The following is a 43520-nucleotide window of genomic DNA, read 5'->3' as shown; positions in this document are numbered from 1 at the left end:
TGTTGTTGCTAAGATCGTTGAATAATATTTGACGACAAGGCACGAAAAAGGGCATCATTTGATGCCCTTTTTCTACGCTCCGCTTCAGACTAGCGTATTTTTTGGTCAGAGTGCCGAGTAAAAAGTGCGTTAGAGCGTTTTGAGCGTTAATCAGGGATAAAATCCTTAGAAGCCTCGCCACCTGCGAGGTTATTTTCGTCTATATTGAGACAAGTTACAGGTTGGTTGTATGAAAGCGAATGCCGAAAACCAAAGCAGCTCTAGTAGTATGGATGGCCTGAAGTGGGTAGCAGTGTTTGCCCTACTGGCAACTGCAGTGGTTGGTTTTTACCTGTCCAGTACATTGATACCTTATGTTGCAGCTAGAGCAGCAGGCGTTGTGGTTCTTGTAGCCGCTGCTGGTGGTATTGCGGCACTGACAGCAAAAGGGAAAGCAGCGATCACTTTTGCTCGTGAATCGCGCATGGAAGTCCGAAAGGTCGTGTGGCCAACTCGTCAGGAAGCGACGCAGACAACCTTTATCGTTTTAGCTGTCACTGTCATTATGGCGTTAGCCCTGTGGGGTATCGACGGCATCATGGTCCGTTTGGTCCGCCTGGTTACCGGTGTATAGAGGTAAGATTTCATGAGCGAAGCTCCTAAAAAACGATGGTATGTTGTGCAGGCCTTTTCTGGTTTTGAAGGTCGTGTCGCACAGTCACTACGTGAACATATCAAGATGCATGGCATGGAAGACTACTTTGATGAGGTCCTGGTACCGACAGAGGAAGTTGTTGAAATGCGTGCTGGCCAGCGCCGAAAAAGCGAGCGTAAGTTCTTCCCGGGCTATGTGCTTGTCCAAATGGTGATGAACGATGAAACCTGGCATCTGGTACGTAGTATTCCTCGTGTGATGGGGTTCATTGGCGGAACATCTGATCGACCTGCACCAATTTCTGATAAAGAAGCTGCTGCTATTCTGAACCGTTTGCAGCAGGCGAGTGAATCACCAGTCCACAAGACTGTGTTTGAGCCTGGTGAAGTCGTTCGTGTGACGGACGGTCCGTTTGCCGACTTTAACGGTGTGGTAGAAGAAGTCGATTACGACAAGAGCCGCCTGAAAGTGTCGGTATCTATCTTTGGTCGTGCGACACCAGTTGAACTGGAGTTTGGTCAGGTTGAAAAAAACTGACCAATAAATAATCAAGCATTATTGTCAGGGGCGCGGAATTGGACTATAATTTCGCGCCCTTTCGTTAGACGGGGAGTCTGTTTGCACAAAGCAGACGTTTGAACCCAAATTAAGGTAATTTAGTAATGGCTAAAAAAGTAGAAGCTTACATCAAGCTGCAAGTTGCAGCTGGTATGGCAAACCCTTCTCCACCAGTTGGTCCTGCTCTGGGTCAGCACGGTGTGAACATCATGGAATTCTGTAAAGCGTTCAACGCAAAAACTGATTCTCTGGAAAAAGGTCTGCCGACTCCAGTTGTGATCACTGTTTACAGTGACCGTTCTTTCACTTTCATCACCAAGACTCCACCTGCTGCTGTTCTGCTGAAGAAAGCTGCTGGCATCAAGTCTGGTTCTGGCCGTCCAAACACTGAAAAAGTGGGTAAAGTGACTGAAGCTCAGATCCAGGAAATTGCAGAAACTAAAGCTGCAGACATGACTGGTGCCGATATCGAAGCAATGAAGCGCTCTATCGCGGGTACTGCCCGTTCTATGGGTCTGGTAGTAGAGGGTTAAGAGAATGGCAAAACTAACTAAGCGTATGCGCGTAATCCGTGAGAAAGTTGACGCTACTCGCGAGTACGACATCAACGAAGCTGTTGCTCTGCTGAAAGAACTGGCTACTGCTAAATTCGTAGAAAGCGTTGACGTTGCAGTAAACCTGGGTATCGATGCTCGTAAATCTGACCAAAACGTTCGTGGCGCTACTGTACTGCCACACGGTACTGGCCGTGATATCCGCGTAGCGGTTTTCACTCAAGGTGCGAACGCTGAAGCAGCGAAAGAAGCGGGTGCTGATCTGGTTGGTATGGAAGATCTGGCAGACCAAGTGAAGAAAGGCGAAATGAACTTTGACGTTGTTATCGCTTCTCCAGACGCAATGCGCGTTGTTGGTCAGCTGGGTACGATTCTGGGTCCACGTGGCCTGATGCCAAACCCGAAAGTTGGTACTGTAACACCAAACGTTGCTGAAGCGGTTAAGAACGCGAAAGCAGGTCAGGTTCGTTACCGTAACGATAAGAACGGTATCATCCACACCACGATTGGTAAGGTTGATTTTGACGCTGACAAACTGAAAGAAAACCTGGAATCTCTGCTGGTTGCGCTGAAAAAAGCGAAGCCTGCTTCTGCGAAAGGTAGTTTCATTAAGAAAGTTAGCATCTCAACCACAATGGGTGCGGGTGTTGCGCTAGACCAGAATACGCTGGACACTAACGCTTAATATTTGCAGAATCGCTGGGATTATGTATAATCCTGCGTTTCGAATTTATGGCTAAGACCCGGGGGAGCTTTGCAACCGGGGTCTTCGTCCAAGACCGTAGGTGTTCACTGAACTTAATATTCAGCCTACGTAGACGGTGCCAGGAACATGATTGATGTATTGTCTTTCTTGGATCTGCGCCGTACAAACTCTCCTGCAATTTTGCAGTGAGTGGGTAAACACAATCCAGGAGCAAGTCCAATGGCTTTAAACCTTCAAGACAAAAAAGCAATTGTTGCTGAAGTCAACGAAGCTGCCAGCGGTGCCCTGTCTGCAGTTGTTGCTGATTCTCGCGGCGTGTCCGTGGGTGCTATGACGACTCTGCGTAAACAAGCGCGTGAAGCGGGCGTTTATGTACGTGTTGTTCGTAACACTCTGGCTCGTCGTGCAGTAGTAGGTACTAGCTACGAGTGTCTGACTGACGCTTTCGTAGGTCCTACTCTGCTGGCTTTCTCTAACGAGCACCCAGGTGCTGCAGCGCGTCTGTTCAAAGACTTCGCTAAAGAGAACAAAGATTTCGAGATCAAAGCTGCTGCATTCGAAGGCGCACTGACTGATGCAGACGTTCTGGCGAAACTGCCAACTTACGACGAAGCGATTGCACGTCTGATGATGTGCATGAAAGAAGCTTCTGCTGGCAAGCTGGTTCGCACTATTGCAGCTATTCGCGATCAAAAAGAAGCCGCTTAATCAGTTTGGCTTTTCATTGGTTGCTATTTAAACTAATTGTTGACTTTAAAAGAGAATTGTTATGTCTATCACTAACGAGCAAATCCTAGACGCAGTTGCAGAAATGTCTGTAATGCAAGTTGTTGAACTGATCGAAGCTATGGAAGAGAAGTTCGGCGTTACTGCTGCTGCAGCAGTTGTTGCTGGTGGCGCTGCTGAAGCTGCTGCTGAAGAGCAAACTGAATTCAACGTAATTCTGACTGCTGCTGGCGCGAACAAAGTTGCTGTAATCAAAGCAGTACGTGGCGCAACTGGTCTGGGCCTGAAAGAAGCGAAAGCTCTGGTTGACGGCGCTCCAGCTCCTCTGAAAGAAGGCGTTGAGAAAGCTGAAGCTGAAGCTCTGAAAGCTCAGCTGGAAGAAGCTGGTGCTTCTGTTGAAATCAAGTAATTATTACTTAATTTCTTAGCCTTTATGGCTATGGGCTGGTGGCTAAAAAGCCACCGGCCCTTTTGCGCTGTAGGGTAGTGGTGTTTTTCACATTGTTTTGCAACCATTTCCCATGCGTATTAACAGCCTGTCATACAGTGCTGTTCCTGCGACAAACAATGTTATTAGTCACTGCCTCTTACTAGAGGTAGTTAGGATCACTTATCAGCGATCTGAGGAACCTATGGTTTACTCTTATACCGAGAAAAAGCGTATCCGTAAGGATTTTGGTAAGCGTCCACAAGTATTGGATGTACCTTACCTGCTGTCGATCCAGCTTGAGTCTTTTGATAAGTTCATCGAGCAGGATCCGGAAGGGCATTACGGTCTAGAAGCTGCCTTTCGTTCTGTTTTCCCAATTCAGAGCTATAACGGCAATTCCGAGCTGCAATACGTTAGCTATCGTCTCGGTGAGCCGGTGTTCGATGTTAAAGAATGTCAGATTCGCGGTGTCACGTATTCTGCACCACTGCGTGTGAAACTGCGCCTTGTGATGTATGACAAGGATGCACCGGCTGGCACCGTCAAAGACATCAAAGAACAAGAAGTTTACATGGGCGAAATTCCGCTCATGACAGATAACGGTACATTCGTTATTAACGGTACCGAGAGGGTTATCGTATCCCAGCTGCACCGTAGCCCGGGTGTCTTCTTCGACAGCGATAAGGGTAAAACCCATTCCTCAGGTAAAGTGCTGTATAACGCACGCATCATTCCATACCGTGGTTCATGGTTGGATTTCGAATTTGATCCTAAGGATAACGTCTACGTTCGTATCGACCGTCGTCGTAAGTTGCCTGCGTCTATCATCCTGCGAGCGCTGGGTTATACCACAGAGCAAATCCTTGACCTGTTCTTTGAGAAGATCAATTTCGAAGTACAGGGCAAGTCTCTGGTTATGGAACTGGTACCTGATCGTCTGCGTGGTGAAACTGCGAGCTTTGATATTGAAGCGAACGGCACTGTGTATGTCGAAAAGGGCCGTCGTATTACTGCGCGCCATATTCGTCAGCTGCAGAAAGACAACGTTAATCACATCGAAGTTCCTGTTGAGTACATCGTGGGCAAAGTTTCCGCACGTGACTACATCAACGAAGAGACTGGTGAAGTGATCGCGGAAGCGAACATGGAGCTGAGTCTGGAATCGCTGGCGAAACTGTCTCAGGCTGGTCATAAAGCAATTCAGGTTCTGTTCACGAATGATCTGGATTTCGGTCCTTACATGTCTGATACCCTGCGTATCGACAGTACGACTGACCGTCTGAGTGCATTGGTTGAAATCTATCGCATGATGCGCCCTGGTGAGCCACCAACGCGCGAAGCGGCAGAACAGTTGTTCGAAAGCCTGTTCTTCTCTGAAGATCGCTACGATCTGTCTGCGGTTGGCCGGATGAAGTTCAACAGCTCTCTGGTACGCGAAGAAACCACTGGCCCGGGTACGCTGGATCACGATGACATCATTGAAGTGATGCGTAAGCTGATCGACATCCGGAACGGTAAAGGTGAAGTTGACGATATCGACCATCTGGGTAACCGTCGTATCCGTAGTGTCGGCGAAATGGCTGAGAACCAGTTCCGTGTCGGTCTGGTCCGTGTTGAACGTGCGGTGAAAGAGCGTCTGAGTCTGGGTGATCTAGACAACGTGATGCCTCAGGATCTGATCAACGCCAAGCCAATTTCAGCGGCAGTGAAAGAGTTCTTCGGCTCTTCTCAGCTGTCTCAGTTTATGGATCAGAACAACCCGCTGTCAGAAGTGACGCACAAGCGTCGTATTTCTGCTCTGGGTCCAGGCGGTCTGACTCGTGAACGTGCGGGCTTTGAGGTTCGAGACGTTCACGCAACGCACTATGGTCGTCTATGTCCGATCGAGACTCCTGAAGGTCCAAACATCGGTCTGATCAACTCGCTGTCTGTGTTTGCCCGTTGTAACCCATACGGTTTCCTGGAAACACCATACCGTAAAGTGGTAGACGGCAAAGTAACCGACCAAATCGATTATCTGTCAGCGATTGAAGAAGGTCAGTTTGTCATCGCTCAGGCGAACGCCGTTCTGGAAGAAGACGGTAGCTTCGCAGATGAGCTGATCACTGCCCGTCACAAAGGTGAATCAGGTCTTCACCCACGTGACCACGTCCAGTATATGGACGTTGCAACCAACCAGGTGGTATCTGTGGCAGCGTCCCTGATCCCATTCCTGGAGCACGATGATGCGAACCGTGCCCTGATGGGTGCGAACATGCAACGTCAGGCTGTACCTACACTGCGTGCAGACAAGCCGCTGGTCGGTACAGGTATCGAACGTGCTGTTGCAGTTGACTCCGGTGTAACTGCGGTTGCAAAACGTGGCGGTATGGTTCAGTCCGTAGATGCTTCTCGTATCGTGATTAAAGTCAACGAAGACGAGCTGGTACCAGGCGAAGCCGGTATCGACATCTACAACCTGACTAAATACACCCGTTCTAACCAGAACACCTGTATTAACCAGCGTCCGACAGTGATGCCGGGTGAACCTGTTGCACGTGGTGACGTGCTGGCAGATGGTCCTTCAACGGATCTGGGTGAACTGGCTCTGGGTCAGAACATGCGTATCGCGTTCATGCCTTGGAACGGTTACAACTTCGAGGACTCCATCCTGGTGTCTGAGCGCGTTGTTCAGGAAGATCGCCTGACGACTATCCACATTCAGGAACTGTCCTGTGTGGCGCGTGATACCAAGCTGGGTGCTGAAGAAATCACTGCAGACATCCCGAACGTGGGTGAGGCTGCCCTGTCCAAACTGGACGAGTCCGGTATCGTGTACATCGGTGCGGAAGTGAAGGGTGGCGACATTTTGGTTGGTAAAGTGACGCCGAAAGGTGAAACTCAGCTGACGCCAGAAGAGAAACTGCTGCGTGCAATCTTTGGTGAAAAAGCCTCTGACGTGAAAGATTCGTCACTGCGTGTACCGAACTCTGTGTCTGGTACCATCATTGACGTTCAGGTCTTCACACGCGATGGCGTAGAGAAGGACAAGCGTGCACTCGAAATCGAAGAGATGCAGCTGAAAGAAGCGAAGAAAGACATCACCGAAGAATTCCAGATTCTGGAAGGTGGTTTGCTGGCTCGTGTCCGTACTCTGCTGCTGTCTGCCGGTTATGATGACGCGCGCGTGTCTTCTATGGACCGTGAGAAACTGTTCTCTCAGACCTTGGATGACGAGTCACTGCAAAACCAGCTGGAGCAGTTGGCTGAGCAGTACGACGAGCTGAAAGCTGAGTTCGACAAGAAGTTCGAAACGAAGCGCCGTAAAATCACTCAAGGTGATGATCTGGCTCCTGGCGTCCTGAAGATCGTGAAGGTCTATCTGGCCGTGAAGCGCCGCATCCAGCCTGGTGATAAGATGGCCGGTCGTCACGGTAACAAGGGTGTTATCTCGAAGATTTGTCCGGTTGAAGACATGCCTTACGATGAGAAAGGCCAAACTGTCGATATCGTACTGAACCCGCTGGGTGTACCTTCGCGTATGAACATCGGTCAGATCCTGGAAACTCACCTGGGTCTGGCAGCGAAAGGTATCGGTGACAAGATCAATGCGATGCTGAAAGAACAGCAGGAACTGCATAAGTTCCGCGAATTCTTGCAGAAGGTCTATGATCTGGGCGATACCCGTCAGAAAGTGGACATTGCGTCTATGACTGATGATGAAGTTCGTACCCTGATTGAGAACCTGCGTGGTGGTCTGCCAATTGCGACTCCTGTCTTTGACGGTGCGCCAGAGCCTTCGATCAAAGAGCTGCTGAAACTGGGTGATCTCCCAGAATCTGGTCAGCTGAACTTGTTTGATGGCCGTACCGGTGAGCAGTTCGAGCGTCCTGTAACCGTGGGTTACATGTACATGCTGAAACTGAACCACCTGGTAGATGACAAGATGCACGCGCGTTCTACTGGTTCGTACAGTCTGGTTACTCAGCAGCCACTGGGTGGTAAAGCTCAGTTCGGTGGTCAGCGCTTCGGTGAGATGGAAGTGTGGGCACTGGAAGCTTATGGTGCCGCTTATACGCTGCAGGAAATGCTGACTGTCAAATCGGATGACGTGAATGGCCGTACGAAGATGTATAAGAACATCGTCGATGGCGATCACCGTATGGAACCAGGTATGCCGGAATCCTTCAACGTACTGTTGAAAGAGATCCGCTCGTTGGGTATCAACATCGAGCTGGAAGACGAGTAATCCTGACATCGTCAGGGATTCTTAAATCCGGTATCAATATGAAGGCGCCGCCGCCCCGGCGCCTTTATGGGTCAACTCCTCACAGGAGCCGAATGTGAAAGACTTACTTAAGTTTCTGAAAGCACAGCACAAGACCGAAGAATTTGACGCGATCAAAATCGGTCTTGCTTCACCTGACATGATTCGTTCATGGTCTTTCGGTGAAGTGAAAAAGCCAGAAACCATTAACTACCGTACCTTTAAGCCTGAGCGTGACGGTCTGTTCTGTGCACGTATCTTTGGCCCGGTCAAAGACTATGAATGTCTTTGTGGTAAATACAAGCGCCTGAAGCACCGTGGCGTGATCTGTGAAAAATGTGGTGTAGAAGTTACTCAGACCAAAGTACGTCGTGAGCGTATGGGTCACATTGAGCTGGCTTCACCTGTAGCCCACATCTGGTTCCTGAAATCACTGCCATCCCGTATCGGTCTGTTAATGGACATGCCGCTACGTGATATCGAGCGTGTGCTTTACTTTGAATCTTATGTGGTTATCGAACCAGGCATGACCAATCTTGAGCGTAGCCAGCTGCTGTCTGAAGAACAGTATCTGGACGCGCTGGAAGAGTGGGGCGATGAGTTCGACGCGCGCATGGGCGCGGAAGCAGTCAAAGCACTGCTGGCCAACATGGATCTGAATGCTGAAATCGAACTGATGCGTGAAGAGCTGGAAGAAACCAACTCTGAAACCAAGCGCAAGAAGCTGACCAAGCGTCTGAAGCTGGTTGAAGCATTTGTTCAATCCGGTAACAACCCAGAATGGATGATCCTGTCTGTACTGCCAGTACTGCCACCGGATCTGCGTCCACTGGTACCGCTGGACGGTGGTCGTTTCGCGACTTCTGATCTGAACGACCTTTATCGTCGTGTGATCAACCGAAACAACCGTCTGAAGCGTCTGCTGGATCTGGCTGCCCCAGACATCATCGTACGTAACGAAAAACGTATGCTGCAAGAGTCTGTGGATGCGCTGCTGGACAACGGCCGCCGTGGTCGCGCCATTACTGGTTCGAACAAGCGTCCGCTGAAATCTCTGGCTGACATGATCAAAGGTAAGCAGGGTCGTTTCCGTCAGAACCTGCTGGGTAAACGTGTTGACTACTCTGGCCGTTCGGTGATTACCGTAGGTCCATACCTGCGTTTGCACCAGTGTGGTCTGCCGAAGAAAATGGCACTGGAGCTGTTCAAACCGTTCATCTACGGCAAGCTGGAAACTCGTGGTCTGGCGACCACCATCAAAGCTGCCAAGAAGATGGTTGAGCGCGAAGAAGCGGTTGTTTGGGATATCCTGGACGAAGTGATCCGCGAACACCCGGTCATGCTGAACCGTGCACCAACACTGCACCGTCTGGGTATCCAGGCGTTCGAACCTGTTCTGATCGAAGGTAAAGCGATCCAGCTGCACCCACTGGTCTGTGCGGCTTATAACGCCGACTTCGATGGTGACCAGATGGCTGTTCACGTACCGCTGACGCTGGAAGCCCAGCTGGAAGCGCGTGCGCTGATGATGTCGACGAACAACATTCTGTCGCCAGCATCCGGTGATCCAATCATCGTACCGTCTCAGGACGTTGTACTGGGTCTGTACTACATGACCCGTGACAAGATCAACGCGAAAGGCGAAGGCATGTACCTGGCTGGTTCTGCTGAAGCCGAGAAAGCGTACCGTACCGGTAACGCCGAGCTGCATGCTCGCGTGAAAGTACGTATCACTGAGCACGTGAAAAACGAGCAAGGTGAGCTGGTCAAAAATACTCAGCTGATGGATACGACAGTTGGTCGTGCCATGTTGTGGCAAATCGTGCCAAAAGGCCTGCCATACAGCTTGGTGAACAGCGAAGCGCTGGGTAAAAAGCAAATTTCGAACCTGCTGAACACTTGTTACCGTGAACTGGGTATGAAGCAGACCGTTATCTTTGCTGACCAGATCATGTACACAGGTTTCGCATACGCGGCCCTGTCTGGTGTGTCTGTTGGTATCGACGATATGGTTGTACCAGAAGCGAAGTACACCAAGATCGCCGAAGCGGAAGCTGAAGTTGCTGAGATTCAGGATCAGTTCCAATCTGGTCTGGTCACTGCCGGCGAACGCTACAACAAAGTGATCGATATCTGGGCAACCGCGAACGAGCAGGTTGCGAAAGCGATGATGGATAACCTGTCATTCGACACCGTGATTAACCGTGACGGTGAAGAAGAGCAACAGAAATCGTTCAACAGCGTATACATGATGGCCGATTCAGGTGCGCGTGGTTCTGCGGCACAGATTCGTCAGCTGGCCGGTATGCGTGGTCTGATGGCGAAGCCAGATGGCTCGATCATCGAAACGCCAATCACCGCGAACTTCCGTGAAGGTCTGAACGTACTCCAGTACTTCATTTCAACGCACGGTGCGCGTAAAGGTCTGGCGGATACGGCACTGAAAACAGCGAACTCCGGTTACCTGACCCGTCGTCTGGTAGACGTCGCGCAGGATGTTGTGATCACGGCAGATGACTGTGGTACGCACGCAGGTATCACCATGATGCCACTGATCGAAGGTGGTGACGTGAAAGAGCCACTGCGCGATCGCGTATTGGGTCGTGTGGTTGCCGAAGACGTTCTGAAGCCGGGTACGGAAGAAGTTCTGGTTCAGCGTAACACCATGCTTGATGAGAAATGGTGTGACATCCTGGAAGAGAACTCTGTCGACCAGGTGAAAGTTCGCTCTGTGGTGAGCTGTGAGAATGACTTTGGTGCATGTCGTAACTGTTACGGTCGTGACTTGGCGCGTGGTCACCTGGTGAACCAGGGTGAAGCGGTCGGTGTTGTTGCTGCACAGTCAATCGGTGAACCGGGTACACAGCTGACGATGCGTACGTTCCACATCGGTGGTGCGGCATCGCGTGCTGCGGCAGAAAACAGTATTCAGGTGAAGAACAAAGGTTCTCTGAAGCTGCATAACGCCAAGTTCGTAACCAATAACGACGGCAAGCTGGTGATCACTTCACGTGCTGCTGAAATGACAGTTGTGGACGAGTTCGGCCGTACCAAGGAAAGCTACAAGCTGCCTTACGGTTCGTTGCTGAGCAAAGGCGATAACGACGGTGTTGATGCTGGTGAAACTGTGGCGAACTGGGACCCACACACCATGCCAATCATCACTGAAGTAGCAGGTCACCTGCAGTTCGTGGATCTGATTGACGGTGTGACTGTCTCTCGTCAGACCGATGAACTGACCGGCCTGTCTTCTATCGTGATCCTGGATGGTGCAGAGCGTACCGGTACCGGTAAAGATATGCGTCCAATGGTGAAACTGGTTGATGACAAAGGCAACGATGTCATGATCCCAGGTACCGAGATGCCGGCTCAGTACTTCCTGCCTGGTAAAGCGATTGTCCAGCTTGAAGATGGTGCTGCTGTTGGTATCGGTGACACCCTGGCACGTATTCCTCAGGAATCTGGCGGTACGAAAGATATCACCGGTGGTCTGCCACGCGTTGCTGACTTGTTCGAAGCGCGTAAGCCGAAAGAACCTGCAATCCTGGCGGAAATCACAGGTGCTGTTTCCTTCGGTAAAGAGACCAAAGGTAAGCGTCGTCTGATCATCACCCCATCAGAGGGTCAGCCATATGAGGAAATGATTCCGAAATGGCGTCAGCTGAACGTCTTCGAAGGCGAGAAAGTTGAGAAGGGTGATGTGATCGCCGATGGTCCAGAGGCGCCGCACGATATCCTGCGTCTGCGTGGTGTGAACGCGGTTGCGGAATACATCGTGAACGAAGTTCAGGAAGTTTACCGTCTGCAAGGCGTTAAGATTAACGATAAGCACATTGAAACAATCGTTCGTCAGATGCTGCGTAAGGTAACAATCACGGTTTCAGGTGACTCTGAGTTCCTGGAAGGTGAGCAGGTGGAATTCTCCCGCGTGAACATCGCGAACCGTCAGCTGATTGCCGATGGCAAACAGCCAGCACTGTTCGAACGTGATCTGCTGGGTATCACCAAAGCGTCCCTGGCAACTGAGTCCTTCATCTCTGCCGCGTCGTTCCAGGAAACGACTCGCGTACTGACTGAAGCTGCGGTTGCTGGTAAGCGTGATGAACTGCGTGGTCTGAAAGAGAACGTCATTGTGGGCCGTCTGATCCCAGCCGGTACCGGTTTCTCTTATCACCTGGAACGTCAGCGTCGTCGTGATGCTGATCTGGCGCCAGTTGAGCCTCAGGTTGATGCCGAGCAGGCATCTCAGGACTTGGCGGCACTGCTGAATGCTGGTCTGAACGACGAAGATTAAGTCCGGGACGTCTACGGACAAACCGAGATAAAAAAGGCACCCTCCGGGGTGCCTTTTGTTTATCTGCTGTTTTTTGATGTTTGGTTTTATCGGCTTGTCTGAAAGATTTTTTCGTCGTTCGAGATTTTCAGGCAGACAAAAGCATGACTAGCAGTCAGAGAAGCTGACTGCAGCAGAGATCGCTGCGCACAGCGTCAAACCGCTGTGATTATGCGCCGGGCGGAACCGACAAGCTCTCGCTGATCAGTTCAATTAACTCATCTTCCAGTTCAAAGCGCAGCTCGATTTGTTCCCCAACCGTAGAGAGGTGCTGATCGAAATCATCCCAATCTTCGCTGTCATCGGTGATCTCACAGTAGCGATCGGCAAAATTCAGTAAAGGGTCGGTCGTATTGGTGATCTGATGATAGAGCTGAGAAATTTCGGTTGTGGGGGAGTAGCCAGTGGCCTGCCATCTTGCCATCACTTTGTCGTAGATTTTGAAGTGGCCTTCAGAGATATAATCGACCAGTTGTTGGCAGAAAAGCTGAAGTTGGGCAGACGTGGGCAGTTGTCTGGCCTTGGGTTCGAATGGGGGCAGACCTGCCAGTTTGCAGTAGTCGATGAGCAACTGTTGCCTCGACAATAACCAGTGATCGATGACATCATTGTTGCCACCCCATTGTTTTTGCACTTGTTCGAATTTACTTAGCATGACCATGTCCTCATGATCGCCCAGCATATTGCATGAGCAGAAAACAATTCCTGTCAAACTCTTAGGCTGTCTAAGAGTACCATGTATGGCAGAGCCAAATTCCGTTGTTACGTTTAGATTGCCAGCAAAATAAAACCCCTGCAAGGAGAGAGGAATCGCCAATGTCAAAAAAGCAAGATCCTGCCTACTGGTGTGTGATTCGAGATCGCCGGATTTTTTTGGTCGATGGTAAGTTACCACTTACGTTAGAGCCTTCAACCGGCTTGGATCTGATGCGATCGCGGACGATCGGCGAGTATCAGGGATGCGCGGTAAACTGGCTGGAAGATCCGGAAATACTGCCGGAGAAATATTTTTATTCTTTAAGAGAATTATTGGGTGTCGATCCAGATCTGTTTATGCTGGCCGGAAAAGCGATGCAGTTGTCGCATATGCAGGAGAGTCAGCGGTACTGTTCACAATGTGGCGGTCAGACAAAACTGGCGGATCGTGTTCTGGCGATGCAGTGCCAGTCTTGCCAGCAGTTTCATTATCCGAATGTTTCCCCGTGTATTATTGTGGCTGTGCGCAAGAACGATCAGATTCTGTTAGCGCAGCATCCGCGGCATAAGAATGGTATGTACACGGTGATTGCAGGTTTTGTCGAACCCGGTGAAACGCTGGAAGGTTGTGTTGCTCGTGAAGTGGCGGAAGAAACAGGCATTGAATTAACGAACATCCGATATTTTGACAGCCAGCCCTGGGCGTTTCCGTCTAACCTGATGATGGGCTTTCTGGCAGATTATCGCAGTGGGGATGTCCGTCCGGATGATGATGAATTGCTGGATGCTCAGTGGTTCAGGCATGACCAGCTACCGACTATCGCGCCGCCGGGCACGATAGCCTATCGTCTGATTCAGGCGACCTGTGATGCCATCCGGCAAGACGGGGTTCCCTCGAAAGCAGATTGAACGCTTAAGCCGATCAGGTCATGCTTTGCGGGGGCGGACTATTCTGTGTGAGTGTCCGGAATTGCACGGAAAATCGCTTTCGAGTGCTTAATCAGTTGGGCTGCGTATTGCGGTGACACACGGTGCAGCTGGCCTTTGCTTGCTTTGAAACTGCTCTCCCAGCATCGATCTTTATACACACCAGACTCAGTAAATTCGATTACAACTTGCAGGTTCATTGATCCTCCAATGCTTTGTATCTCCGTTAGTGGCGTCTTTTGACATTAACAAAGAATTGATAAAGAACTGATTAAAATATCTGCAACATGAGATGATCAAAAATGAAATAAATTTTCCGCATTGGGTCAGGTGAACCAGGGATGTGCTCTGATCAGCATTAATTGTGTTTTGGTGGCCATGTATGGCTGCTGTTACCGGGGCAGGGTGTTACAATAGCGCCACTAATTTGCCAGGATGTTGACAATGACAGAATTGAAAAACGATCGTTATCTGCGTGCTTTGCTGAAGCAACCGGTTGACTGTACGCCTGTTTGGATGATGCGTCAGGCGGGCCGTTATCTTCCAGAATACCGGGCGACCCGGAGCCAGGCGGGTGACTTTATGTCACTGTGTAAAAATGCCGAGCTGGCCAGTGAAGTCACGTTGCAGCCATTGCGTCGTTTTCCTTTGGATGCGGCGATTCTGTTTTCTGACATCCTGACCATTCCGGATGCGATGGGTCTGGGCCTGTACTTTGAAGCGGGTGAGGGTCCGAAATTTGAGCGTCCGATCAGCTGCAAAGCAGATGTCGACAAAATCGGCATTCCGGATCCGGAAGGCGAACTTCAGTATGTGATGAATGCTGTACGCCAGATCCGTAAAGACCTGAAGGGTGAAGTGCCGCTCATTGGTTTCTCTGGCAGCCCGTGGACGCTGGCGACTTATATGGTTGAAGGCGGCAGCACCAAAGCATTCACCAAGATCAAGAAGATGATGTATGCAGAGCCTGCAGTGCTGCATGCGTTGCTGGACAAGCTGGCTGACAGCGTAATCTCGTATCTGAATGCGCAGATCAAAGCGGGTGCTCAGTCGGTCATGGTGTTTGATACCTGGGGAGGCGTGCTGACGCCACGCGACTATCAACTCTTCTCCCTGCAGTACATGCATAAAATTGTGGATGGTCTGATCCGCGAAAATGAAGGTCGTCGTGTGCCGGTCACTCTGTTCACCAAAAACGGTGGTATGTGGCTGGAAGCGATTGCAGCGACGGGCTGTGATGCTGTTGGTCTGGACTGGACGATTGATATTGCAGATGCCAAGCGCCGGGTGGGCGATAAAGTTGCCCTGCAGGGCAATATGGATCCATCCATGCTGTATGCTTCTCCGGAGCGAATTCGCGAAGAAGTGGCAGGCATTCTGTCTGGATTTGGAGAAGGCACCGGTCATGTATTCAATCTGGGTCACGGGATTCATCTGGACGTGCCGCCGGAAAACGCCGGGGTATTTGTGGAAGCGGTACACGAGCTGTCTGCGCCTTACCATAAGTAAGTGGGCTTTGACGCCAGCGGATGAAAAGCGAGCCAGATGGCTCGCTTTTTTGTGCGCGTTATAAGCCCAGATGCTGGTGGACGTAGTCCCGGATATAGGGCACAACGTCGGCTTCAAACCAGGGATTTTTTTTCAGCCACAGAGTATTACGGGGCGAAGGATGGGGCAGGGGCAAATAAGTCGGCGCCCACTGCCGCCAGGCCCGGACTGTATCGGTCAGGGTTTTGGGTTTGTCAGACAGATAATAGTTCTGTGCATACTGGCCGACCAGCAGCGTCATTCCGACATTGGGCAGCAGGGGCCAGACCTGACCGTGCCATTGCGGTGCACATTCGGGTCTGGGGGGCAGATCGCCGCTTTTGCCTTTGCCCGGATAGCACAGTCCCATGGGCATAATAGCGATGCGGCTGGGATCGTAGAAGGTCTCCCGATCGAGGTCGAGCCAGCGGCGCAGTCGGTCGCCGCTCGGATCATTCCAGGGAATCCCGGTGTCATGTACCCGAGTGCCCGGCGCCTGACCGACAATCATCAGCCGGGCTTCACTGCTGGCCTGAATGACAGGTCGCGGACCGAGTGGTAAGTGGGCCTGACACAGCGAACACTGACGGATCTGATGTAATAACGCGGGTAAGGCGTTTGGGTCTGGGTTTGTTTTCATTGGCAGGTTTAATACCCCCGCTCAAAATCAATCTGGAATTGCAGTGGCTTTCCTTCAACATAGCGCAGGTAATTGGTTTTGAATATCTCCATCACCTGCTCCGGGAAGCTTTCGGCAGCAATGTGCGGCGTGACTGTGATGCGTGGATGCTGCCAGAATGGGTGCGCCGCAGGCAGCGGCTCCTGCTTGAAGACATCCAGAAAGGCGTGCGCCACGGCGCCGCTGTCCAGTGCTTGAATCAGGCCCGGTTCGCAAACCGCATTGCCGCGGCCGACATTGAACAGTAATACATCCCGGCAGTGGTTCAGGCTCTCTGCGTTGAGTAAATCATCGGTCTGATGAGTGGCGGGCAGAATCGAAACCACAATGTCTGCCTGCGACAGTGCATCCGTCAGCCGGTCAATCGGAGTAACCTGATCAAAGTTGTCATTCGGAACCTCGCCAGAGCGGTTTACGCCGTGAATCGTCATACCCAGCGCTTTGGCCGAGTGAGCCAGATGCTGGCCGATGGTGCCGGTGCCCAGAATCACCATGGTTTTTCCAGACAAACTGTTGTAATGATGCTGTTGCCATATCTCCTGCTGTTGCTGTGCATTATATTGAGCGACATGCCTCTGGTGGCTGATGAGGAGGCCAAGGACATACTCACTGATCAGTTGGCCAAAGATGCCGCGGATGTTGGTCAGGATATAGTCTTTGCGTAAACCTGGTTGGGTGAGGGCGTCAATGCCGGCATAGGTTGATTGCACCCAGTGCAGGTTTGAAAATTCTTCCAGTCTGCTTGCCAGCCGAGGTGGATCTGCCAGCACCAGGGTCGCTTCCGCCGGATTGTCTGTCAGGACCAGTTCCGGAAGCGCAGCGTTTTCGATCAGTTGACGATACCGTTCAGACTGTCGTGAGATGATACAGAGTCGATGCATGGCTTTTTCCTTTTGCACAGGCGGCTTATCAAGTAAAATTCAACGAACGCTTTCAGACAGATTATCCCATGCTTAAAAATCCAATTCAGCTTCGCTTAGAAAAATTTGAATCCTGGCAATATCTTACTTTCATGGCTTCGCTGTGTGAGCGGATGTACCCGAACTATGCGTTCTTCTGCCGTGAAACCGGGTTTGCCGACCCTCAGCCATACCGTTTGATTCTCGACAGCGTCTGGGAAATCCTGACGGTGAAAAATGCCAAGATCAATTTCGAACGCCAGTTAGAGAAGCTGGAGGAAATGGTTCCGGCGGCAGACGACCATGATCTGTATGCCGTGAGTCCGGCCATTGATGCCTGTGTCGCCTTGTCTGATCTACTGCATGCACTGCTGGACCGTGATCAGATCCCGGAGATTGCGCTAAGCATCAGTGCACTGTCGGTGGAAACGGTCGCTAATCTGGAAGAAGCTCAGACCGGTGAAGCAATTACCGACGAGAATCAGAAGGAAAATCAGGCCGTCTGTGAAGAGTGGGATGTGCAGTGGGCGATTTTCCGCGCCCTCAAAGATGCGGAAAGCCGGGATATTGAACTGATCAAAGATCTGCGCAGAGAATTGCGTGACCCTTGTGTCAGTAATATTGGTATCGCGCTCTGATTCAGGTTCGGGGCATTGAAAAGATGCACTGAACTGACACTGAACTGAAAAAGAACGGCAGGGATGATTCCCTGCCGTTTTGCGTTACTGGCTGTCGTCATCCTCGTCGCGGTTTTCGATGACATTGTGTTTTTTCTTCCAGCGTTCCCAGCGTTGGTAAGCGAGCTGCTGCATGTCGGTGCTGGTGTCAGCTTCATCGACAATCTCTTCACCGACCAGACTTTCGAAAACGTCTTCCAGCGTGACCAGCCCCATGACCGTGCCGTACTCATCCACAACCAGTGCCAGCTGTGCTCTGGCTTTCAGCAGCTTTTCAAAGGCAACCGGAACGGTATCGAGATTCAGGACCACCGGCAGCGGGCGCATCATTTCACTGAGGGGGATATTCCCGCGTCCACTCTGACTTTCGGCAAACAGCTCCAGCCGGTGAACAAAGCCAAGGATATTGTCTTTGCTGCCGCGGTAGACCAGCGGGCGTGAAAACGGGCTGTCTTTAGCCGTGGTCAGAAATTCATTGATCGTCAGGTTGTCTTCCACCCGAAACAGCACCGGGCGCGGCGTCATGATTTTGGTGACACTGACATCGCAAAATTGCAGCAGGTTATGCATGATTTTTGACTCGCCTTCGGCCAGCTCGCCCGATTCCTTCGCCAGCATTGCCATGGCAGACAACTCATCGCGCAGTTTCGGGGGCTGGTGGCCCTGAGACAAACGGCGGGTGATTTGCTCAGAGACCCAGACAAAAGGCCGCAGCAGCCAGACCATGACACTCAGTACACGGGCTGTCATCGGTGCCAGCTGGCGCCAGTAAGTGGCTCCAATGGTTTTCGGGATAATTTCAGACAGCAGCAGGATACCCACCGTCAGTGCAGCGGAGAACACGCCCAGCCATTGACTGCCGAAAACCACGGCAGCCTGAGCTCCGGCCGTTGCTGCGCCGATGGTATGGGCGATGGTGTTCAGGGTCAGAATGGATGCCAGTGGCCGGTCGATGTTGTCTTTCAGTTCAGTCAGCTTGTCTGCCATTGGGTGTGACTGTTGCCGCAGGGTGCCGACATAACTAGGAGAGATGCTAAGTAAAACGGCCTCAAGGACGGAACAAATAAATGAAATACCAATCGCAATGGCGATGTAAAGGGTCAGAAGTATCATGCGCTTTAGTCAGCTCTCATCGGAAAAATCACCTTATTAATTGGTGTTGCAAGGAGCAAAAGCAACCAGCACTTTCTTCAGGATAGTAACAATTTGTGAACTTGCGCTCAGTTTATGGTTAAAGAGCCCGCAGCCGACCACAGGAAGACAGACAAACCTTTGCCACATGGGCTTCTTTTGAATTAGAGTGGATGCGTCTGAAGAAAAAACCTTAGAAGGGAAACCGAATGAACAAGACCCAACTGATTGAACTGATTGCTGAACAAGCGGATCTGACTAAAGCGCAAGCGAAAGACGCGCTGGAATCTACCCTGGGCGGCATCACCGAAGCACTGAAATCCGGTGACCAGGTTCAACTTATTGGCTTTGGTACATTTAAAGTAAACCACCGCGCTGCACGTACTGGTCGTAACCCACAGACGGGTAAAGAGATCCAGATCGCAGCGGCAAACGTACCAGCTTTCGTAGCCGGTAAAGCGCTGAAAGATTCTGTAAAATAATCTCAACTCCGTCGACGATTTTTCTCGGCGGAGTTTTTTCTTTTATGAAACGAACCTGTCTTATTTTTATTTCTCTCCTCCTCACTGCCTGTGGCAGCACCCTCATGACACCCCATGCACTTTCTTCATTGGAACGCCTGACAGGCGGTCAGCTCGCTGGTGATGCTTCGTCCCTGTATTGGACCGGGATCCGTCAGTCCAGACCTGAATTCTTGTCGGAACGTGTGTGGATGGGTGACTATGGTGAATACCAGACCGAATACCGCTGGCGGGAAGGGCAACTGCGTGAACTGAAGCGGACTGGCACAGCGCTGAAAGATGATGCGCTACGGCCGTTTGAACTGCATGTCCGTTATGATCAGCATGGCGAGGCAGTTTTCCAACGCTACAAGCTGGGTGAGAGTGTTTTCCCACTGTCAGATACACAGCTCAATCAGCTCAGTCAGCAGGCTGAACAGGCGGTTGCTGTCGTGAAGGCACAGTCTCGTGACGGTTTGGAATTGGTGCAAGGGGTATGGGATGGACAACGGTTGATTCGTTGTGATGATCATTCTGAGTACAAGGTGAACTGGCAGCATTTCCAGGTGAAGCCCGGTTATGTCGCGATGGTGGCGAAGTCTGATGGACGAGGCCAATTGACCGCAGAGACGGTATTGCTGAGCCGGAAAGTTTCTCAGTCGTGCCTGTCACCCCCTGTATTGTTGGACGCTTCCTGAGCATGAGAGAACATGCTGCATCCAACCTTGAATGACATAAAATCCTGAATGAAACAAAATCTTAAATAAAACAAAGGCGCCTTTTCTTGATCTGGTGAAGGCACCTTGTCTTTATCTGGAGATAGATCCGGAGGGCTGGATTATTGCTGTTCGCGGGCGATCGCGCGGTAGCCGATGTCAGTGCGGAAGAAGACACCATCCCAGTGGATTTGCTTTGCCAGCGCGTAAGCACGTTGCTGCGCTTCAGAAACCGTCTCACCCATGGCCGTAGCACACAGCACACGGCCGCCATTGGTCACCACCTGACCATCTTTGCTGGCAGTGCCGGCATGGAAAACTTTTTCAGCGTCGCCATCTTGCTGGGGCAGGCCGGAAATCACATCGCCTTTGTTGTAGTCCGCCGGGTAGCCACCGGCAGCCAGCACCACACCAATTGCGGCACGCGGATCCCACTGAGAATCAACCGTATCCAGTTTGCCGTCAACCGCAGCCAGACACAGTTCAACTAGATCGGATTGCAGGCGAAGCATGATTGGCTGAGTTTCCGGATCACCAAAGCGGCAGTTGTATTCAATCACTTTCGGGGTGCCGTCGGCCATGATCATCAAACCCGCGTACAGGAAGCCGGTATACGGGTTGCCTTCAGCCGCCATGCCTTCAACGGTCGGTTTGATCACTTCGTCCATCACGCGCTGGTGGATGTCAGGGGTGACGACCGGAGCTGGCGAGTAAGCGCCCATACCGCCGGTGTTCGGGCCGGTATCGCCGTTGCCGACACGCTTGTGGTCCTGACTGGTAGCCATCGGCAGGATGTTCTTGCCGTCAACCATCACGATGAAGCTGGCTTCTTCGCCGTCCAGAAATTCTTCGATGACGACACGGTGACCGGCTTCGCCGAAGGCATTGCCAGCCAGCATGTCACGAACTGCAGCTTCGGCTTCTTCCAGCGTCATCGCAACGATCACGCCTTTACCCGCCGCCAGACCGTCGGCTTTGACGACAATTGGTGCGCCTTTCTCTTGCAGATAAGCCAGTGCTGGTTCGATTTCGGTGAAGTTCTGATATTCCGCGGTCGGGATCTGATGACGGGCCAGGAAGTCTTTGGTGAAGGCTTTGGATCCTTCCAGTTGTGCGGCCGCTTGGGTCGGGCCGAAAATCGGTAGTCCGGCTTCACGGAAAGCATCAACCACGCCAATTACCAACGGCGCTTCTGGGCCAACGATGGTCAGCGCGATTTCATTTTCTTTGGCAAATGCCACCAGTGCCGGGATATCCTCAACACCAATCGCAACGTTTTCCAGTTTGGGCTCCAGTGCGGTGCCAGCGTTGCCAGGTGCTACGAAGACTTTCTCAACCTGGGCAGACTGTGCAGCTTTCCAGCTCAGGGCGTGCTCGCGGCCGCCGTTACCAATGACAAGAACTTTCATCCTAAATCCTTTACCTCGTTCAATGGAGGAAAGCCCCTGAAGAGATCAGGGGCTGAAAAATGCAAGGAAGGTGCAGCAGGGCACCTTCCAGAATTTTAGTGACGGAAATGGCGCATACCGGTGAAGACCATTGCCATGCCGTGTTCATCGGCAGCAGCAATCACTTCTTCGTCACGCATGGAGCCACCCGGTTGAATCACACAGGTGATGCCTGCTTCAGCGGCGGCATCAATGCCATCGCGGAACGGGAAGAAAGCATCCGAGGCCATCACGCTGCCAGCGACTTCCAGATTTTCATCCGCAGCTTTAATGCCGGCGATTTTCGCTGAGTACACGCGGCTCATCTGGCCTGCACCCACACCAATGGTCATGTTACCTTTGGCGTAAACAATCGCATTGGACTTGACGTACTTGGCGACTTTCCAGCAGAACAGCGCGTCACGCAATTCTTCTTCGGTTGGCTGACGTTTGGTGACCACTTTCAGATCGGCCAAACCCACCATCCCCTGATCGCGGTCCTGAACCAGCAGACCGCCGTTCACACGCTTGACGTCAAACCCTGTGGTTTTGCTGTGCCACTGACCACATGCCAGCAGACGGACGTTCTGCTTGGCAGCAACGACTTCAGCGGCTTCAGCGCTGACGCTCGGTGCAATGATCACTTCCACGAACTGGCGGTCAATAATGGCTTTCGCCGTTTCAGCATCCAGTTCACCGTTGAACGCAATAATACCACCGAAGGCTGAGGTCGGGTCGGTCTTATAGGCGCGGTCATAGGCTTCCAGCAGGGTTGCACCCAGCGCGACACCACAAGGATTGGCGTGTTTGACGATAACACAGGCTGGCTGATCGAATTCTTTTACGCATTCCAGCGCAGCATCGGTGTCCGCGATATTGTTGTAAGACAGCGCTTTACCTTGTAGCTGGCTTGCCGTCGCGACAGAAGCTTCTTCCGGTTGTGCTTCTGTATAGAAGGCAGCATGCTGATGGCTGTTCTCGCCATAGCGCATGTCTTGCTTTTTGATGAATTGCTGATTGAAGGTACGCGGGAATTTGGACTCAGCGTCGCCCTCTTTGTTCTCACCATAAGAAGGCACCATGGTGCCGAAGTAGTTGGCGATCATACCGTCGTAAGCGGCGGTGTGCTCAAAGGCTGCGATGGCCAGATCAAAACGGGTGGCGTGGGTCAGAGAACCGTTATGGTCAGCCATTTCAGCCATTACGCGATCGTAGTCGTGTGCATTCACCACAATGGTGACGTCTTTGTGGTTTTTTGCAGCACTGCGAACCATAGTCGGGCCGCCGATATCGATATTCTCGACAGCATCTTCCAGCGTACACTCAGGTTTCGCGACGGTTGCTGCGAACGGATACAGGTTCACCACCACCATATCAATTGGTGCAATGCCATGCTCGGCCATGATCGCATCATCCTGACCCCGACGGCCCAGAACGCCACCATGCACTTTCGGGTGCAGGGTCTTCACGCGGCCATCCATCATTTCCGGGAAACCGGTATAGTCGGAGACTTCAGTCACCTGAATGCCTTGATCAGCCAGCAGGCGGGCAGTGCCGCCGGTGGACAGAATATCGACGCCACGGTTGGCAAGAGCTTGTGCGAATTCAACAATTCCCGTTTTGTCTGATACGCTGATCAGAGCACGGCGAATAGGACGAGCGTTTTCCATTGCTACCATCTCTTTGATTGCGGTGAATTATTTGCCAAAAGCTGACCGGGTAAACGCGGTTGCCTTTGGCAAATAGCCTCATCCGGCAGAGTGGACGGAATATGGTGATGGCGCGTATTTTACATGATTCCCTGCATTGCGCAAACGTTTGCCTTGGGCGTTTTGGGTCTGGCACGGTGCGTCAGCAATGGCAGGAAAGAGGAGCTTTGAAACCCCAATGGCTAGGTATTTGATTGGACAGCTGGCAAAACTGTGTGATGTCAGCAGTGACACCCTGAGGTTCTATGAAAAAAATGGTTTGTTGGTTCCCCGGGAGCGCAGTGAAAGCGGGTATCGTCTTTACCATGAAGAAGATTTATCCCGGGTCCGTTTCATTCTGCGGGCCAAGGCGGTGGGGCTGAGTCTGGAGGAGATCCGTGAACTGCTGACCATCCGGCTGGAGGCCGACCAGCACAGCTGTGCTGAGGTGAAAGCGATTACTCAGGCCAAGCTCGATGATATCGACGTGAAGCTGGCAGAATTGCAACGGATTCGCCGCGCTCTGAAGAAGATTAACGATGCCTGCTGCGGGGAAGCAGACGATGATGCCAGCCATTGTTCGATCCTCGAAGCACTGGCCGACGAACCCCACTGAATCGGCTTTTTTCCGGCGCAAAGAAAGAGGTATGCGGCACTCACGAACTGTGATAGCGTGAGGCATCCAGCTTTTTCAGGATAAGGACTATCATGCTGAATACGAACGAATATTTTGATGGCAATGTAAAATCTATTGGCTTTGAAGCGCAGGGTACGCGCAGCAGTGTTGGCGTGATGCAGCCCGGCAAATACAGCTTCGCGACCGCAGCACCGGAACGTATGACGGTTGTGAAAGGCGCGATTACCGTGAAACTACCGGGCCATGTCGAATGGGAAACCTATCACACCGGTGACGATTTTGAAGTCCCCGGAGATGCTTCTTTCGACGTGTTGATTGAAGAAACGACTGCTTATTTGTGTGACTATCTGTAATCAGACGGTTTCTTCCTTTCTCTTTTCGTACAGGATGTGGTTTGAGCCGATCCTGTACGACCGCCTCATCTGTTTTCCCAGTCCATGATCATGTTTCGAACCCCGTCTGAAGCACTCATGATGTGTAGAGACTGACCCAATTCCCATCATCTGGTTCACAGGATACGGAACCTGACGGAGGGGATGATGATTGTTCATCGTAATTCCCTCATGGCTATGCATTATTTCAACTCAGCGATGATTTATCTCAGATAAACTTTGGCAGTGAGCGAAAACATGCATTCCATTAAAATCAAAGTCGTGCTGGCCAGCATTCTGGCTATCTTTCTTGCGGGCAGTATGCTGATTACTGCTGGTTATTACTCGTTTCAGGGGCAGGTCTGGCAAAATTTAACCCGGGAAACCCGGCATACATTTGATGGCTACGCATTCGGGATTGGTCAATGGTTTCAAGCGAAACAATCCGGGATGACGGCATTGGCAGAAACCTTAGGGGATGCGGATGCTGAAAATATTCATCAGGTTCTGACGCAAGCCAAACAAGCGTCTGGATTTCTGCTGACTTATTTTGGTACGTCAGAGGGGAACATGTACCGCCATGACCCGACGCTAATCAGCCCTGCGGGATTTGATCCCCGTCAACGGAGCTGGTATTTGGCTGCAAAAGCAGAACAGCGCCAGATCACGACGGCCCCCTTTGTGAGTGCTTCGGCAAAAAAACTGGTGGTTGCGATTGCCGAACCTGTGATGCGTGAGAACCAATGGATGGGGGCTGTGGGCGCAAATCTGGCTTTGGATGCGCTTTCCGATGATATTCATGCGATGGCCGTCCCCGGCGATGGTCAGGCGATGCTGGTGACGAATGATGGGTTGATTCTGGCGCATCAGAATACGCAGTGGAACCTCAGACAAATCAGTGAACTTGACCCGCAGTTGTCACCAGCAGTGATTCGCCATGCGACACAGCAGGACACCTTACAGGCGCTGACACTCGGGGGCCGGGCCAGTCAATTCATGGCGGTGCCAGTTGCAGGAACCAACTGGTCACTGGTGTTCATCATGGATGATGCGGCTTTAATCGCACCGATCAATCAGATTCTGGTGGAAGGCATTGTGATGGGGCTGGTGATTCTGGTGCTGGTCGCGGTTGGAGCCAGTGTTTTCTTAGGCTGGCTTTTACGAGAGTTGAAGCCGGTTTCCTTGGCACTGGAAGATATTGCTCAAGGTGAGGGGGATCTGACCGTTCGGGTTGAGAGTGTCAGCCGGGATGAAATCGGCCAGCTGGCGCAGCATTTCAATCTGTTTGTCAGCCGTCTGCACCAGATGGTGGGTGGTTTGCGTGAGATTACGCATGCGCTGAACCATCAAGCAGGTGCTGTCTCCGATGCTTCAGAAAGCCGTGCTCGTTCAATTCAGAACCAGCAGGATGATATTACCCAGGTTGCAACGGCACTGAGCCAGATGGCGATGGCAACGCAGGACATTGCGACGAATGCTGAGCAGACGGCAGAGACAGTCCGTCATCTGGTGGTGCTGAGTGAGGCATGCCAGCAGGATATGCGCGGCAACCAGCAGTCTGTCAATGAGCTGGCAGAAGACATGCAGCAGTCGGCTGTGCTGATTGGCGACCTGGAACAGCAGGGTCAGCGGATCGGGGGTATTATTTCGACCATCAGTGACATTGCTGAGCAGACGAATTTACTGGCACTGAATGCGGCGATTGAAGCAGCCCGGGCGGGTGAACAGGGGCGGGGGTTTGCTGTGGTGGCAGATGAAGTGCGGGTGTTGTCGCAACGCACGCATGCCTCAACGGCGGAAATTCAGTCGATGATTCAGACCCTGCAACAGGTGACGAAACAGTCGGTGACTGCCATGGCATCTTCACAACAGAAAGCCGGGGCATGTGCCCGTGAAACGGATATCGTGAGCAAGCGTCTGGCAGAGATGCATCAATCGGTCGGACAGATCAATCACCAGGCCATGCAGATTGCCGCGGGTGCAGAAGAGCAGTCGACGGTCACTGAAGCGATTCGTCAGAATGCCATGACGGTCAGTGAGGTGGCGGAGTCGCTGGCTGCAGATTCAGTTCAGGCGACAGAGCAGTCCAGCGCCTTGAAAAAACTGGCTGGCCGTATTGAAGGAGCCGTCGGGCAGTTCAAACTTTAAGGCACTGTGTGGGAACAAAGGGAAGACAGCTCAGAATGGGCTGTCTTTATCAAGGTCGGCCGCAATTCCGGAGATGGCGAGTGCCAGCGTGGATTTTACAATCTGCTTCTGGCGGCCATCTTGTCATTTTTTTGAATTGATGACGCGAATGCATCGTGCGCTGAATGACTGGATTGTTTTTGCCTGAATCGTGACATAAATAAGAAGGGGGCTCCTGTGTGAACAGGAACCCCCTTCTCGGAACAAAAGCAAAAGTGTTGCGCTTAGTTCATGCCGTACTTTTTCAGTTTCTTACGCAGCGTACCGCGGTTGATGCCCATCATGGTTGCAGCGCGGGTTTGGTTACCACGGGTGTATTGCATGATGGTGTCCAGCAGGGGTTGCTCAACTTCTGCCAGTACAAGCTCGTACAGATCATCGACGTCCTGACCATTCAGCTGGGCGAGATAGTTCTTTAGCGAGGCTTTGACGGAGTCACGCAGAGGCTTCTGAGTGATTTGGTCTTGAGAAGTGACAGTAGTCACTGTAAGTGCTTCGGAAGTCAGATTTTGTTCGAACATATTCTGTAAGCTCTTCTGGTATTTATGCAACGTTGTCGAAGTAGCCTTGCAGCGCATCGAGCTGCTGTTGGGCATCCTCGATAGCGTTGAAGGTCCGGCGGAAATCACCTGCAGTAGCCTGTTCTTTGAGATACCAAGACACGTGTTTGCGTGCAATGCGTAGCCCCTGGTACTCCCCGTAAAAGGCGTGGAGTGCCTGAACATGCTCCATCAGAATGCTGCTGACCTCTTCAAAGGAAGGCGCAGGCAAGTGTTTACCGGTTGTTAAGTAATGTTGGATTTCGCGAAAAATCCAGGGTCTGCCCTGTGCAGGGCGACCAATCATCAAGGCATCGGCCCCGGTATAATCCAGGACAAAGCGTGCTTTTTCCGGCGAATCGATATCACCATTCGCAATCACAGGAATCGACACCGCCTGTTTCACTGCCTTGATGTAATCGTATTCCGCTTCCCCTTTGTACATACAGGCTTTGGTTCTGCCATGCAGCGCCAGGGCCTGAATGCCACAGTGTTCAGCGAGCTGTGCGATCGCGACACAGTTTCGGTTCTCTGTATCCCAGCCGGTCCGTGTTTTGAGCGTCACAGGGACGTCCACGGCGTTCACCACGGCCTTGAGGATATCCTCGACAAGGTCTGGGTACTGCAGCAGGGCAGAGCCTGCCAGGCGCTTGTTCACTTTCTTGGCCGGACAACCCATGTTGATATCAATGATCTGAGCGCCGTGCGCCACGCTGAAGCGGGCGGCGTCGGCCATCTGCTGGGGATCAGCCCCGGCAATCTGTACCGAACGGAGACCAGACTCACCTTCATGTACCATGCGGTTGAGCGACTTGGCGGTTTTCCAAACGTCTGGGTTCGCAGACATCATTTCGCTGACGGCCATACCTGCGCCGTGACGCAGACACAGCTCCCGAAACGGACGATCGGTCACGCCCGCCATGGGGGCGACAATTAACGGGTTGTCTAATTGATAAGGACCGATCTTCAACATCTGTTCCTGACTATGCCAGTAAGGGCGCGCATTTTACGCATTTTTTGTGGTGCTGAAAAGGCCAATATTTGAGCATCCCGGATTTGACTTGTAAAAGGTCATGGAATTCATGGAATTGCTCACAAAATGCGCAACAGCAAATTTATCCGGTTTAGCCTTTTTGGCCTGAGATCCGGCACCATTCTTCACGGGCGGCAATCGGATCCAGCGTCAGTTCATCGCTGTAGTGGCTGGCTACATCTTCTGCCTGGCTTTCCAGCACACCGGAAATGGCCAGCAGGCCGCCATCTTTAACCAGACTTTTGATCACCGGCGATAGTTCGCGCAGCGGACCGGCCAGAATGTTGGCAACCACAACATCAGCTTGCAGGTTTTCCGGCTGGTCTTGTGGCAGATAAAGTTCCAGACGCTCAGCCACACCGTTGCGTTCGGCGTTGTCACGGGAGGCCTGGATCGCTTGCGGATCGATGTCGATGCCGATGACTTTGGCTGCGCCCAGTTTGAGTGCGGCAATTGCCAGAATGCCGGAGCCGCAGCCGAAATCGATCACGGTTTTTCCGGTCAGATCCTGACTGTCCAGCCACTCCAGACACAGAGAGGTGGTCGGGTGCGTCCCGGTGCCGAATGCCAGACCCGGATCCAGCAAAACATTCACTGCGTTTGGTTCAGGGGCTTCACGCCAGCTTGGACAGATCCACAGACGGGTTCCGAATTTCATAGGGTGGAAGTTATCCATCCACTCACGTTCCCAGTCTTTATCTTCCAGTTGTTCGACTTTACAGGCGAAATCGTCGGCCAGCAGCGGGCTGTGTTTCAGCAGGCTGAGCACCATGTCCATATCGCTTTCTGCGTCGTACAGACCAACGACATCCGTATCGCCCCACAGACGGGTTTCGCCCGGCAGTGGCTCAAAAACCGGAGTGTCATGGGCGTCGAGAAAAGTGACCGAGAGGGCACCGGTTTCTTCCATCAGCAGATCACCAATGGCTTCGGCATTGGCGGCGGTGGCATTCAGTTTCAGTTGAATCCAAGGCATGGGTACATTCGCTTTCAAAGGGACTGTGGTTCAAGGCCGCGGAGTGTAGCACGAAAAGTAGTCAGTCCGCATCAGCTTCCTGATGCGCATGGCAGAGGATACTGACTCGATAAGAAAAAACAGCACCAAATGGCGCTGTTTTATATTCTTATAGTGAATCAAACCTGAGGCTGTAAGTTTGGCTGCCGTGTTGGCCAGGCATAACTGCCGGCGATAAAGCTGATCAGACCGACCAGCAACGTTGGGACAATGGCATGCATCCCGCCAAGATCGGGTTTGAAGACAGACAATGCAATGTAGCAGCCCAGCCCGGTCAGCATGGAGGTAAAGGCACCAGCGGCAGAGGCTTTTTCCCAGTAAAGCCCCAGTACCAGCGGCCACAAAAAGACCGCCTGCATCCCACCGAAAGCCAACAGGTTGAGCCAGATGATCATGTCTGGCGGATTGGTTGCGGCAACAAAAACCAGTACGGAAAAAATGCCGGTCACCCAGAGCGACAATTTCGGCAGTTTTGCGGTGATCTCCGATTCTTGTCCTGCTTTCGGGTTGATGTAGTTGAGATACAGATCTTTGAGCAGTGTGGCGGATGCCTGAATCAGCTGGGAGTCGATGGTTGACATGATGGCCGCCATCGGCCCGGCCAGAAAAATACCGGCCACCACAGGTGGCAGCACCGTCATCATCAGTGTTGGCATGATCTGATCCGGTGTGGCGATGTCTGGCACAATGGCCCGGCCCAGTGCGCCGGCAAGGTGCATGCCGAGCATCAGAAAAGCGACCATGATGGTACTGATCACCATGCCGTGGTGCAGGGACTTACTGTCTTTGTAAGACATACAGCGCACGGCGGCATGAGGCAGGCCAATCACGCCGAAGCAGACCAGCACCCAGAAGCTGAACATCAAGGGTTGCGACAGAAAGTTGTCTGGTCCATATGGGGAAATCAATGCCGGATCAATCTGGTGCAGCGTTGTCACCAGCTCTCCCACACTGCCACCGGCATGAATCATTCCGGCCAATAAAGCCAGCGTTCCGATGATCATCATGATGCCCTGAAGCGTGTCTGTCATGACCACGGCCCGGAATCCGCCAATGGTGGTGTACAGCCCCACGGTGGCGGCAAAGATCATCAGTCCCTGTGAATAAGACAGGCCGGTGACGGTTTGCAACAGCCGGGCACCGCCGACAAACTGAACGACCATGGTGCCGAAAAATGCCAGCAGCAATGCCAGAGAAGCAAAAATCACCACACCACGATTCTGGTAGCGAGCGTAGAGCATGTCATTCAGAGTCAGGGCGTTGTGTCTGCGGGCTTCGATGGCAAATTTTTTCCCCAGTACGCCCAGAGTCAGCCAGGCAGCGGGCAACTGGATCATCGCCAGCAAGACCCAGCCCAGACCCATCTTGTAGGCTGCGCCGGGACCACCGATAAAGGAACTGGCACTGGCATAGGTTGCGGCCAGCGTCATCGCCAGTACAAAACCGCCCATGCTGCGGCTTCCCAGCAGGTATTCACTCAGAAAGCCGCTATCTTGTTGTGTCCGGCGTCGGGTGAAGTAAGCCAGTGCAAACACAGCCATCAAATACAGAATGAGCGGGATCAGCAGTTGACTATTCATTGGTATATGCCTCTTCATCATCAGCATCAACGGTGAGCGGCATATCCTGATAAATGTATTTCACCATCAGTGCGCACAGCACCGTAAAGAGGACCGGGCCAACGAGGCAGGCAAGCAGGAACCAGAGCGGAAAGCCCCAGTAAAGTTCTGGCAGGCCGGTTTGTGCCGGATCCGGTGCAAAGAAATAGGCGGCACCATACCACCACAGGAAGTAGGCCACAGCCAGCCCCAGCGCCCATCTGGCTTCTCTGTGCGCCTGCCGGTATCGGGTAGAAAGTGTCTTCATACTGAAGTTCCTGTCGTCCGTTTTCGAACTTAAATATCGGGAAATGGCGTCGAAAACGGCTTAGAAGTCTGTGAAAAAGGGTTTAACGATCAAGAAAGGACGTTATTGTGTCAAATGATGTCGGGTGGTGCCAGAGGCGTTGTGCATGAAGTTTAGGAAAAACAAAAGGCTGCCCGAAGGCAGCCTGATTCTGTGGAAAACTGAGGTGCTTATTGCAGGCCCAGTTTTTTCTCCAGATAGTGAATGTTCGCGCCACCATGCTGGAAGTTCTCGTCTGCCATGATGTCTTTTTGCAGCGGAACGTTGGTTTTGATGCCGTCAATGATCATCTCGTTCAGGGCATTGCGCATACGCGAAATGGCCACATCACGGTTCTCACCGTAAGCAATCAGTTTGCCGATCATGGAATCGTAGTGCGGCGGTACTGTGTAGCCAGCGTAGATGTGGGATTCCCAACGGATACCCATACCACCTGGTGGGTGGAAACGCTCGATCTTGCCCGGAGAAGGCAGGAAACGCACTGGATCTTCGGCATTGATACGGCACTCAATTGCGTGACCACGCAGGTGAATGTCGCTCTGGCTGAATGACAGCGGCTGACCGGCAGCAATACGCAGCTGCTCTTTGATCAGGTCAACGCCGGTTACCATTTCAGTCACAGGGTGCTCAACCTGAATCCGGGTGTTCATTTCAATGAAATAGAACTCGCCGTTTTCGTACAGGAATTCGAATGTACCTGCACCGCGGTAGCCGATTTCGATACATGCACGGGTACAACGCTCACCGATGTACTTACGCATTTCTTCGGTGATGCCTGGTGCCGGTGCTTCTTCAACCACTTTCTGGTGACGACGCTGCATTGAACAGTCACGTTCGCCCAGGTGGATTGCACCGCCCTGGCCATCAGCCAGAACCTGCACTTCGATATGGCGTGGGTTTTCCAGGAATTTCTCCATGTACACCATGTCGTTGCTGAACGCAGCTTTGGCTTCCGCACGGGTCATGGCAATGGACTGCACCAGATCCGCTTCTTTGCGAACCACGCGCATACCACGACCGCCGCCGCCGCCGGACGCTTTGATGATCACCGGATAACCGATACGCTTCGCGATCGATTTGTTCTTCGCTTCATCGTTGCCCAGCGGGCCGTCAGAGCCCGGAACACAAGGGACACCGGCTTTCTTCATGGCGTTGATCGCAGAAACCTTGTCACCCATCAGGCGAATGGTTTCAGCTTTCGGACCCACGAAGATGAAGCCTGAACGCTCAACTTGCTCGGCAAAGTCAGCATTCTCAGACAGGAAGCCGTAACCCGGGTGGATAGCAACAGCACCGGTGACTTCCGCCGCACTGATAATGCGAGGAATATTCAGGTAGCTGTCTGTACCCCGTGCAGGGCCGATACAGATGGATTCATCTGCCAGCAGCACGTGTTTCAGATCGCGGTCGGCAGTGGAGTGCACAGCCACCGTTTTGATCCCCAGCTCTTTACAGGCACGCAGAATTCGCAGGGCGATTTCGCCGCGGTTTGCGATGACTACTTTATCTAACATAAGCGCCCCAGTTACTCGATGATAACCAGCGGTTGATCGAACTCAATCGGATCACCATTTTCAGCCAGGATTGCAACGACAGTACCGGCTTTGTCGGCTTCGATTTGGTTCATCATCTTCATTGCTTCAACGATGCACAGCGTATCGCCGACGTTCACGCTCTGACCCACTTCAACAAATGGCTTCGCTTCCGGGCTTGGTGCACGGTAGAAAGTACCCACCATTGGTGACAGAACTTTGTGGCCCGCAGGCTCAGCAGCGGCAGGTGCTGCTGGTGCAGCGGCTTCAACGGGTGCAGCAGGTGCTGGCGCAGCAACAGGCGCCGGCGCAGCAGCGTAAACTTGTGCAGCAGGCGCGACAGTCGAGGTACGACTGATGCGTACGGACTCTTCACCTTCAGAGATTTCCAGTTCAGAGATGCCTGATTCTTCTACCAGTTCGATAAGTTTCTTGATCTTGCGAATATCCATGTATCTGTTCTCTTTATGTTTGTTCATTGAGCGTTCTGAAGGCGGCGCACAGCTGCCTCCAGGGCGAATTCATAACCATCAGGACCCAGGCCGCAGATCACTCCGATTGCCTTGTCAGACAGATAAGAGTGATGGCGGAAAGGCTCGCGGGCATGCACATTAGACAAATGTATTTCAATAAACGGGATCGCCACACCCAGCAGTGCATCACGGATGGCGACGCTGGTATGGGTGTAAGCTGCCGGATTGATGAGGATAAAATCCACCTTGCCGTGTGCCTGGTGGATGGCCTCAATCAGTTCATGTTCTGCATTGGACTGCAGGTGGTCTAGTGTCACGCCCAGATTCGCGGCTTTGGCACTCAGGTTTGCAACAATCTGATCCAGCGTCTGCTGGCCGTAGTGGCCAGGCTCTCTCAGGCCCAGCAAATTCAGATTGGGTCCGTTCAGTAGTAAAATACGGTAATTAGTCGACATATTCAGTTATCTATACTCGTTCTTGACCTGTTCTTGCCGAATCAAGTGTCAAAGCACAAAAAAACTGTGACTTTGCTTCCTTTCATGCAAACCATCACGGCTTTAAACCTGTTTGTCGCTCAATTATAGAGAATTCAGCGCAATTCGCAGCAAAATACTGGTCTAATCACCGCTTTTTTGACCTTACATCTGTACGCAGAAGGCACGTTTTTCGGCGTGTTGCCTGCATTTTCATCGCTGCTTCAGTAAGATAGCTACCTGATTGCGTCCACTTAGAACATAAGCGGCCAATCGTGTTGAATCTTAATCGGTTTTGCTGAAAATCACGGCAGGATGCTGCAGGTTCTCAAAAGTTACTCTGTAATTGTGTCAGACACCGGGAGGTTGCGGAGAGTTCCCGGACGGAATGCGGGATGAGGGCTGATTGGCATTTTCAAACCCGAAATCGGGACAAAAAAGCCGCCTGACGGCGGCTAGGAATAAGCACTTGATTTGAATTCCGCCGGTCAGACGACCTTTTCTTTTTCAGCAATCAGTTTATCAACGACGCTTGGATCGGCCAGGGTGGAGGTGTCTCCCAGCGAACCTGTATCTCCGGTCGCGATTTTGCGCAGAATTCGGCGCATGATCTTACCGGAACGGGTTTTCGGCAGGGCGTCGGTCCAGTGCAGGAAGTCTGGTGTTGCAATCGGGCCGATTTCTTTCCGCACCCAGTCTTTCACTTCTTTATGAAGCTCGGCGGTTGGCACCACGCCATCATTCAGCGTGATATAAGCGTAGATGGCCTGACCTTTGATGTCGTGCGGGACGCCGACAATCGCCGCTTCAGCGATCTTATCGAAAGCGACCAGTGCCGATTCAATTTCTGCGGTCCCCATCCGGTGACCGGAAATGTTCAGGACATCATCTACACGGCCAGTGATCCAGTAATAGCCGTCTTCATCGCGGCGAGCGCCGTCACCGGTAAAGTACATGCCTTTAAAGGTTGAGAAGTAAGTCTGCTCGAATCGGTCGTGATCGCCCCACAAGGTGCGCATCTGGCCCGGCCAGCTGTCCAGGATCACCAAATTACCTTCGGTCGCACCGTCAAGGATATTCCCCATGTTGTCGACCAGCGCAGGCTGAACGCCAAAGAACGGGCGAGTCGCCGAACCCGGTTTCAGTTCTGTCGCCCCCGGGAGTGGCGTGATCAGAATGCCGCCGGTTTCGGTTTGCCACCAGGTGTCCACAATCGGGCAGCGGCTGTCACCGATGGTCCGGTAATACCATTCCCAGGCTTCCGGGTTAATCGGCTCACCAACAGAACCCATGATGCGAAGTGAGGTGCGTTGTGTACCTTCAATGGCCTCGTTGCCTTTGGCCATGAGCGCACGGATTGCCGTTGGCGCGGTATAGAGAATATTGACCTGATGTTTGTCGACCACTTCGCTCATGCGCGCTGTCGACGGGTAATTAGGCACCCCTTCGAACAGCAGGGTCGTCGCGCCGTTTGCCAGCGGGCCGTAAACCAGATAGCTGTGACCGGTGATCCAGCCCACATCGGCGGTACACCAGTACACTTCGCCTTCCTGATAGTCGAAGACGTACTTAAAGGTCATGGTGGCATACACCAGATAACCGCCGGTAGTATGCAGAACGCCTTTCGGTTTGCCGGTTGAGCCAGAGGTATAAAGGATAAACAGCGGGTCTTCCGCGTTCATTGGCTCAGGATCGCACTGCGCCGGAACGGTTGCAGTTGCTTCATGCCACCAGACATCTCGGTTGCTGTCCCATGCAACTGAATTGCCGGTCCGTTTGAAGACCACCACTTTTTCAACGCTGTCGACTTCCGGGTTTTTCAGGGCATCATCCACATTCTTTTTCAGTGGCACAATTCGACCACCACGGACACCCTCATCGGCGGTGACCACGACTTTTGCTTTGGAATCGATGATTCGGCCAGCCAGTGCTTCCGGAGAGAATCCTCCAAAGACAATCGTATGAACGGCACCGATCCGGGTACAGGCCAGCATGGCAACTGCGGCTTCAGCGACCATCGGCATATACAGGCACACGACATCGCCCTTCTGGACGCCCTGATCTTTCAGCGCGTTGGCAAACTGGCAGACTTGCTGATGAAGTTCGTTGTAGGTCAGGGTGGCATCGTCACTTGGGTCATCGCCTTCCCAGATGATGGCTGGTTGATTGCCCCGGGTTGCCAGGTGACGGTCAAGGCAGTTGGCGGAAACGTTCAGGGTGCCATCTTCAAACCAGTTAATACTGACATGGCCGGTATCGAAAGAGGTTTGTTTCACTTTGGTGTAAGGGGTGATCCAGTCAATGATTTTGCCTTGCTCGCCCCAGAAAGCTTCCGGGTTGCTGACAGACTGCTGATACATCTCGCGGTATTGCTCTTCCGTGATATGAGCCCGCTCAGCAATCTGCTGATTGACAGGGTAAATGTGAACCTCACTCATTCTATTCTCCTTGTGTTTCCGTCATCGTCCTGAGCGGACCGGATCAATCGCTTTTTCTTAACTTGTTCCAGATTGCGTACTTCCTCAATTAGACTTTAGGATGAGTGTGCGCTGTCATGACTTTTTCTTCGGGCTTACATCGGGTTGCATCGTGCTGAGCGGACTGGTTCGAAAAAACGGCGGCGATGTCAGGCAGGGCAGATCCCCGTGTTTCAGCCGGACATAAATCAGTGCAGCGGTGATACTGTCCTGCAGGGCATCGTGCCGCTCGCTCTGTGGCAGATCCAAATGACGGCTGATGGCTTCCAGACTTAAATCATAGCTGGTATTGGGTAACTGGCGTTCCAGTTGTTCATGGTACAGGTGACTGACTTCTACAAGCCGGTTGGGCAGGGCGAAACCAAACAGTCGCCTGAAGTAGCGATCAAGGATCGCCTTGTCATAGCGGATATGGTAACCCACTAAGGGGCGGTTCCCGATAAAGGCGAGCAGTTGCGTCAGCGCTTCGCGGGCATCCAGCCCGTGTTTCAGATCCTGATGGCGCAGCCTGTGAATTGTGACGGAATCGGCATTCAGGCTGTCGGGCGGACTCAGGGTCAGATGCAGTGAGGTGCTGGTCAGGATCCGGTTGGCCCGGATGCGGGTTGCAGCAATCGTGACCAGCTCTGCGCTGGCCGGATCCAGGCTGGTGGTTTCACAGTCGAGCGACACCAGTTCTTCACCACGGTAACGCTCAAACAAGGCTTTGATTGGATGCTGGCGGAATTTGTACTGATACCACCAGCGACGCAGTATATTCATGTGCTTTTCACCGTGTCCGGCTATCAGTCCCTGAGCTGGTAATGATAGCTGAGCCATTCCTTAAATTTCTTAACCACATGCAGACTGTGGCGTAAGACATCCCGTTCTGCCCGGCTCAGCACAGCCAGATCCAGCTGGTGCTGCTGACCGGCCGATTGGCTTTCATCGTTCAGACTGAGCTGCTGCCGGAGCCGGAGTCGGATAAACAGCTTGAGGGCTTCACTCAGATTTGAAGCCGTTGTCGGTTCCAGAACCTTGCGTTGTTCAAGAGCCGTCAGGCGGTTGAAGGTATTGGTTTCGGCCACGTCATATTCCAGCGCAAGTGTCCGGATGCCATGAACAATCGGAAAGATACCGCCTCGCTTGATATCCGGCCCGTGTTTACTGCGTTTGATCTGGCCGAACAGGGTCAGGGGCACACTGAATTTCATCGCCGGGCGTGCAAAGGTCGACAGCAGTAATTCCTGACTGGCAAGGCGCTGGTGCAGGGTCTGTGTCACCGGTTCCAGCAGGTTCCGGTTGCCCGCCACAGCCTGTGCATCAGCCAGAATTGCCAGCGTCATCATGGCGTTTTCATCGCCCTGTTCACAGCATTGCCGGATGCGATGCTGCCAGCCGGAGACGCTGTGGACCCAGTCCGGGTGGCTGACCATGACCTTGCCGGGACAGGTCGGATAGCCCAGTTTGCACAGGGTGTCACTCAGGGTCGACATCACCGTGTGGCAGTCGGGCCAGTCGACCCCGTCAGCGAGGATCAGGGCATTGTCCTGATCCGTTTTCAGAATCTGTTCACCGCGTCCTTCCGAGCCCAGCACCAGCAGACAGCATTGTTCCTGCCGTTCTGCCGGAACCACCAGCTGGAAAGCTTTCTCAATGATCTGTTCGTTAATACTGGCAATCAGCGCCATGATAAAACGAGTGTGGATGCCGTTGTTAAACAGGGTTTGCACCAGAGCCGGCTGACTTTCCGAAGCCAGGGCCAGTTCTTCAATGCTGGTGGCCCGGGCAATGCGCAGCGCCAGCACATGGGAATGGGTGGAAAACAGGCTCAGAACCTGGGTCATGTCCAGCATCCCGGCGATGTCTTCATCCTGAGTGATCAGGACCCGTTTCACCCGGTGCCGGGTCATGGCAATCATGGCATTGAACAGGTAATCCCCCAGTTCAATGCGGATCACTGGCGTGGTTGCTATCTGGCTGACCGGTGTACTGCTGGCTTTGCCGTCCAGCATCACAGCATGCAGGAGATCGGTTCGGGTGATGATGCCAAACCGGTGCGGTGCGTTGTCTGGCAGAGCGATAACAGCGGCATCGCAGTTTTGCTGTTGCATCCGGGCAGTGGCCGTGTGCAGGTCGGTCTCCGCACTCAGTTTCAGGCAAGGCTGAATATTGTCCGGGCGGATGCGGGTCAGAATGAATTCGGCCAGATTCGGCTGGCGATGGGCCTGCTCCAGTAATTGCTGGCGGGTCGCCAGATTGGTATCGAAATATGCGGCGAAATCCGGGTTCTGTTGATAAAACTCGGCAAAAATGGGTTGCGGGAGCAGATAGCACAGGGTGTCTTCAACCGCACGGTACTGGTGACGACTGTGGCCGCTGAGCTGGGCCCGAACATCAAACAGATCGTCTGTGGTGTAGTGCGCGTAGTGCTCCTGCTGATCGGCGGACGTTTCTTCAACGCTCCCTTTCAGAATGATATACAGCGACTGACAGGATGCGCCGACCTGAATAATGACTTCGCCCGCACGAAAATAGGCAACATCCAGCGCGTTGACCAGCCGGGATTGCTGGCTGACATCCAGCCGGTCAAAAGGGATCAGCGACGTATTGAAAGGTTGCGGCATGGCTTTCTCGCTCCGTTGGACTGCCATGGATTGTCGACCCGTTTATGGCCGGCACTGGCCTTGTCATGTTAGCCGGACAAGGTCAGTTTCTTTGATGCAGTTCTGTGGTGCAGTGTCGCCCAGTCGCCGGGTTTGCTCCAGCCGACTTTAGTCTAGCGCCTTGTCTGCGGCACGTTCAGCAAGGGGCGACATTCCTCTGAAACAGGCTTTTCTGTGGTTTGCACAACAGGCATACTGTCTGTTCTTTTTTAATGCAGCAGGAATGTCGGGAATGTTGAGAAGTAGCCCGTTTGGCTGGACCGCACAGTATATGTTCGGTTTTTACTTTAACTATGGCGTGTACTTACCGTTTTGGGCGGTCTGGCTCGACGCGTTGGGAATCCCGGCCGGAGACATCGGCCTGCTGCTGGGGTTGGGACTGGGGGTGCGCTGTTTTGCCAATATGGTTTTGACCCCCAGGGTACACCGCGTTGAGCACCTGCTGCCTGCCCTGCGATGGCTGGCTTTGTTCAGTCTGATCTGCTGCGCGGCCTTTGTGATGGTCAGCGGCAATCTCATTGCCCTGACTGCAGTGATCGTCTTGTTTAACTTGCTGGTCGGTCCGGTCATTCCGCTGTCTGACAGTCTGGCCAATTACTATGCCAAACAGGGGCATTTAGACTATGGTCGAACCCGGTTGTGGGGGTCGATTGCCTTTATCGTCGGCTCAACCATTGCTGGTTTGGCTGCTGCAGAACTCGGGTCTCAGGTGATCCCCTGGGTGGCGATGCTGGGATTGGGGGCGGCATTACTGCTGTCGCTGCGTCAGCCGACGGTGCTGCCTGCTGAAGCGGAGACCCAGCGCATGGCGAGACCACCCTTGATGGGCTTTCTGCGCGATCGCCGGGTGCTCCGTTTTCTGTTGATTGTGGCATTGCTACAGGGCAGCCATGCGGCGTATTACAGCTTTAGTGCGATGTACTGGAAGTCGATTGGTTACAGTGAAGCGATCAGCGGTTACCTGTGGAGCTTCAGTGTGATGGCTGAAATCGCTGTATTTGCCATGAGTAAGCGACTGTTCGCGGGCTGGAGCGTGGCGGCCATGTTCCGGCTGGCCGCTGCAGGCGTGTTGTTGCGCTGGGGGCTGACGGCGACCATGACAGATCTGCCGATGCTGGTGCTGACGCAGGCGCTGCACGGAGTGACGTTTGCTGCCGCGCATCTGGCTGCCATCCGCTATATTCAGCATGCAGAGAGTCATCAGATGGTTGCCCTGCAGGCGCTGTACAATGCCTTGCCGCTGGGCGCGGTGATGGCGGCACTGACCACCCTCAGTGGCTGGGGCTATGGCTGGTGGGGCGCCGATGTCTTCTGGCTGATGGCGTTGATGGGGCTGCCGGTACTGCTGATGAAGATTGATGAAACCCCGGCGGAAGACGCAGTCCCTGCCAGAGAAGCAGTGTAAACTCAGCCACCGGAACGCTGACGTCATGGGAACGGTCAGTAAACAGCTCACCTTAGCGTGAGGTAATACCGGCCCCCGGATGCGGGCCGGTATCAAGGACGACAGACAGGGAGATCTGATGGAGCAGGGATGGATCGTGGTGCCGGTATCGCTGGCTTATCTGGGACTATTGTTTCTGATTGCCTGGTACGGCGATAAACACACAGGGTGGATGTCTCGCTGGCGGCCCTGGATCTATAGCCTGTCGATCGCGGTCTATTGCACCTCCTGGACATTCTACGGTACGGTCGGGCAAGCCAGTCGCGACCTGTGGTCTTTTCTGCCGATTTATCTGGCACCGATCCTGGTGTTTACCTTTGGCTGGCGGATTTTCGCCCGGCTGATCCTGATCGCCAAGCGCGAACACATCACTTCCATTGCCGATTTTATTGCTGCCCGCTACGGCAAGTCGCAGGGGCTGGCGGTGCTGGTGACCCTGATCGCCGTCGTCGGCATCCTGCCTTATATCGCCCTGCAACTGCGGGGAATCACTATGGGGCTGGCGCAGGTTGCCCCGGAGCTGACCCAGAGTGGTCGTCTGAATGACGGCGACATTGCCTGGCTGGTGACGCTGGCGCTGACCGCCTTTACCGTTCTGTTCGGAACCCGTCATCTGGATACCACGGAACACCACCGCGGCATGATGATGGCTGTGGCCTTTGAGTCGCTGGTCAAGCTGGCAGCTTTTCTGGTGGTGGGCCTGTTTGTGATGTTGCTGTGGTGGGAAATCCCGGCACTGGAACTGACCCGGCTGGATGCGTCGCTTCTGCCGTCGATGGATTTAAATCTGGGCAGCTTTATTATTCATACCCTGCTCACCATGACGGCCATTATCTGTCTGCCCCGGCAGTTCCATACCACGGTCGTTGAAAACACCCATGCGCCTGATCTGCATCTGGCTCGCCGGGTTTTCCCGATTTACCTGCTGCTGATGGGACTCTTTGTGATCCCGCTGGCGCTTGCCGGGAAGGTGCTGCTGCCGGGCGTATCGGCAGACACTTATGTGATTAATCTGCCGTTGTTGCAGGGGGCAGATACCATTGCGCTGCTGGCGTTTCTTGGTGGCACGTCAGCCGCCAGCGGTATGGTGATTGTCTCGACCATTGCACTGGCGATCATGGCTTCAAATGATTTGGTGCTGCCGCTGCTGCTGCGCCGGCTGCGGGTATCCGGGCGCAATCATGCGGCTTTCTCCGGTTTACTGCTCAATATCCGCAGGGGACTGATCCTGTTGCTGCTGCTGGCAGCCTGGGGCTTTCATGAAGTGCTGGATGAGATCGAATCGTTGTCGGCGATCGGGCTGTTGTCATTTGCGGCGATTGCCCAGTTTGCTCCGGCACTGTTGGGAGGAATTTACTGGCGCGAAGGGAACCGCAACGGGGTCTATGCCGGGATGCTGGGCGGCAGTGCGATCTGGGTGATCACCCTGATGAGTCAGACTGGGATGCTGGCCGGCACGGCGGAAACCAACTTCTTGCTCTGGCTGCTGACCCCGCCGTCACTGCCTGTGCTTAATGCGCTCACGATTGTTGACTGGGGCATGCTGCTGAGTATGACCACAAACGTTGTGTTGTATGTGGTGATTTCGCTCGTGACCCGCTCGTCACTGACCGAACGTTTACAGGCCGCGACTTTTGTCGGAGCGCCGATGCCGGAGGCGGACGATGCCCGGCTGTATCAGGCTCGGGTGACGGTGTCTGAGCTGGAAATGCTGGCGGCCCGCTTTGTTGGCCGTAAGCGGGTGCGTCATGCCTTTTCTCAGTTTGCGCATCAGCATCAGGATGAATTCCTGCCGCAGCAACAGGCACCGGCGGCACTGATCCGTCATACCGAACGGGTGCTGGCGGGGGTTTTCGGCGCATCTTCTGCCCGGCTGGTGCTGACCTCAGCGCTACAGGGCCGCAATATGCAGCTTGAAGAAGTGGCAACCATTGTGGATGAGGCTTCTGAGCTGTTCGATTTCAGTCGCGGGCTGTTGCAGGGCGCGATTGAGCACATCAGTCAGGGCATTGCCGTGGTAGATAAGCAGCTTCGGCTGGTGGCCTGGAATCAGCGTTATCTGGAGTTGTTTTCCTTTCCACCGGGACTGATTCAGGTCGGACGGCCGATTGCCGATGTGATTCGTCATAATGCCCGGCAGGGACTGTGTGGCCCGGGCGATCCGGAAAAGCATGTTGAAAAACGGGTCCAGCATCTGAAGCGGGGGACAGCGCATACCTCATCCCGGATTCGGCCGGATGGCAGGGTGATTGAAGTGCAGGGTAACCCCATGCCCGGCGGTGGCTTTGTGATGAGCTTCACCGACATTACTGCTTTCCGTCAGGCCGAGGAAGCGCTCAAGGAAGCCAATGAGAACCTCGAAGCCCGGGTCCGGCAGCGCACGCAGGAGCTTGAACAGCTCAACCGTCGTCTGGTGTCTGCGACCCAGCAGGCTGAGCAACAGGCGCAGTCGAAGAGTAAATTTCTGGCGGCGGTCAGCCACGATCTGATGCAGCCGCTCAATGCGGCACGTCTGTTTTCGTCGTCACTGAGTGAGGTGGCGAAAGATGAAGAAAGTACCCGGCTGGCCCATCACATTGAAAGTGCGCTGGGCGCTGCGGAAGATCTGATTGGAGACTTGCTGGATGTATCTCGGCTGGAAGCGGGCAAGTTGCAGGTGAATGTGCATGTTTTCCCGCTCAGCGATGTGCTGGATAACCTGAAAGCCGAGTTCAGCGCACTGGCGAAACAGCAAGGGATTGACTTTGCTGTGGTCGACAGCCAGGCGCTGGTGCATTCCGATCCCAAACTGCTACGGCGGGCATTGCAGAATTTTCTGACCAATGCCTTCCGTTACAATCCGGGTGGTCAGGTACTGCTGGGTGTTCGTCGGGACGGCAGTCAGCTTCGCATTGAAGTGTGGGATAACGGTCCGGGGATCCCGGCCGAGAAGCAGGCCAATATTTTTGATGAGTTCACCCGCATTGACCGGGGACGGGGCGAGCACGGTCTCGGTCTCGGCTTAGCGATTGCCCGCGGGATCAGCCGGGTGCTGGATCATCCGCTGTCGCTGCGATCCTGGCTGGGCGAGGGAACGGTGTTCTCCTTGTCGGTCCGTCGCGGGCTGGCGGTTCAGATTCCGAAAACACCGGAGGCGGTGGCCCAGGTTCAGCCGCTGCCACTGTCCGGCACCCGGGTGCTCTGTGTCGATAATGAAAGGGATATCCTGACCGGCATGGAGAACCTGCTCAGCCGCTGGGGCTGTGAGGTTCGTCTGGCTGAGTCGGTGTCTGCCGCGCTGGCGCAGTGTGAGCAAGGCTGGGTGCCGGATGTGATCCTCAGTGATTATCATCTGACGAATCAGGAAACCGGGCTGGCGGTGCTGGAACAGTGTGAAGCGAGGCTGGGACGGGTCTTCAATGGGGTGGTGATCAGCGCCGACCGGATGCCGGAAACGCAGCAGACGATTCGCAGCAAGGGGTTTGCGTTTATCAGCAAGCCGGTGAAACCGCTCAAACTGCGCTCGCTGCTGAATCAGTATGCGCAGGCCAGGATCAGTTAAAACGTTTTGTTTGGTTTCACAATAGGATCTCCGTTTTTGCCGAACTTTCCATCAATATTTCGATGGCATCTCGTATTTTTTGTTAAAAATCAGTTGATTATCGTCATTCCCGCGCAGGCGGGAATCCACTGGGCACGAGATGAAAGTCATCTGCCAGAATCATTTTGCCCCCTCATCTTCCGCGTCGTTTTTCT

Annotated in this window: 36 protein-coding genes; 18 read left to right on the top strand and 18 right to left on the bottom strand. The window is 53.2% G+C overall.

What is annotated here, in order from left to right; translation table 11 throughout:
* The first annotated feature begins 229 nt into the window (after positions 1–229).
* The 8 genes from secE to rpoC all read left to right on the top strand — a co-directional run bounded on the left by secE (position 230) and on the right by rpoC (position 12148).
* Entirely contained in the window at positions 230–613 is a 384-nt protein-coding gene (gene secE, locus EA58_RS08390; protein ID WP_036751340.1) for a preprotein translocase subunit SecE, read from the top strand.
* A 12-nt stretch (positions 614–625) separates the two neighbouring features.
* Positions 626–1171, top strand: coding sequence for a transcription termination/antitermination protein NusG (nusG, locus tag EA58_RS08385; protein WP_036751338.1), 546 nt, complete (start codon positions 626–628; stop codon positions 1169–1171).
* Between the two features lie 125 nt (positions 1172–1296).
* A complete protein-coding gene (gene rplK / locus EA58_RS08380) occupies positions 1297–1725 on the top strand; it encodes a 50S ribosomal protein L11 (protein ID WP_036751336.1) in 429 nt (142 codons plus the stop codon).
* A gap of 4 nt (positions 1726–1729) precedes the next feature.
* A complete protein-coding gene (gene rplA, locus EA58_RS08375; RefSeq protein ID WP_036751334.1) occupies positions 1730–2431 on the top strand; it encodes a 50S ribosomal protein L1 in 702 nt (233 codons plus the stop codon).
* Between the two features lie 240 nt (positions 2432–2671).
* Complete coding sequence (gene rplJ / locus EA58_RS08370; RefSeq protein ID WP_036751332.1) at positions 2672–3160, top strand: 50S ribosomal protein L10; 489 nt, start codon at positions 2672–2674, stop codon at positions 3158–3160.
* Between the two features lie 61 nt (positions 3161–3221).
* Complete coding sequence (rplL, locus tag EA58_RS08365; protein ID WP_036751330.1) at positions 3222–3587, top strand: 50S ribosomal protein L7/L12; 366 nt, start codon at positions 3222–3224, stop codon at positions 3585–3587.
* 223 nt (positions 3588–3810) lie between these two features.
* The gene (gene rpoB, locus EA58_RS08360; RefSeq protein WP_036751328.1) at positions 3811–7836 is read left to right on the top strand and encodes a DNA-directed RNA polymerase subunit beta; all 4026 of its coding nucleotides are present in this window, start codon (positions 3811–3813) and stop codon (positions 7834–7836) included.
* 94 nt (positions 7837–7930) lie between these two features.
* Entirely contained in the window at positions 7931–12148 is a 4218-nt protein-coding gene (gene rpoC, locus EA58_RS08355) for a DNA-directed RNA polymerase subunit beta' (protein WP_036751327.1), read from the top strand.
* Between the two features lie 208 nt (positions 12149–12356).
* Here the strand turns inward: rpoC and EA58_RS08350 are convergent, their stop codons facing one another.
* Entirely contained in the window at positions 12357–12842 is a 486-nt protein-coding gene (locus EA58_RS08350; RefSeq protein ID WP_036751353.1) for an Rsd/AlgQ family anti-sigma factor, read from the bottom strand.
* Positions 12843–13003: 161 nt separating this feature from the next.
* Between EA58_RS08350 and nudC the strand changes: the two genes are divergently transcribed.
* Positions 13004–13792 (top strand): NAD(+) diphosphatase, encoded by a 789-nt coding sequence (gene nudC / locus EA58_RS08345; protein ID WP_036751325.1) that lies wholly within the window; start codon positions 13004–13006, stop codon positions 13790–13792.
* A 38-nt stretch (positions 13793–13830) separates the two neighbouring features.
* On the opposite strand, the gene EA58_RS21805 is transcribed toward nudC, so the two are convergent.
* A complete protein-coding gene (locus tag EA58_RS21805; protein ID WP_081819589.1) occupies positions 13831–14010 on the bottom strand; it encodes a hypothetical protein in 180 nt (59 codons plus the stop codon).
* Between the two features lie 244 nt (positions 14011–14254).
* Between EA58_RS21805 and hemE the strand changes: the two genes are divergently transcribed.
* Complete coding sequence (hemE, locus tag EA58_RS08335; protein WP_036751323.1) at positions 14255–15319, top strand: uroporphyrinogen decarboxylase; 1065 nt, start codon at positions 14255–14257, stop codon at positions 15317–15319.
* A 58-nt stretch (positions 15320–15377) separates the two neighbouring features.
* On the opposite strand, the gene EA58_RS08330 is transcribed toward hemE, so the two are convergent.
* Together EA58_RS08330 and EA58_RS08325 are read right to left on the bottom strand one after the other, a co-directional pair.
* Positions 15378–15977, bottom strand: coding sequence for a uracil-DNA glycosylase family protein (locus tag EA58_RS08330; RefSeq protein WP_051641959.1), 600 nt, complete (start codon positions 15975–15977; stop codon positions 15378–15380).
* Positions 15978–15985: 8 nt separating this feature from the next.
* Positions 15986–16897, bottom strand: coding sequence for a D-2-hydroxyacid dehydrogenase (locus EA58_RS08325; RefSeq protein ID WP_036751321.1), 912 nt, complete (start codon positions 16895–16897; stop codon positions 15986–15988).
* A 68-nt stretch (positions 16898–16965) separates the two neighbouring features.
* Between EA58_RS08325 and EA58_RS08320 the strand changes: the two genes are divergently transcribed.
* Positions 16966–17553, top strand: coding sequence for a YjaG family protein (locus EA58_RS08320; protein ID WP_036751319.1), 588 nt, complete (start codon positions 16966–16968; stop codon positions 17551–17553).
* Positions 17554–17637: 84 nt separating this feature from the next.
* Here EA58_RS08320 and EA58_RS08315 read toward each other — a convergent pair whose 3' ends face one another.
* A complete protein-coding gene (locus EA58_RS08315; protein ID WP_036751316.1) occupies positions 17638–18705 on the bottom strand; it encodes a CNNM domain-containing protein in 1068 nt (355 codons plus the stop codon).
* A gap of 227 nt (positions 18706–18932) precedes the next feature.
* On the opposite strand from EA58_RS08315, the gene hupA reads away from it, so the two are divergent.
* Positions 18933–19205, top strand: a complete 273-nt coding sequence (hupA, locus tag EA58_RS08310; RefSeq protein ID WP_036751314.1) for a nucleoid-associated protein HU-alpha — start codon at positions 18933–18935, stop codon at positions 19203–19205.
* Between the two features lie 104 nt (positions 19206–19309).
* The gene (locus EA58_RS08305) at positions 19310–19921 is read left to right on the top strand and encodes a DUF1481 domain-containing protein (protein ID WP_161781021.1); all 612 of its coding nucleotides are present in this window, start codon (positions 19310–19312) and stop codon (positions 19919–19921) included.
* Positions 19922–20061: 140 nt separating this feature from the next.
* On the opposite strand, the gene purD is transcribed toward EA58_RS08305, so the two are convergent.
* A complete protein-coding gene (purD, locus tag EA58_RS08300; protein WP_036751310.1) occupies positions 20062–21348 on the bottom strand; it encodes a phosphoribosylamine--glycine ligase in 1287 nt (428 codons plus the stop codon).
* Positions 21349–21443: 95 nt separating this feature from the next.
* Complete coding sequence (purH, locus tag EA58_RS08295) at positions 21444–23036, bottom strand: bifunctional phosphoribosylaminoimidazolecarboxamide formyltransferase/IMP cyclohydrolase (RefSeq protein ID WP_036751308.1); 1593 nt, start codon at positions 23034–23036, stop codon at positions 21444–21446.
* A gap of 217 nt (positions 23037–23253) precedes the next feature.
* On the opposite strand from purH, the gene zntR reads away from it, so the two are divergent.
* From zntR to EA58_RS08275, 3 genes are all read left to right on the top strand, one after another.
* Positions 23254–23670, top strand: a complete 417-nt coding sequence (gene zntR, locus EA58_RS08290; RefSeq protein WP_036751306.1) for a Zn(2+)-responsive transcriptional regulator — start codon at positions 23254–23256, stop codon at positions 23668–23670.
* Positions 23671–23762: 92 nt separating this feature from the next.
* Positions 23763–24044 carry a pyrimidine/purine nucleoside phosphorylase gene (gene ppnP, locus EA58_RS08285; protein WP_036751305.1) on the top strand — a complete coding sequence of 94 codons (282 nt, stop codon included), beginning with the start codon at positions 23763–23765 and terminating at the stop codon, positions 24042–24044.
* Between the two features lie 276 nt (positions 24045–24320).
* Positions 24321–26210: a methyl-accepting chemotaxis protein gene (locus EA58_RS08275; RefSeq protein ID WP_036751301.1), complete on the top strand. Its 1890-nt coding sequence runs from the start codon at positions 24321–24323 to the stop codon at positions 26208–26210.
* A gap of 263 nt (positions 26211–26473) precedes the next feature.
* Here EA58_RS08275 and fis read toward each other — a convergent pair whose 3' ends face one another.
* From fis to EA58_RS08220, 11 genes are all read right to left on the bottom strand, one after another.
* The gene (gene fis / locus EA58_RS08270; protein WP_027254108.1) at positions 26474–26770 is read right to left on the bottom strand and encodes a DNA-binding transcriptional regulator Fis; all 297 of its coding nucleotides are present in this window, start codon (positions 26768–26770) and stop codon (positions 26474–26476) included.
* Between the two features lie 22 nt (positions 26771–26792).
* On the bottom strand, positions 26793–27758 hold the full coding sequence (gene dusB, locus EA58_RS08265; RefSeq protein ID WP_036751347.1) for a tRNA dihydrouridine synthase DusB: 966 nt from the start codon (positions 27756–27758) through the stop codon (positions 26793–26795).
* Positions 27759–27912: 154 nt separating this feature from the next.
* Positions 27913–28797: a 50S ribosomal protein L11 methyltransferase gene (prmA, locus tag EA58_RS08260; protein WP_036751298.1), complete on the bottom strand. Its 885-nt coding sequence runs from the start codon at positions 28795–28797 to the stop codon at positions 27913–27915.
* Between the two features lie 158 nt (positions 28798–28955).
* Positions 28956–30416 (bottom strand): sodium/pantothenate symporter, encoded by a 1461-nt coding sequence (panF, locus tag EA58_RS08255; protein ID WP_036751296.1) that lies wholly within the window; start codon positions 30414–30416, stop codon positions 28956–28958.
* Positions 30409–30702 carry a YhdT family protein gene (locus tag EA58_RS08250; RefSeq protein WP_036751294.1) on the bottom strand — a complete coding sequence of 98 codons (294 nt, stop codon included), beginning with the start codon at positions 30700–30702 and terminating at the stop codon, positions 30409–30411. Before EA58_RS08250 ends, panF begins: the two co-directional genes overlap by 8 nt.
* Positions 30703–30911: 209 nt before the next feature.
* On the bottom strand, positions 30912–32255 hold the full coding sequence (accC, locus tag EA58_RS08245; RefSeq protein ID WP_036751292.1) for an acetyl-CoA carboxylase biotin carboxylase subunit: 1344 nt from the start codon (positions 32253–32255) through the stop codon (positions 30912–30914).
* An 11-nt stretch (positions 32256–32266) separates the two neighbouring features.
* Positions 32267–32725, bottom strand: a complete 459-nt coding sequence (accB, locus tag EA58_RS08240; RefSeq protein WP_036751346.1) for an acetyl-CoA carboxylase biotin carboxyl carrier protein — start codon at positions 32723–32725, stop codon at positions 32267–32269.
* Between the two features lie 23 nt (positions 32726–32748).
* Positions 32749–33201, bottom strand: coding sequence for a type II 3-dehydroquinate dehydratase (gene aroQ, locus EA58_RS08235; RefSeq protein ID WP_036751290.1), 453 nt, complete (start codon positions 33199–33201; stop codon positions 32749–32751).
* A 506-nt stretch (positions 33202–33707) separates the two neighbouring features.
* Positions 33708–35657, bottom strand: coding sequence for an acetate--CoA ligase (acs, locus tag EA58_RS08230; protein ID WP_036751288.1), 1950 nt, complete (start codon positions 35655–35657; stop codon positions 33708–33710).
* 114 nt (positions 35658–35771) lie between these two features.
* Positions 35772–36458, bottom strand: a complete 687-nt coding sequence (locus tag EA58_RS08225) for a 3'-5' exonuclease (protein ID WP_051641958.1) — start codon at positions 36456–36458, stop codon at positions 35772–35774.
* Between the two features lie 23 nt (positions 36459–36481).
* On the bottom strand, positions 36482–38302 hold the full coding sequence (locus EA58_RS08220; protein ID WP_036751285.1) for a DUF294 nucleotidyltransferase-like domain-containing protein: 1821 nt from the start codon (positions 38300–38302) through the stop codon (positions 36482–36484).
* A 271-nt stretch (positions 38303–38573) separates the two neighbouring features.
* Here EA58_RS08220 and EA58_RS08215 point away from each other — a divergent pair, with 271 nt between their 5' ends.
* Positions 38574–39746: a 3-phenylpropionate MFS transporter gene (locus EA58_RS08215; protein ID WP_036751283.1), complete on the top strand. Its 1173-nt coding sequence runs from the start codon at positions 38574–38576 to the stop codon at positions 39744–39746.
* A 118-nt stretch (positions 39747–39864) separates the two neighbouring features.
* Entirely contained in the window at positions 39865–43326 is a 3462-nt protein-coding gene (locus EA58_RS08210) for a PAS domain-containing hybrid sensor histidine kinase/response regulator (RefSeq protein ID WP_036751342.1), read from the top strand.
* Positions 43327–43520 lie beyond the last annotated feature (194 nt).

It is taken from the genome of Photobacterium galatheae, assembly GCF_000695255.1.
Classification (GTDB): Bacteria; Pseudomonadota; Gammaproteobacteria; order Enterobacterales; family Vibrionaceae; genus Photobacterium; species Photobacterium galatheae.
Note: the sequence above shows the minus strand (reverse complement) of the source record. Positions and strands in the feature narration are given on the sequence as shown.

Bases quoted from the DNA above. Each gene is read 5' to 3' on its own strand.
- secE (WP_036751340.1), top strand. From the start codon at position 230: ATGAAAGCGAATGCCGAAAACCAAAGCAGCTCTAGTAGTATGGATGGC.
- nusG (WP_036751338.1), top strand. From the start codon at position 626: ATGAGCGAAGCTCCTAAAAAACGATGGTATGTTGTGCAGGCCTTTTCT.
- rplK (WP_036751336.1), top strand. From the start codon at position 1,297: ATGGCTAAAAAAGTAGAAGCTTACATCAAGCTGCAAGTTGCAGCTGGT.
- rplA (WP_036751334.1), top strand. From the start codon at position 1,730: ATGGCAAAACTAACTAAGCGTATGCGCGTAATCCGTGAGAAAGTTGAC.
- rplJ (WP_036751332.1), top strand. From the start codon at position 2,672: ATGGCTTTAAACCTTCAAGACAAAAAAGCAATTGTTGCTGAAGTCAAC.
- rplL (WP_036751330.1), top strand. From the start codon at position 3,222: ATGTCTATCACTAACGAGCAAATCCTAGACGCAGTTGCAGAAATGTCT.
- rpoB (WP_036751328.1), top strand. From the start codon at position 3,811: ATGGTTTACTCTTATACCGAGAAAAAGCGTATCCGTAAGGATTTTGGT.
- EA58_RS08350 (WP_036751353.1), bottom strand. From the start codon at position 12,842: ATGCTAAGTAAATTCGAACAAGTGCAAAAACAATGGGGTGGCAACAAT.
- nudC (WP_036751325.1), top strand. From the start codon at position 13,004: ATGTCAAAAAAGCAAGATCCTGCCTACTGGTGTGTGATTCGAGATCGC.
- EA58_RS21805 (WP_081819589.1), bottom strand. From the start codon at position 14,010: ATGAACCTGCAAGTTGTAATCGAATTTACTGAGTCTGGTGTGTATAAA.
- hemE (WP_036751323.1), top strand. From the start codon at position 14,255: ATGACAGAATTGAAAAACGATCGTTATCTGCGTGCTTTGCTGAAGCAA.
- EA58_RS08330 (WP_051641959.1), bottom strand. From the start codon at position 15,977: ATGAAAACAAACCCAGACCCAAACGCCTTACCCGCGTTATTACATCAG.
- EA58_RS08325 (WP_036751321.1), bottom strand. From the start codon at position 16,897: ATGCATCGACTCTGTATCATCTCACGACAGTCTGAACGGTATCGTCAA.
- EA58_RS08320 (WP_036751319.1), top strand. From the start codon at position 16,966: ATGCTTAAAAATCCAATTCAGCTTCGCTTAGAAAAATTTGAATCCTGG.
- EA58_RS08315 (WP_036751316.1), bottom strand. From the start codon at position 18,705: ATGATACTTCTGACCCTTTACATCGCCATTGCGATTGGTATTTCATTT.
- hupA (WP_036751314.1), top strand. From the start codon at position 18,933: ATGAACAAGACCCAACTGATTGAACTGATTGCTGAACAAGCGGATCTG.
- EA58_RS08305 (WP_161781021.1), top strand. From the start codon at position 19,310: ATGACACCCCATGCACTTTCTTCATTGGAACGCCTGACAGGCGGTCAG.
- purD (WP_036751310.1), bottom strand. From the start codon at position 21,348: ATGAAAGTTCTTGTCATTGGTAACGGCGGCCGCGAGCACGCCCTGAGC.
- purH (WP_036751308.1), bottom strand. From the start codon at position 23,036: ATGGAAAACGCTCGTCCTATTCGCCGTGCTCTGATCAGCGTATCAGAC.
- zntR (WP_036751306.1), top strand. From the start codon at position 23,254: ATGGCTAGGTATTTGATTGGACAGCTGGCAAAACTGTGTGATGTCAGC.
- ppnP (WP_036751305.1), top strand. From the start codon at position 23,763: ATGCTGAATACGAACGAATATTTTGATGGCAATGTAAAATCTATTGGC.
- EA58_RS08275 (WP_036751301.1), top strand. From the start codon at position 24,321: ATGCATTCCATTAAAATCAAAGTCGTGCTGGCCAGCATTCTGGCTATC.
- fis (WP_027254108.1), bottom strand. From the start codon at position 26,770: ATGTTCGAACAAAATCTGACTTCCGAAGCACTTACAGTGACTACTGTC.
- prmA (WP_036751298.1), bottom strand. From the start codon at position 28,797: ATGCCTTGGATTCAACTGAAACTGAATGCCACCGCCGCCAATGCCGAA.
- panF (WP_036751296.1), bottom strand. From the start codon at position 30,416: ATGAATAGTCAACTGCTGATCCCGCTCATTCTGTATTTGATGGCTGTG.
- EA58_RS08250 (WP_036751294.1), bottom strand. From the start codon at position 30,702: ATGAAGACACTTTCTACCCGATACCGGCAGGCGCACAGAGAAGCCAGA.
- accC (WP_036751292.1), bottom strand. From the start codon at position 32,255: ATGTTAGATAAAGTAGTCATCGCAAACCGCGGCGAAATCGCCCTGCGA.
- accB (WP_036751346.1), bottom strand. From the start codon at position 32,725: ATGGATATTCGCAAGATCAAGAAACTTATCGAACTGGTAGAAGAATCA.
- aroQ (WP_036751290.1), bottom strand. From the start codon at position 33,201: ATGTCGACTAATTACCGTATTTTACTACTGAACGGACCCAATCTGAAT.
- acs (WP_036751288.1), bottom strand. From the start codon at position 35,657: ATGAGTGAGGTTCACATTTACCCTGTCAATCAGCAGATTGCTGAGCGG.
- EA58_RS08225 (WP_051641958.1), bottom strand. From the start codon at position 36,458: ATGAATATACTGCGTCGCTGGTGGTATCAGTACAAATTCCGCCAGCAT.
- EA58_RS08220 (WP_036751285.1), bottom strand. From the start codon at position 38,302: ATGCCGCAACCTTTCAATACGTCGCTGATCCCTTTTGACCGGCTGGAT.
- EA58_RS08215 (WP_036751283.1), top strand. From the start codon at position 38,574: ATGTTGAGAAGTAGCCCGTTTGGCTGGACCGCACAGTATATGTTCGGT.
- EA58_RS08210 (WP_036751342.1), top strand. From the start codon at position 39,865: ATGGAGCAGGGATGGATCGTGGTGCCGGTATCGCTGGCTTATCTGGGA.